A 57,492-nucleotide genomic window follows, 5' to 3' on the forward strand; every position below is an offset into this window, starting at 1 on the left:
ACACGTCGTCTCGATCTTCACGCTCATCCCCTGCTCTGGCATCCGCCCCGAACTGAACAATAGTGTAGCCACGTTCGGCCCGTTGGTCGGTCGCCGTCCGCTCAGTCGAGCCGGGATAGGTCGCGAACGTTCCCCCGATATCCTCGTAGGCAGGCGTGTGATCGTCGCCGAGAAGCGCCACGTCGAATCCAATAGAGGACGAGGACAGAACGCTGGGAAGCGACCACTCCGCATGCGGGACTAGCGGCTCAAACGCGCCGTGCGCGACCAACACCGCGTGTTCGGCATCGTGCTGTTCGAAATCGTATTCCAGCTGATCTCGTCGCGATGGGGACACGTAATCCTGCCCGTAGACGGCCACGTCGTCCAGGACTGTCGGCTCATAATTGAGATGAATCGCATCAGCGACCTCCGAGAACACGGAAACCCATTGCTCGTCGCGAGTCGAATCGTGGTTCCCTGCGACGGTGAGAAAGGGAATATCGGCTGCCTGGAGCCGACGGAGTTGTCGGATTGCGTGAAGAAGCGGCCCGATGCGCGGATTCGAATCGTGAAACATGTCTCCGCTGTGAACAACACCGTCGACGTCGAGATCAATCGCGTCGTCGATTACCTGCTCGAACGCTGCGGCGAAGTCATCGGCCCGCTCCTGGCGATGGTATTGATGATACCCAAGATGAGTGTCCGACGTGTGGAGGAGGACGGTCATCGGTACACCCCAATACAACGGCTAGTACTACTCGAAACGGTATCGAGGCAGCTCTCAAGGACCCATTCGGCGGTTTCCTGATATTGGGCGAACGGTGCGGCGGTCGATGTGGATTGGATGCTACTCATGGATTCGTAGTCAGTGAAGGGTGTGGACTTCGAGCTGCGTATCGAGCGGTGGGTCGAGAGCGCCCAGATCGGTATCGCCGACGAGCGCATCGAGTGTGCCCTCCCATACCGGTGGGTGGTCAAGCACGTCAAGGTCGTCGAACAAGCCTTTCCAGAGACCCGCGCGCTCGTACTCCTCAACCTCTGGTGGGATGACATCGAACACCTGCTCGGACGCGACGACGATCAGTCCCCGCTGCATTCTGGACATAGCAACGTTGAGGCGGTTCGGATTCAGCAGGAATTCCGACTCGATCTGAACGAAATCGGGATCCGAAGCAGTCGCCGACACCAGAATAACCGGCCGCTGCCCGCCCTGGTATCGTTCGACGGTGTCGCACTCGACATCGTTCAGATAGGTGTCCAGGAGACCGCGCTGAGCGTTGTGTGGCGTGACGATCCCAACAGCGTCGTCGGGGTGGCTGGATTCGGCGATCGCCGCCCCAATGGCCGCCTCCACTGGATTCGACTGGCGTGAGGCGTCCTCGTCGTGGACGATGAGTGTCAGCGCGTGCGGGACAGCATCTTCGGCGTCGAGAATGTCCGGATCACAGAGCACCCGTCCCACTCCTCGGCTAACCGGTGTTGGCCGGCGTACCGTCTCCCTCTCTTCGGAGTAGTACGGGATTCCGTCCTGTTCGTAAATATGCTCACGGAGGAACTCGGCAACTCGCTCGTGACACCGATAACTTTGCTCTAGCTGATACAAGGGGATCGTAGCTGTGCCAGCAACGACACAGCGCTCAGCAGGATGATCGCCTCGAGTGCAGTCATCGACACCGATATCGTCCCCCCGGAGTAGCCGACAGTAGTCGAGAGCTGAAAGCGATGGCCGACGCTCTTGAGTCGTTCGGCGGAATTCACGCTCCCACTCGTGCTGGCGAACGGGGGGCATCTGTCGCTGGTCGCCGGCGACCAACATCTGCGCGTCGTCATGGAGGAAGGCCCCAACGGAAAGGAACGACGGGAGCCGCATCATCGAGGCCTCGTCAACAGCGAGTATATCGAAGAACGACGCGTTTCCGGCCAGCCAGTCCTCGGGGGTCCGGTCGCCCCCCTGCATGACGTCGAAGTTATCGACGAGTTTGTACAGCCGGGCGGGCGTGCCAAAGACGAGCGTCTGCTGGCCTGTTTGGCGACGAAGTCGACCGACGATCCGCCGAAGCTCCGCATCGTCTTCGTGGTAATCAAGATAGGTGACGTGCTCTAAGGAGTCGTCAGGTTCGTCGGACGTCAGCCGAACGAGTTCGAGGTGATCGAGCAGGTCATCGCAGCCGGTATCCTCAGCGCGTTCCCCCTCATTTCGATACGCGACTAGAGCCGCGTGGACATCCTCAAGAACCTCGTCCACGGCCTTGTTCGACTCTCCAGCCACTATCCCGGCACAATCACGGTCGTCGACCGCATAGGCTCGTACCCGGGCGAGGGTCGCATGTGCGAGTGCCCCCGATGTCTTCCCAGTGCCTGGTGGACCCTGCAGGAGAACTAACTGAGCGGTTGTCTCCGCAATGAATCCCTGTTGCTCTGTGTTCGGTGGAGGGTCCACGGTCAGTTCAGCTGTATCTCCTTCGCCTAAGTCGGGTCCGTCTTCCTCGGGACCCTCCTCTGGGACGTCACCGACATCGACCGTCTCTCGATCTGGTGGTGTGGCCCAATTGAGGTAGCCCTGGACACCAGCATCCGAAATCGCGTCCGTTGTTAGGGTCTCGAGTCGCCCGGTCGCAAGATCGTCGATCAGGCGGCAGAGCGTGTTGTTCTGTGCTTCCCCAAGGAGATCGTAGGCACGCTGAGCGACGATATCGTCGGTCTGCTTGTCGAGAATGAAGATCTCGTCCTCGACGAACAGGTATGTGCTGTCGTCCTCGTCGTCTGGATCGATAGTCCATCCTCGATGCCACGTTCGATACTCGCGATTCCCTTGCCCCCGAGACGGGAAGGCGGTGAGATGGATCGTTCGTTCTTCAATATCGAGGTCCTCAACGGTGAGCGCGGGCCCGTGTTCGATGTATTGCGGTTGCGGGGAATCCTGTGGGTCGGCGTGCCGATCCAATCGGTTCGCGACCACCCACGAGCCCATCGTCGAACCGTCGGTCTCTTTCAGTCGACAGGCCCGGGCAACCCGTTCCCCGTCGTCGAAGAGTGGATCGTAGGGAAGATGGCCGTCGACGTGGAGAATGTTTGTATCACCATCTACCCAGGCGTCGGTGACGACAACCGGGACAGCCTCGCCATTTCTGATGCGCTGGGTGACTGGCAGGCCGTACGATTTGAGCTGGTCCCGTCGACCCGACTCGTGTTCGAGTGCGAGAAACTCCGTCGCGGCCCGGGCAGTATGACTCTCTCCGAGAGTGAACGTGGAGAGCTCGTCGAGAATGATCGGTCGCTTGGTGAGGTCCGCGTTGCGGTACTCGAGAGAGCGTTCTAGATGAGCACAGCCGTGAGCGAATCGCATCACGAGCTGTTCGAGATCCTCAATCGTGATCCGAGTGGTCTGAGCGTCCTCGTCGATCCATCTGAACGGCTCGACAGACTGATAGCCATCTGACTCCTCTTTGATTTCTGCCGCCCACTCGGGTGTGAGCACCTCGTGAGCGGCCCATATGTACTCCAGTGGAATCTCCGCTCTCCCCCGTGGTCGGGAGGGATAGTAGCCATCGCGATCGTCTTCGGCATAGAGGGCAAGGCCAGGGCGCTCCCGCCGATAGCCAACGGTGTAGTCAAACAGCTTGTAGTCGAACGCCTCCTTGAGATCAACCTCCACTCCGTCCGACCGGGTATACCCCCAGTCACGCCGATAGAGGGTATCCTCATCGGCTTCACAGACATCAAGTGCTGGTAGGAGCCCGACTGTGGGAATACCGAGAGCACGCCGCTCACGGAGCTCCCGCTGGACAATGGAGACCATTGCCTGCTCGTCATGATCGAACGCTTCGTCGCCCCGACCACTAAGAGCCGCCCGGAGCCCAAGCAGGTCACGAACTGCGGACGCTCCGGGGACTTCCTGCCGAGTCGCGGCCTCGACGAGGGTCTCGTACTCACTGTTCGTGAAGAAATAGAAGTGGACAGCGGCCTGATCGGTATCCATCGCTGCGCCGAGGGTCTGGACGGCACGGAACAGATCTTCCAGTCCGTCCGTGAGTAACTCTTCTTCAAGCGCGGTGGCCTCGGCCACCGAGTCGGGAACAGCCGACGCGACATGGCCGAACCGGACGGAATCATCGGCGTTCGACGCGGACACATACCCTCCGATCGCGTTGATTCGGTCGTAGCGGTGGTCTCGCTGGATATTGAGGTAGATCCGGATCATCCCACCCCGCTCGATGGGCTGATTGAGATCGAATCCAGGATCATCAGCGGGGAGTGCGCCATCGCCGCTCCCGACGAGCCAAACGGGCGTACGCCCGCCAGCGGCAAACGTCGTTCCAGGGGCGACCCGCCCCCAGAACGATTGGGCACGCTGGATGTGATTTTGAAGCCGCTCCGAGACCCCCGGTTCGTCAAGGAGCGCCTGGTACGTCTCACGGTCGCGAGGACGGAGGTCGTTATAGTCGTAGGGGCGCGGCTCACCAGGGGGGTACGCCAGTCCGGCGAGGTCCTCGATAGTGTCGACACCATAATCAGCGAGGACTGCCTGGTCGTTCCGCGATAACCCCAGCAGTGCAGTAGATCCCGATTCGAGTGCCTCAGTGTAACACGCTTCCTTGTACGCACAGCCGTGGCATTTCGGCTCAAGTTGGTAGGTGACCCGGTCTGACTCAGCGTTGTAGAGGTCATCGAGTGGACCGTCTTCCCGGATGAGGCGACGTACGTCTACCTCGCGGTTTCGGAGGTCAAACGAAGGGAAGGCCTCCGGTGCCGCGTCGTCGAACTCGTCAGTACGGATGATGATTCCTCCCTCGATTACATAGGGGAAGTCGACGTCGACGTGTTCGAGAAACTGACGCAGGAGAAGGGTGTAGCAGGCAACCTGAATTTGCTGATAGGTCTTCTCCTCGTGGGCGGCTTTGATATCGAGGATGCGAAATCGTAGCCCCACCCGATCGGTGTCGTTCTCCTCGGCGTCCAGCGGGAGGGGCCAGCACACCAAGAGGTCGGCATCTCCGGCGACCGGCCACGCGTCTAGATGGTTGCCGAGTCGCGCCTGTTCGAGGATGAGTGGCACCGTAGGATCAGGAAGATCGAGTGCCGCATCGAACGTATCGAGCAACGCTGGCCGAGAGCGTTCCCACGTCTCAATATGATCGTGATCGCGGACGTGGGCATGATCTCGGAGCTCGTCGACGACCTGCTCTTCGTAGTCGTTCCCGTCTTTTGCCAGCAGTAGGTTCAGCGGGTGAAAGGCCTCTTTGTAATCGTGCTCACGCCGTCGTTCGGCGGCGTACTCGTCGTCATACTCGAACTGGAACCACTGCGGACAGCCATCAAGGTTGACGAAGCGCCCAAGCTTCGATGGAAGGACTGGCGGTTTCTCAAGCACTTCGGCGGGGACCTCAATGGGCGGAGGAGGTGTCGATGACGTGGCCATATTTAGTATCCCCTAGTTGTTGTGACAGCCGTCATAATCGTTCGGCTCAGGACAGCTATCTGACCGAGAGACCGAGGAGAATGCCCCGTGAAATGCTGCATCCCTCTGATCACACGTACGGAACCCCCCGGATAAGTTCCCCACTCAGGAGATACCCCTTCCGCGCATGCTCGGCACAGCGGTCCGCATAGTAGGTGGTGATAGGGAGCCGAGTCGACCGGCTGATCGATCCCACGTGGGCCTCCGAGAGCCAGTAGGCCTGCTTCGCAAGGGTCTCCAAGTCGGTCGAGCCGTGACGCTTGACCAGTCGAATCGGCCGAGGCGTTCCTGGGACGCGTTCCGGATCCCCGGTCGTCGCGAGGTACGCGTGATCAGCGTGCTGCGCGACGAACCCGGTCCCCTTGTTCGCGACCTCGAAAGTGTCCCCGGTGTAGTTAGCGATCCGAGGGTTCCCGCTCTTCCGGATTTCCACCAGATCGAACTTCGGGATTAGTTCGGCGGCTTGGTCGAGCCGTTCCGCCAGCTCGTCGACATCGAGATAGTACTGCCCGTCGCGGTGGATAATTACGTGTCGGGGGGTATCGTCTTCCTCACGGAGATATACCGACAGGAGATTCTTGATGATATCCACGATGTCGTCGATCTCGAACGTCTCACCGCTCTGCAACGACACGGACTGTGACGCGAGAATCGTCCCGTCGGCGAGGACGACGTTCGCGCTGGCACCAAGATGCTGGCCGGTGGCGGGATCGTACGTGACATCTAACCCGATGAACACGTCCGTCTGTCCCGGAACTTCATGGATGCGCCATGGGATTCCCCCGCACTTCGCGACTAAACCTGAGGCGATGTTTCCCAGATAGGATTCCTCGTCTAGGTTGGAGACCTGGATCATCTGGGAAGGGAGTTTTTCCTGCCCCCACTGGCGCTTGAATTCGGGGTACGGATCGTCGATGTCGGGTTGTGTCTTGAGCCAGTCCTGATCGGGAACGACCGCGACGACACCGTCGTACTCGGTCGCCTGTTCGGCCACCTGCGTATACGCGAACTCGGATCCGAGACTGTAGGTTTCCTGATTGAGGCGAGTCGCGTTCGCGTCGTAGTCATTCAGTTTCGAGAGGAGCCGTCGAACGAACTCCCGACTTCCTTCTTTGTACTGCTCGGGGTAGACGGTGAGTAGGTCAAATGATTCCGGTGACTGGTGGACGCCGTGGTTTTCCAGCCCCCGAGCGCCGTAGGAGGCAGTCTGACCGCTACCGAACCGGAGATTGTTGCTCCGCGTGTTGACTGTGAGCTCGTCGTAACAGGTGTTGGATGGCTGCGTTGCAGGCTCGAGCCCGAGCGCTGGTGTCATCCCCAGCGACTTCACGAAAGACGTCGCGATCGAATAGCGCTCATCCGGCGTCAGTCGGGCGGACCGTTGGAACCGCTCGTGGAAGTCTGGGTCGACGATCTTGAGCTGATCGAGCGTCGGGACGATCCGGCAATAGTCGAGCGCCTGCAGCCCACTGAATGAACCGTAGTCGATGTGGGCCATCACCGGCTCGCCGGCTGCGACGCTCTTAATGAGGTCTTCCTCAACGTAGCCGCTTTGGTCGTGATACTCAGCGATTGACGAACCCATCTCGGGTACACGCTCGGTGTACCCCGTGTCGGCGAGTTCGGTGACGGTTCCCGTACCAGAATTGTCGTAGACGTCCGTGTCGTGCTCGACACTGACCCCTTCGATTTCGTATCCACGGTGAACGTACTCGGCCGCCGAAAATGTCGATGCGAGACGGAAGCCGACGTTCACGCCACAGATAACCGTTCCATCGGAGTCCACCCATATCCGACACTTGTACTCACGAGCAGCAGTGAAGTCGCCGCTGGTCGCTTTGAGTTGCGGGGCGAACTCAACGATCGAGTTGATCGCGTTGATGACATATTTCCCCCGGAGAGACGCCTTTACGTCCTGTTTGACGAGTTCACGCAGTGGCTCTTGATCGTCGAACGACTGGGGTTCGAGCGTCGCGATCCCTTGGTGAACAGGACGAACGGTGTATCCGTTGATTGAGAGGTTCTCGTGGAGTTTGTCGACCGCGTATACCCGCAGCGGGCCGTTCGTGGTAACAGGTGCCTCACTCTGGTAGCGGAAGCGCGCTGCGGCCCGGGCTGTGAAACCTAGCACGCCGTTGTCGAGATCGTCGTCCGACGGGTCAAGGCCCCCAGGAACATCGAGTTCGTACTTATGGACATCCAACTGTGAGAGATTGCCCAGCGGGAAGTGGAGAAGATAGTTGCCGGGAGCAAGCGACTGCTGCGCCAACGCGGCGCCGCCGTCGGCGGTCGTCTGCCCAGTCTGTCGAACATCCGAGGCGGGTTGGAAGTCGGACTCGTCAGCCTCCGTGGATTCCGTACTGTTCGGCGCCGTATCCGACGTTTCGGCCGTGCTGGTAAGGTTCGTCGGATCGCTCGCAGCAGCCGGCGGTCCATCAAGCGGAACGATTTCGAAGTCCCACGAGGGGACGAGCTGGAGTTCATCCCAGTTCTCGTAGTAGTTGCCCTCGGCTCCTTCGAGCCTGTACCAGCGACCCTCGTCCCAGTCGAACGTTGCACAGTCGTTGCTCTCGAAGATGACCAGCGGGACTTCAGCGCCGTCGGCATCCTCGAAGAGCACCTTCCGCGCGAGACTGCCCTTGTGGATTCCGATGATCTCCGTCGCGCGGAGTTCGATAGTCAGCTGTTCGCCGTCAGTGATCTCCTCGCGCGTGTTCATACATACACCCCAGATGAACGATATCTGCTCCGGTGGCGATAATCGGGGCCCAGGACGGCGGATAGTCGGTATTTGACGGTTTGTAGGCTCGGTTTCGGCCCCCTTGAAATTCGTGGTCGTCGTGATCGGGTAGAGGGTCGCACGCCGGTATGATGCAGCATACCACCCTCAACGACGGCCTAGCGCTTAAAGATATCGGATATCCACATTACAACGTAGAAATTGGATCACTCCGATGTTATAGTGAGTGTTCGGGCTTCATTAAACATAGTTTATAAGAGTATTAGTAGTAGCGCAAAGCACTTGTCCCTCTAGTTCATACTAGGATTGTGCTTACAAGTCGACTCCAGCGGGATCTCCCACTCTACAATGAGTGGTGGCAGAGTGGAGATCCACCTAGCTCAGACGACTCGCCGTATCGAGAGTCGCGACGCAGTGATTACAGGAATCATCTCGACAGCGTTCGCGAGCAATCATTTTACGCACTCGTAGGAGCAGACGGGAGCGGAAAGACGGCGACGCTCTATCAGATTGTCCATGATTTCATCGTTGATTACGACGTTGAGCCCGACCACGTCGTATACGTTCCGCTCGAGAATCCAATTTACGCACTCGAAAGCGATCAGTTCATCATCGATATCTACGAGTGGTACACTTCGTACATCCGCCGACAGACATCGGAGGACGGATCGACCTATTTCCTCTTCGATGACATTCACCAGCTGGATAATTGGGCAGAGCAGGTCAATGAGCTACTTGCTCGCTCGGAGTCGCTCCACGTGGCTGTGACGTTGCCGACAGAAGTACCTGAAATCGAAGATTTCGATGGTTCACTATCGGATAATCGATCCATTCTTCTCCCACCGAAGTTCTATGACTTTGCGAGTATCGAAGCGGGTGTTCCTGAAGCAGACAAAGAGGATTTCATCTACCATATCCGAGATGGTATCGCTGCGAAGCGTGGGGTAGACCTCACAACGATTGTCGACGAATGTCTCACACTTCACGATTATCTCGCCACGGAATGTGATGATTTGTCGTCTGTCGTAGACAATTATCTATTCAACAGTGGGCTTCGTGATGAAGAGGGCCGAGGACTTTCAACGATCAAACAACGACTTCAGTTGGCGCTATACAAAGATGTTCAGCAGTTCTATTCGATTGAGGATGCAGGGGATCTCTTCACGCTTTGTGTGTTAGTGGCTCAAGAACCTGTTCAGGAGTATCAATTCAGTCGACTTACGAACCAGTTAGATACCGACCGGCGGACAATCAGGAAGTATCTCGATATTCTTCAGGACTTTTTCGTCCTCTCCCCCTCGTACAAGTGGGGCTACGAACGACACCGGACTCTCCGGATGTACCTCCGGGATCCGCGGTACGTGAGTGCCCTGAATCTCTTATCGGATGCCGATTCAGCCCCACGGACGGATGATCATCGAGAGAATCTCATCCACTCGGTTGTGTATGATCATCTCCGTCGGCTTAGCTTCTATATGAACGATTACACCGACGTTGATATGCCAGTTCGCTATTGGGACGAAGCAAATGAGACGGTTGAATTTGTCCTTGACGTGTACGGATCTCCAGTTCCTGTCGCTCTTAGTACTCGTCGGGGCGAAGATGCTGCGACGCAAGCGGTCATCGACTGTCTTGACGACACAGAAGCTACGCGAGGAGTTGTTGCGGGAGAAGATATCCGACAACCATACGCTGGTGATGATCAAGTCCTTCGTCTTCCACTCTGGATGCTACTCTACATATGTTAGATAGATATCAGACGATCAATACTAATTACAAACTCAGAGGATGAAGTGTATAGATAGGGCAATCGATTCCAACAGCAGTTATGGCGGTTTTGTTGACTTCTCTCGGTTATCGAGGAATTGATCACACCACGTCGGAAGGGAATCCATCGGTCCATTTTCAGTTACTGCCCCATCGCCTGCAATCCGGGTAAACACGCCGTCCCGTCCCCACGCACACACTACTGGCTCCTGGTCTTGATCGGGTCGAGTCACGATTCGCTGATGGAGCCGCGACGGATCCTCACTCACATCCTGCAGTACTGTGAGGAGCTGTCCTAGAAGTGGATGACCTGGTGCAAGATGCTGAACGGATGGGAACTCGTCAGCACACACAGCCGAGAACGTCACCGCCACTTCATCAGCAGCAGTCGCAATAGCCTGTGCAATCGTCTGTTCCCCATCCCCGGCTGGGACCTCAATCGGTGCATCACCTACTGAAAGGCGATATGTACTGTCCGCAAAGTCGAAGTCCCCGTCATCGTACTCGAAGTCAATCTCATGAACCGGAGTGAATTCGACACCGGCCTCGGCAAGAGCGTCGTTATCGACCAACACTGACTGAAGACTCGGTGTCTCGAACGGAGGTTGATACTCGTATTCCTCCTCGCCGACATCGACAAGATCTGGGTGATTGTAGGACTGCCACGCATCAAGTTTTGCTTCGTCGACAACGTCCTGAGCGACGAGGTCGTCGACGTCCTCGAGTGACTCTCCGACATCGACGCGATCGCCCTGATCGCGTTCTTCGAGTTCTTCAGAGAACTCGCGGTCAGCTGACTCGACCGCAGTCTGGTCGTCAGCGCTGTCGGCGTTCAAGGTCGCATCCCGAATCTGTTGGCTGACGCCTGAGAGTATGGGTTGCATCTCACCGACGACATTTTCGAAGAGACCAATCCGGTCGTCAAGGCGATCATAGATGTCCGTCTCAACCGTATCCTCGTAGCTGTAGTTGAGAATGCGAATCTCGTCGAATCGTTGGCCGATGCGGTCAATCCGACCGATACGCTGTTCAACCCTCATCGGATTCCACGGCAGGTCGTAGTTGATGAGCGCCCCACACTCCTGGAGGTTTAGCCCCTCACTCGCGGAGTCGGTACAGACGAGGATATCGACCAGGCCATCATCACGTGAGAATTCACGCTTCACGCGCTCTTTCCCGACGTGCTCCCACGTTTCAGAATCGGGGTCGTACAGCTCGCCGCCACGACCGGAGTACGTCGCGATTGTCGCTCCAAGAAGGTCCGCGAGACTGTCCCGGATGAAGTCCATTGTGTCCGCGTACTGCGTGAAGACAATCACCCGGTTGTGACCAGCCCGGTCCAGCTCGTCGAGGTCGTTGTACAGCTGCTGAATCTTCGGATCTGTATCAACCAAGTCTAAGTCGTTGACGAACGCTTCCAGGGCCTCGATTTCTTCCTCGATAAGCTGTTTCCCCTCTTCAGTCACGCTCGGGATGAGTTCAGAGAGGTCCAAGTCGTCGCTACTAGCGTCGAGTTCATCCAGAACATCCCCGTCGTCGAGGTCTGCGTCTTGTAGCGTTTCGAGGACGACCTGCTCCGCATCACCATAGTCCCGATCACGAGCGCGTTCCCGTCCGGCAAGCACGGTTCGTTGCGCCCGAAGTGTCTCAAGCCGGTGTTTCAGGCTCTGACTGATCGCATAGACACTCGACGTGAGTCGCTGCCGGTACGTGGTCATCACGAACCCAATGGCGCGTGTTTGGGCTTCGTCAGTCTGTTGGGCTCGCTTGTAGAATTCACGTGTGTACTCGTCGATCTGGTCGTAGACCGCCCGTGCCTCCTCGGTGAGTTCGATTTTCCGTTGTTCGGGATTTCGGTTCGGAACGGTTGTTTCGAGGAGACCGACTGCCTCGTACTTCCGGAGTGTATCCCGTGTATTCCGGTGAATGAGCGCGTCGACGGGCGTGGACTCTGCGAGAACATCGCGGATGACTCGCCAACCGCCCGGGGAAAGTTCGTCAAGTGCGTCCTGTCGGTCGCTGCGGGACGCCATCAACCACTCGTCGGCGTCTTCAGGATAGAGGAGCCGTTTGAGTTTCGTATCCTCGCTCGCCTCGAAGCGGTCGATGTCATAATCTGCCATCGCGTCGTCGACATGGTCGAGATAGCCGTCGTAGGCGTCTCCATAGGCTCGTGCGAGCCGGCACGCGGTCAGCACACGCTCTTTGGCAATGGCACGGTCCTGTCTGTCCTCATTGATCTCGAGTTCGTCTGCAAGGTGCTGGAAGACTTTTGAGGAGAATGGTCGGTCCGTCGGGAGCCGGTCTTGGTGTTCCAGTCCATCGAGCGTGGCTTGCGTGTCCCAGGAAGCCTCCGCTTTGTCGGACTCTGAACTAGGGTTGTCGAGAACCTCGTTGAGGGCCCGCGACAGCCCGTCTCGGGTTTCGAAGAACTCCATGAAGGTATCCCGGTTATCCCAACCACCCGGAAGATCCAGCAACTGCATCAGATCGTAAAGTTCGCCTGAGTGCAATTGCATCGGTGTAGCCGTCAAGAGGTAGTAGGCGTGCGTATAATCGCGAAGCTGTTCGAGAAGAGCGTAGAAATTACTGCCACGTCGGGCGTTGTGCGCCTCGTCGACGATGACGGCGTCCCACACGCCCATCCGGTCTTCCGTATCGTGGTCGCGTCCGCGACAGCTTGCCGGGATGACGTCCCGAGACCGGTCGGATACCCGGTCTAAGGGAGCGACCTGATCCCACCGGTCGTCGAGACGAGCCGTGTGCCAGGACATAATGACGACCGTCGGCCCATCCAGCGGCGACGATACATCGGCATCAGTCGACTGCTGTTCGTAGAGGAACCGCCAGATGGGGCTGTCCGTCCATTCGCGCTCCCCAGTGAGGTCGAGGTCCGTTGCCGATGGTGGATAGTGATCGCGACCGCGGACATCCCGGAATACGTGATCGCCCGCTGTGTCCCGGTCAAATCGGACGGCGTTGATGTTGAACTTCTCCCAGAGCTCTTCCTGCCACTGCCGCTGCAGACTCGCCGGAACCAGCAACAGCCCGGTTTCAAGCTCCCCGGTGAGTCCAAGCCGGGAGAGTGTAAGACCGGCCTCGATCGTCTTCCCGAGCCCCACCTCGTCACACAGCAAGAAGCTCTGTGGATATGTATTGACGAGTGTGTCCGAGACAACTCGTTGATGTGGCCACGGCGTGATCGTGCTCGCTTCCTCGGCCAGTGCGAGCCCACCGGGCGAGAGCGGTCCATCCTGAATGATGTTCGCTTTGTCGCGCTCCGTCGGCGGAGCTGTACCGTTCGCGATCTGAATCGCTTCCTGGAGATCGCTCTCGGTGTCTGGGGCTTTCCAGTCGATGATGTCCTCTTCGATCGCCTCGGGGAGGTCATACACTTCGACGAAGGGGTGTTCATCACTCCACAGTCGCTCGAAGGTTTCCTCGTCGCCGGCGACGTAGTCCGCCTGTTCAGGAACCCACGACCGATGAACTTTGAACCGCTCATAGTTGCGAGCCCAGCCGCCGACCGTCTCGTTGACGCTGCCCTCGAACGAAATCGTGTTTCCGCCGCTATCGTGGAAGAGTCCAACTTTCGGATGGAAGATCTCCCAGTCGTGAGAGGGAGAGCGTGGATAGGCGACCTTGATGTGGATCCGGCCCTCGCGGAGGAGACGCGCGAGAATACGGAGGTTCGCATCCAGGCGTTCGTCATCGAGGTCCTCGAGGTTTTCCTCGAGGCGGTCGGTGAGCGTCTCTAGAACCGGACGGTCAGACTCGTAGAGTTCGGTGCCGACGATGAGGCGCATTTCACCATCGTTCTCGACGAGGGCGTGAATGCCGTTGGCAGCAGCCGCGAGTGCCGTACTCGAGAAGTAGCCCGCGATCCGGTCGTATTGCTGACTGCGTTCCAATGCGGGCTCGTAGAAGTCCTTGACGAGATGGGCTCGCCCCTGCTCGGGCTTGCTCTCGTAGATCGACTGCCACTCGCGGTCACGTAGATTAGTCATACTGGAGGGGTTTCGAGTTAGGCGTGGTCACCGAGTTCGGTCTGTTCGGCCCTGTCTTCTGAGACGTCAGTGAAATCAGTAGGGGTGAATTCGAGACCGAGTGCGTCGTGGGTCCGACCTAAGGCGAGGTCGCGAGCAGCCTCCCATTCAGGATGATCCTGGGGGAGTACCTGCAAGAGTGCTTTTAGAGTGGCTTTGAATGGCGCATCCGTATCGAAATTCCGTTCTTTGAGCCAATCAATTGCAACGTCTTCACCTTGCTTCGCGTAAACATGCATCGCTGCGTGGACCGCATCCAGTGCAATTGTGAAGGAAATAGCATCTGGATCGACTGGTTTCCGGTTAGAACGTTCCTCTTTGGGGAGAGTAATATCTTGTACCCTATCGTCATAGCCACGCAATTTGATGTCACCTCGGCGCTTTCGCCAAAGTTTGGTGGAACGCTTGATTTCGTCGATATCGACCCCAATACCGAGTCCTAATTGGTGTCCCTCGTCGTAATTGAATGTATCTGACTCGTGAACAAGCCACGAGAGGACATACCATTCTGTTATGTCGTCCAATTCACCCAGACCTCCCCCCTCCAGATACTCATCGACAAGAATCTGTGTCACAGCTTCGCGGGCTTCCTCTAATGCGCGCCGCGGCGGCACTGGTTCATCTTGATCATCGACAACTGGATAGGCATCAGCGTATACTTTTAGAGTTGGACCGAATGCGGAAATGATAACATCAGTCTTCGTGAGAGAGAGAGGCCCGAATCAAGAAGATCCCGTGCAGCGTCTTTCGCGGCAAGCCGTGTGTCGGCACGCACATCACTCCAAAGAGTTGGTACATCACTATCGATCGGAGATGAGCCTTCGGTGGTCTTCCGCCCAGTAAGTAAGAGAGTGCTATCAGCAGACCCACTATCCTGAGTGTCGATTCTAGCAGGCATCTCACTAGAAATCGGGTGTGTTGATGTTATCGTAAAGCCAGAGTTGATCAGGGATTTGGTAAGAGTATCCCAAGCATCTGTTTCTTTGTGCGTGAACATTACAGTCATCACTCCACCAGGCTTGAGAACGCGGTATAATTCTGAGAAGATCTCGCTCATTTTCTGCTCATATTCATTATTTGCTAATTCTCGCTTAGAATCAGAGCCGCCTGCAATACCTTCAAATCGGCTGGGATTTGCAACCGCTTCATCATCCTTGTTCGTGAGATCCGGCTGGAACTGGTCAGGATAGACGTCGTCTAAATATTCCTTCATCCACACATAGAACATATCAGATAGTTCTGCATACATAATACTGCTATAGTATGGAGGATCGATCACAACGGCCTCAATTTCGTTATCCGAATATGGTAGACTCGCAGCATCTCCCGTAGATAGTTCCGCAGGGGAAGCATCGTCGGGAAGATAAGATACCAGTTCTTCATAAGATTCAATTATTTTTCTAATGGCAGATTGGTAACTACCCATTCCACCGACCGACATATTGATATCGGCAAATGATTTTGCAAGAGACAGGTGTTTACCCCCCATCGCGTTCGAAGGATATCCTTTCCCTGTATGCCATGGTGAGAATCGCGAATTATAATCAACAAGTTTGCCCGGAACTAAAGAAAGAACTGTCAGAAGTGCTTCTGCCTCACCTTCCGGATATTCTTCTTTGATTTCATCCTTCTTATCCTCAAAGGACCTGTAATACTCGTAGTGAGAGACCAGCTGGCGGGGAGTGAACATATCCCTCCATTCATGAATTCCATGTTCCCGTGGTTCCCGGGTCTTTTCTCCTTCTGGTAGAGGAGTAGTCAAGAACGATGCAAGATCAAAATCAGACTCAATACGTTGTTCAGCACTCGTTAATGCCTCATAATCAGCTTCATTAGGAGCCCGGAAACTGTAATTTCCAGAGGAGTTCATATAGCGGACGCAGATGATGTCATAACTGAAATCCCCCTCCTGATGCATTTCTACGATATCCTCAGATTCAGTCACGATACCACAATTCAAACACTCAGCGTCACCACCGCGAGAGACCGTCCCCTGTTTGTGATCAAATTCGTCTAGTTCTTCCTCAGTTGGCTCAATCAGACAATCGTACCCAATCGAGCCATCTTCAGCCACTTCTGGAACAGAGATAACGGTATCTGCACTCCGTCGTGTACGAATAGACCATTTCGAAACTAACGGTATATCTGTTCCACAGTCGGGACAAGTAACAACATGTGCGCAGACGTAAGAATCGACGGAGTCATGCTCTCCTTCTGAGGGGAAGTATTGTTCCAGTCGCTCTTCCGCAAGGTCATCAATACGTTGGCTCCATTGCTCCAAGTCGTCCTTGAGTGACCCAACTCTTGGTGCGTAATTCAATAATACCTGTAGGATTACCGAAGGAACCGGGTTTAGCTCGTTAGCCTTAGTCGGTAAACCATATCTGATAGCCTCGTATGGAATTATGCCCCCACCCGCACACGGGTCTAATACGGTTGGAAGTTCACCATCCCATGTCTCTTCCAGTATTTCATGGATATCACGTCTCTCTTTTTTATTCGGTGATTGTGTAAATGGACGAGGATAGCCATAATGTTCACCCAGAGAACCACTTCTATCCCCCTCACTAGCTTTCTTTTTCTCAACGTATTCTGAGATGTCTCCTTCAATCCCCTCTTTGGGGCCGATTTGTATCCAACTGAGTATTTGGTCAGAATCTACACCCTCAGGGAGGATAGAGGCCAAAGTCGCTAACCGAGCTGCAGGAGTAGGACGGCGAGCGAACCAAGGGTGAAGGTACCGATGAGGAGGCATATGTTTGGGGTTTGCCTCCTTCAAATTCTCTATCCCTACGGCTTTTAGTGGTAGTTTTCCTTCTATTGCAAGATTCTGTCCCTCAATACCGTCTGAATTAGAATTATCCTCAGTCATTTTTCTATTTGACATGGTCCGTCAGCAACACTCGAAGGGCCTTTTCGCCGTTCGGACTCGACGGAGACCGACACTTTGCGTACCAGTAGTAACACTCCTCATCGCTCATCCGTGCAACGCCTCGAGCCAGCGACCGCATCCGGTCGATACGCTGAATCGGTTTCACGCCACGGAAGGCAACAGCAAGCCGGACGCCTGCCGTCTCGGGTAGGAATACGAATCCAGCCCCCCCAGTGAGAACTTCTGATGAATCTCCTGGCGTGCCCTCGACCGCTTCCCGGACGACATCCTGGAGCGCACGGACGCGGGTCGGGTCAAGCCGTGCGACCTTTGCGCCGGCCCACTCATCCCACGTCCAGCCATCGAGCTTGGAAAGGAGGTCGTCCCCGGCGACGTCCGAGACGAGATCCTCGACTGGTGTGATACTCAACGAACGACCATCCCGCTCCAGGCGATCACGGCGGGCTTCAGCCTGTTCACGAGGGAGTAGTTCGTGGAGCGTCCACTCGCCGCCACCGTCTGTCTCTCGTCGGACGAGCGTGAACGTCGGGCGGCCACCGAACATACTCGTCCCGTAGCGAACCAGCCGATCCTCCTCTGTTCCCTCAGCGGGTGAGGTCTCAAATTCCGAACCGCGACTCGCCATCAGACCGTCACCTCCGAGCTCGCCTGAATCGGGCCACGCCCTTCGACCCGGACGTCGATGTTGCCCGCATCGAGGTCATTATCGAGGGCAGCGAGGAGGTCGTCACCCTCGTCAGTGATCGGTTCGGGCTCGTCAAACTGGAAGCGGAACTGGATGGTCTCTCGATCATCACCGAACGAGCCGGGCTGGTCGATCACGTCCCGGAATCGGCTCGGTGACCCCGTGAATTCCGCGCTGTACGTCCCGTCGTCAGTCCGAGTTTCGTACTGCATTCGAACCGTCACCGAGTCTTCGCGAGCTTTGAATCCGGGACGCTGACTGATGAACTTGGCCGCTTGGAAAGGTTCGTCCCCACCGACCTGGATGGTCACCTCTTCAAGCAGCGGCGTCCGGTCAGTTCCGGCCTTCGATTCCGCATCGCGACGGACCTCCGAAAATGCCCGTGAGGCAGACATCATCTTCTTACTTGCCTCCCAGGACTCGTCGGGCTGGCACTCCTGGCATCGGCCGCGTTCGTCCAGCAGCTGCTCGCTAGCGACCTCTTTTCCGCAGGAACTACAGGTCGTATCGGACTGGTGTTCCTCACAGTAGTAGGGTTCGCTGCCTTCTGGGTTTTCAACCTCCGCCCCACACTCGGCACAGGTAGCAACCGTCTGTTCTGGCCGGTCGATTTCGTCGAGGTGGTCGTCGACGAGCGCGTCGATATCTCGATAAACGACGAAGGCGCCCCCGATTTGGACATCGCTGTCCCGAATCGAGGTCTCGACATCGGGAGATTTCGCGAACGGTTCCGGATGCGGCCACGTTTCAGGCTCCGTTGTCCCGACCCAGTACGCTGTCCCAGACTCGCCATCCCAGTATGCGTACCCGTGGTCACTAACGAGGGAGGAGACAGTCTCTCGAATCGGTTTTGTGCTGAAGAGGTAGTCCAGCCCCGGCTTCTTCGCGTATTGGTTGACCAGCGCTTCGGTGGACATAGCGTCCTGGGTCTGCTGCCAGAGTTTCTGTTGGACGTGAGCGGACCCACGAGCGCCGGCGTCGCGTTTCACGATCTTATCCTCGAGCGTTGTCTGGACAGCGTCGACCAGTGTCGTCCCGCCGTTGGATTCGGTCGCACCGATGGTGATGTGGGTGAGCCCGTCCCGGTCGGGGTAGTAGAGGTGCCGGTAGACGTTCCGAACGAGCTCTCCGAGCATCAGTTGTGCCTCGTCGCTCCGTTCTCGAAGCTCCTCGATTTGTTCCGAGGAGAGGTCGGCTTTCTGTTCAGGGCTATCAAGCAGGGCCTCGATAGCCTCGAGACGCCGAGCCTCGTCGATTGCAGCATCCATTCGATCAGCGTCAGGGGCGAGGAACAGAGCGTAGTTCTTGTAGATTCGCGTCTCAGTCTCTCCCTCGTGTTTTGCGGCTTGCTGCTCGTAGAGCTGAGTCACACGATTTGGCGGCGTATCGCCGCCGTCTTCGACAGCAGCGGTGTCCGGATGCATCACCGCGAGCTTCGGCGTATCCGGGGTATCCGGTAAGTCCGCCGGCGATTCAGGGAACTCCACCGGCTGGAAGCCACCATCGCCGATTTCCTTCGAGGTGAGACGGTTCTGGAAACGCGAATGAGCGCTTGCTTCGGGGGTAGACTCGATCCGCTGGTCGATGATCCGGATCAGATTTGGTTCTTGCTTGAATCGGAGGCGCTCTTCCTCGTAGAGGAAGTAACACGCGACGTCCATATCGTCGCCCCGGAGTGCGGATAGAGCGGCATCGTAGTCGTCGAAGTTCAGATCGGGATGGCCGATGGCGAGGTTCAGATCGGCGTGAGTTAGGCCTGCGGCCTGTTCACCGTATGCGAGGCTGTGCCAGAGAACTGTCGTCGTCAGATGGGTACCGAGAGGGGGGAGACCGTTTTCGGTCCATTTTCGGTCCTCAAGCTGGGCGTGCGCGGTACCATCGTCGTCGTAGATGTCGGCGGTCACTGCGGGACCGAGATCGACGAAGTCGAATAGGCGCTCACGAAGGATCGTCTGAATCCCACCGCCAGGGTCGTCATCAGCGACTGTGAGGTCGTAGATCCGAATCCAGTGACGGTCGTAACTGTCGGGCTGGTGATTCCAGAGGTAGTAGACGGCTCGAGCAAGCAAGCGGAGGGCATCACGCGTGCGCTGGAATCGAGGGATCGTATCGATCTTGTCTGTGAGAGCGTCGATTAAGGAGGGATGGAAGGGGTACTCGCGAGCGAGGACATCCACGTAGCCAGCGTCGGTGGCTTCCTGTGGATACTGCCGATCTTCCTGGTCATAGAATTGGAAGTATGAGTCGGCGGCTTCGTGCGCGGCGTTTTCTGGAACTTCCGAGAAGAGTCGGTGCTGAAGGACTTGTCCGATCTCGTTTTCGTCGGTCGGCGTGACCGTCTTGTGCTGCCGCCGGCCAATCTCATTGACCTCCTCGATATGGTCACGGACGCCATCACGAACCCGGTCAGCCTGCTCACCAAAGGCCGTATCCGCGATAGAGTAGACGACCGTGACGTGCGCGGATTCGGCAGCCGCTTCGAGGAGCGCCATCACGAACGAAAGCGTCTGATCGGCGAGCGTCTTGTCGCCGACAGGCGTGCCCGCGGCTTTGTTCATGTAGTCGGCGATTTCGTCGATCAGAATGAGGGCCGGCTGGTCGTGCTGAGCGAAGAGTTTCGAGAGGGTCCCCTCACCGGGGGCGTCCCGGTCTTGGTCGTAGTCCTTGAGGTACTCGTAGCCATCGAGCCCATAGAGCTGGTACGCGAGTTCACCCCACATCGTCCGGGTATTCGGAGCATCCGGATCGTCGTCGGCATGGCGGGCATCCTTGCTATCAGCCTTCGTTCCGATGAAGACCCCCGTCGCAATATCGAGGCCCTCTGCCACCGCATCTTGATAATCGGCCGCAAGCTCCTCGTCGCCGTCCAGCAGGTAGTGCGAGAGGTCGTCAATATCTACGGGGTTCTCAGCAAGATGGTAAGAGGCAATGAGGTCGTGCGTTTTCCCACCACCGAACCGTGTGTCGAGACAGAGAATGCTCGAAGTATACGAGCTGGGGTCGTACTTTGTGGTCGCCAAGAAACGCCCCGTGAGATTGGAGAGCAGCGTGCGGAGACCCTCCGTGGGATAGGTCATATCGTAGAACGAGTCGGGGTCTCGATAGACTGGTGCTGCCTTCTCAGGGTTGTGGACGACAGTCGAGAGTTTTGCAGCGAACTGTTCCTCCTGGAGCGAGCCGTCTAAGACATCGTCTCGTGGCTGACAGCTCTCGAAAAGAGAGGGGTACTCACTACTCATCGATTTCCTCCGTGGATGATGAATCAGCTGCTGGTTTGGACACGATCACAAACTCACTCTCCTTGCTGTTCTCGATAATCGCCTTGGCGATTCCCTTGGATTCGGCGACATCAACCTTGATGGCGTCCCCAACTTCTGCATCAAATTGGTCGAGTTCAGGTCCCGACAAATTCACCCGGCCCGATTGACCGGTGTTCTGTCCAATTGTCTTCTGAGTCATCTGGATAGTCACATCACCTAGCGGGAATGTTATAACCTTTACTTAGTCTAAGTTCCCGATTTTGTAATGTGGTATTTCTTCTACAGCCCCTCCCCCCACTACCCCCTGAATACTAAGTGACTGGGGGTAATCGGTCTACTCACAATGCAAATTAATGGTGGTCCTCGCGACCACCGATATGGGACGTACTGGGATCGTATCCCGGAGTGTATGCCGAGGCACGTTCCGCTAGCAGACCTGGGAGACTTCTCCATACCCCGTAAAGAGACGGGAGTACTCTCTAGAGAGGAGTTTCCCTATCCAGTAGTCCCGGTCAGCGACCAATACCAGTTACATCTGTTTCCGGCACCTGACCATATCCGGCCGATGCTGGTTCGGCTCACCGATGGCGAAGTGCTCACCGATGGTCACGAACCGTACGGATTCTGGCTGACCGTCGATGGGATTGCCGAAGCTCGAGAGACTCTTATCGCACAGGCAGAGAACTCTACGAACCAGACGGCCCCTCAAGAACTCGGAACCGCCCTCCAAGACGCACTCGCCACGGATGAACTTCTACACGACATCTTCTCAGAGCAGCTCACTGAGAAGCTCCGTCCACCGACCGTTCGTTGGCTTCGTGACCGTACCAAGTCTGTAAGCGCAGACACTGTCGAATACACCGGAGGAGCGTACGTCAAAACGGAGTGGACCATCGAGTTGGAACCTGAATCAAACAGGGGGGAGCGATCCCCACGGACACTCGAGTTCCACACCGATGACCTCATTCAGCAGGATTCGCAACGGTTCACGGTTGATTACCGGCAGCTCTTCCGCCAGCAAATTCGATGCTCAAACACCTGGTGGACGGATCTCAGCAATTACTGGATCTCCTCGGCAACGGTCGAAGATATTGTAGACGACGATTATCCCACAGAAGACGAATCTGCATTCTCGCTCCGCCAATCTGGGAAGGCGAAGTACCACCTCGTACGGAATGAAACTGGGACGACCGTCTGTGGTCATGAAGCCCGTTCAGGCGACACCCGGCAATTCTCCCCAGATACGCTCCCGATGCCAGCGGCACTCTGCAATCATTGCTCCAGAAAAGTCAAACGACACCTGATTCCCAGAGAATAGTGTCAATTCGGGCTGAATCGCTGATCGTGAATAGCTGAACACGATAGAATCAGGCGGTCCGCAACACCTGTTTAAACCAGCCAGAAGCGGTACAGCACCAGAATATTATGACGTTCCAGTCGTGGTATCTTCGTATGAGTATCCCCGATCTCGCCCCGATACGGGAGTCTCTTGATGCCAGAATCGAGGAGCTGGAAGAGGAGCAAAAACGACAGGAAGAGCGGCACGAAGGAGATGGAAGCACACCGGCGGTCTGGGACAAGGTGGAACCGAAAATTCGGCGAGGTGTCGTGGAGGACTGCCAAGATGATCTTGACGGCGTGGATGAACCAGACGAGATTTTCCGAATATTGGCTGAATGGCGCCGTAACGAAAATCGAGAGTGGGAATTCAACCGGAACAGTTCCACGGTAGAGAACGAACGGAACAACATCAAGACGGCTGAAATTCGGATCTGGAAGGAGGAGCTCATAGAACTAATTCCCGAGTCCGAATTCAAGACCTGCGGCCTCTGTGAGTCTATTCAAATGCCAAAAATCGACCGGCGCAGGAGTCGAGGGTATGTATGGGAATGTCCTGACTGCTTCTAGTCTGGGCCCACGAACATCTATTATACTGACGACAAGAGGGGGAGTATGGGCGCATCTGATTGGGCTGGCAGGATGTGTTTGCGACTAGAAGAGGAGTTTGACATAAGCGAGGACCGGGCCCTCCGTATCACGACACTCGTTCGACTACTCCGAGGGGAAGGATATGAGGATGTCTTTGGCGAGTACGGAAGCGAACGACACCAGAAACTCCAAAAGCAGCTGATCGACGAACTCGATAAGTCACTCCTCGAGCAGTCCGGCAATACGATCGAAGAACGCTGGAATAACTTGATGGATGAGTTGGACTGTCAAAGTCGCGCTGACAACGGAGTATACCTCATCCCCTGGAGTGAACACGAAGCCGACGACTGGCAAAATCCCGGTGTGACGAGTTCTCGCCCGTGACACGATGTTCCGGAAATCCCGGAACCCTTGAATTTCCACGAGTGGTCGTCGACGACGAGAAGAGCTCGCGAGACCGGGTCGCTCTCGCCCACGAAGCGATCGAGACCTACGACGCCTCGTACTACGAGACGCAGCTGGTTCGAGCGGTTGAGAGCATACTGGCACCTCTTGACTGGGATCGGAATGACATCCGACGAGAACTCAACGAAACACATGTAGTCGGTATCACAGACTGGACCTGACGAACCCCCTCCCCCCTTTTTCGAGTTGTAAACTCGTGACGCCGGGGAGGGGGTGAACAGCAGGAGGGCTTGCAAAACAGCCGATTGTGGCGGATATACGCGATAGAGAGTCTGAGAGTCTAATATCCTAACTTGCAACTAGATATGCCAAAGTTTATGTAACACGTTGCCTTACCATAACCGCACTAGAGACAAATAGTACATATCGTCTAGCTCAGCTAGACGATTGATGTCTCGGGATGTAGATAACGACTCCATCTCGCTTGTGGTTCTCATCCCGTGTATTATCGCGTCTCACCGCCTCTATACCAACTTTAGTTACCTCAACTCTCGTTACACTACGTCTTGGATGGCCTGTTCCCCCGCGACTTACAACTCGAAAAAGGGGGGAGGGGGTGAAACATTCGAGATCACCAAAGCGGCTTCTCCAGCAATATGTCCGAAACCCGGCATTCCTCTCACTCGTGAACGGATTCTACGAGCGGCGTTCTTTCGCAACCATTCTGGCGCTTACTACTCGAAAACGGGGAGTGTGAGAAAGACCGTATCACCCTGGGCATCATTCACAAAATCCGGATTATGTGGATATTGCTCCGAGACCCACCTCGACTCACTTCTCCTTACAACGTGAGGGTGGGTGCATCGAACCATGTGTGTTACAGCCTCCCAACATCTTACAACTCGAAAACGGGGGGTCCGGGTCATCGAGGAAGTTCGACGATAGCGAGCTTCGTTGAACCGTTACAACTCGAAAACGGAGGGTGATAGATTCCGAAGACGGTATCTGACTCATCCAGAGGATACGGGGCTGTAGTCGTTAGATAGCCTGTTTTCGCCCGGTTACAACTCCACAAGGGTCCATATTTTTATACCCAGAGTTCGAGGGGGTTCATAATGGGACGAGAGGGACGTAGAGCAGGATCGAATAATCCGGAAGGTGAGGAGGATCGTGAATCTTCTGCTGCTGATCCTGAAACTCCTGAATCGACGGATGAGGAGGTGGCGTCTCCTGGCACGTCACAAACGACCTTCGAAAACGGATCAGATCCCGCTGATTCGTCTCAAGAAGCAACTAATGGCGACGGTGGCGGCATCTCAATTCGTGATAGGCTCCAAACCGAGTCGTCCGGCGGGGTCTTCGCGAACAAAGACCTCGTCCGGTCAGATACCATCATCGACGAGGACCGGATCGTCGGTCGTGACGACCAGCTAGGCCGTGTCGTCGACAACCTAAAACCGGTCCTCCAGAATGAGGGGATCCCCGATATGCTTCTGAGTGGTCCTTCTGGAACTGGGAAGTCGCTCATCATTCATGCGGTCTGCAAACAGATCGTCGAACTGTGTGAATCCCAAGGCAAGACCTTCGGGGTCATTTCAATCAACTGCGAGGGGCCGAAGACTGCAGATCGGGCTGTCTATCGGTTAGTCAAAGCTGCTGCCGACGACCTCGGCGTTGATCCTGGTGTTCCCCAAACCGGTGTCTCAACGGATCAGAAGCTGGAGCGACTGTACGAACTCATGCGAGAGTATTACGACGGTGTCATCTTCATTCTCGATGAGATCGATATGCTCGAGGGGCCGTATCAGGAAGCAGAGTACAATTCTCTCATCTACCAGCTTTCACGGGCTCGCAAACTCGCTGACTTTGATGGCCCCATCTCGCTCACAACGATTACGAACTACGCCGACTTTATGAAGGACCTCAACAGCCGCGCACAGAGTTCTTACAACCCTGACGACATCTTCTTCGATGATTACGATGCGAACCAGCTCCGTAGTATTCTCCGCAACCGGCGGGACGCCTTCAAGCCAGACTCACTTGCAGATGACGTTGTTCCGCTTGTTGCTGCGTTCGGCTCCCAAACGCACGGGGATGCGCGGAAAGCGATTGATCTCCTCAGATGGGCTGGTGAATTAGCCGAGCGGCGTGGGGCTGACACGGTTATCGAGACTGATGTCCGTGATGCTCAGGAAAAATACACCGAAAACCGCAAGCTCCGGCATATCAGCGGCATTTCGACTCAAAAGAAACTCTCCATCTACGCTGTGGCGGCCACTGCCCACTACGCAAGAGAACATCCTGAGTGGATCCCTGCCGGACCTGCGTTCAAGACGTATCAATTCATTGCCGATACGATGGATGCGGACCAGTACAGTCGCGAGACGTTCGTGAATCACGTCACAGAGCAGAGTACGTACGGTGTACTGGACTTCGAGCGTCGGGGCAAGGGGCGAGGCAGAGGAGTGCATATGTATTTCTCCCTCTCCGAGGATCCGGAAACAATCATGGAGACGATCCGTGAGGATTCCCGGTTCGAAGATCTAGCTCACGAAGAGGCGACTATCAGCGCGGTTGTCCGCGAACGGCTGAAGCAGTTCCGGAGTAAAAACTAATCTCGCCCGTATTCTCCCCGCACTTACTTCTCGAAAACGGGGGGTGTTCGTATCCCGCGCGATGCGTTACAACTCGAAAACGGGGGGGTGTCATTCGTCGGGATGTCTCGTTACTACTCGAAAACGGGGGGTGGGTGAGCCAAGAGATTTGACGTGCCGGTCGATGTACTGTGCTTTCCCCTTGCCCTCTCCCATTTACAACTCGAAAACGGGGGGTGTGTCCTACGATTTCTTTGTCGTCGGTACCATCGATGATGCGGAGACGGTGGAGAAACGACGGAAATACGGGGGTGTGGTCCCTTCAAAATCAGCGTCACCCCCTCCACACACATCCTGTTACGACGGAAACGTGGGGTGGATGTCCTCTCCCTTCGAGTTTCACTCATCCGGGTTGACTGGGCCCATTCACACTCTGGGGGGTGCCGCCTGCTACGTCTCTAATAGTACTGAAAAGAACATCAGACTACAGTTCAATCTCGTCTACTCGCCGGGATTCACTGGGCCTTTGTACTTCGACGTCACCGAATCTCCTTCCCGCCACTGCCAGTAGTAGTAGCGGTTGTCGTTGATCTCCTTGATCGTGATCGTCGCCTTCGCTGGCACGTCGTCCGGGAGGTCATCGGGGCGCTCCTCGACATCGGCGTCATCCGCCTCTTCCTCCTCGAGACGAGCTTCACGCTCCTTGTATTCGGCCAACGCCTCGGCGTAGCTGGCAACGTCCCGAAGATGCTCCGATGAGGCTTCGTTGAGCGTGTTGACGATCTCCGTCGGGAGGTTCGCTGGTGGGGTCGGGGGTTCGTAGGACATCGGCTGCTCTCGTGTTAACCAACACTATCCGCGACTCCATAGTTTTGTTGGTTAAGACGATGGAGACGGTTCTCACGATGACTGTCTGTAACACTACTCGAAACTTGTTTATAAAGAAATTTCCTACTATGTTACACCGTGCTCCGGCGCATCGAGCTTGAGGTCCTCGCCACGGTCGACCGCGGCGACACTATCTCCGAACTCGCGACGAAGCTCGACCACAGCGAGAGCTATCTCTCTCGTGCCGTCGGGGACCTCGTCGAAAAGGGACTCGTCTACACGGAACGCGATGGCCGGCGAAAACGAGTCGTCCCGTCGGATGCTCGTGCCGTTGAACGCTACCAGGACCTCGTCCGCCAGCACTCCCACATCGAGTTCCCCGAGCTGCTGACCGGCAAGGCACTCGAGGTGCTGTACTACCTCGACCAGCCGCGAACCGTCTCCGAGATCGCCGACCGGAGCGACAACTACCGCAACACGGTCAACCGCATCCTCAAGCGGTTTCGCGACCGTGGTCTCGTCGGGACGGGCGACGGCCACTACGAGTTCAACGCCGACTTCGACCGCCTCCACGCGGTCGCACGTGAACTCGCACACCATCTGCATCGCCAACGCCTCGAAGCCGTCGCCCCGAAGGGCACGATTCTCTGGGAGGACTACGACGAATTCCTCGCCCAGACCGAGACGGAAATCGACGTGGAGGCGTTCCACGAAACCGGCCTCGCTCGATTCGCGGCCTTCGACCTCCAGTTCCTGCTCACCGGCCACCGCTACTACGTCTACTCCGAGGACCTCGATGCAGTCTCGCCGGCGGAGCTCTGCTGTCACACGCTGTTAATCGACGATGGCAGCCGCCACCGCTCGTACTGTCTTCTCCTGCTCAGCCACGTCGACGTCGACGAGGAGAATCTCCGAGAGCAGGCAGCGAAATACGACCTTGAAAACGAAATCGACGCCTTGCTCCGCTACCTTGAGACGCACGGCGAGGTCGCCGACGACCGGCTCCCGGAGTGGGACGAGTTCCAGAAGCTGGCGACTGACTACGAGGTGCGACTATTCTGAGACCGAACATCGTCACCAGCCGTGGCGTCTCCCAGCGTCAGTTCGGATCGTAGGGATTCGTTGCTGTATCGAGTCGATAGACATCCTCGACAGCGTCAAAATCGTCGTCAAACGCATACAGGTAGCCGAGCTCCTCGGTTTGCATATACGCGACAATGCAGGCATCGACGAAGGAGAGCGGTTCGTGTTGGCGAAAGAGGGCCTTCCCTGTCGCGAGGGCGTCGGTGGTGAGTGAGTCGATGTGGAAGCGGGCGTTTTCTTCGATACGATCGAGGAGATCGACGGCTGCGTCGTGGCCGGCGTGGGTCGTGAGGCCGTTGAGCGTTTCCGCGAGCACGTAGTCGAGGACAACTGCTTCCGGGAGCGTTCCGTCGTCGATGCCGTGGAGCACCGGGAGCGCGGCATCGTGGGATCCATCTCGTCGGTATGCGGCGGCAAAGAGGACTGTCGTATCGATGAGTGCCCGCGGCATTTACTCGACGTCGACGCCCCAGGCGTCGTGCTCGCTCGTGACATCGGTCGGCTCCTCACCAGCGTAGCCGTCGAAGTCGGCGAACGTGCCCGTTTGCTGTTGGATCACTTGGACTCGGATGCTCCCGTCATCCTCGAGCTGCCAGCGGAGCTGATCGCCATCATCGATATTGAGTTCACGCCGAATCCGGGCGGGGATGTTTGCCTGGTTTCCAGACACCTTGCTTTCGGCGTCGATTCTGTCGCTGCTCATACCTCACGGTAGGTGACCGGCCGTGAAAAGTCTAGTGTGCCGCCACACTACCACGCGCTCCAGAAGATATCGTTCTAGTTCGAGGGTGCTGGAAGGCGCCCATCCGGACGTGGAACACGACCCTGTTTTATCTCGTGATCGACGCGACGCAGATGCTTACAGCCGCCTTCGGGTGAGCGCTGCTGCCAGTCAGGGCAGGTACACGACTTGTCGATGACGTCGACTTCGTACCGGTTTCCGGACGCGGACTGAACTTCGTAGCGGCCACCTTTCGAGAGAAGCGAAACGTCCATCGCTTCGGCGACAGCACGCTTCGTTCGGGGCTCGAGATCGTCCTGTGACTTTGGGTTCTCGTCGACGACCAGTCGGTCGCGAACGTCGCCCGTTCGGCCACCGTCGGGAGCGACGGCTTCCGCAGGGCCACTAAGCCGCTCGTGGAGCACTTCCTCCACCGGATGGCCTTCCGGCCAGAGGTAATGAACCTCGCGGCGCTCGCGATGGTCATAGGAGCCGCACGCGGCTGCGCTCCCAGTCCAGACACGCCACGCCCCGAGTGCTGCCATCACGTCGACGATGACTCGCGGAACAGCCTCGTGCTTGTCGGGGTAGAACATCCGAAAGCGAGTACATTCCGCCTGCGGCGGAACCGTCTCCCACCACTCGACGTCGTCGTCCCAGCTCTCGCACATCGCCTTATCCTCCCCGTATCCAACGGTCAGGCCGTCGATCTGCGGTATCTCCATCGATGTCTCGTCAGCCTCGTCTTCGAGCAGCCGAAGGACGGCGTACCGGAGATACTCGTGATTCGGATTGTCTGAAGATTGGGCGACCTGCTCGTGGTGCTCTGCGACTCGCTCTGCCTCGTCGAGAACGGTCGGTAGATATTGGTCGGTCATGGGTCGGTGGAGACGGAAGTGCGCCTCCGCCCCTCGGCGGGCGCTGAAAAACTTAACCAACAAATACCGATCAATCGTATCCTCTGTTGGTTAACCCCTCTCTGCTCGAATGCTGAGCCGGATCGGACTACCGGAGCTAAGAATAGTATATCTGTATAGAGATAACTCTATAGGGAATACGGGGGACAAGACTAATACCGTTAGATGCGATACCGATAACTAACGATGATGGAGTACGTCGACGAGACCGCGGCGAAGATCATGGTCGCGGCCCGGCCGGGTGACTCGATCCGGCGAATCGCCCAGAAGATCGACGGCTCCTACTCGTGGGTCTACGACTGGATCGAGCGGTTGGAGGACGCAGGCTTCATCCGGCGTGAGGACGGCATCTACATCGAGAATTACGCTGTCAGGGATCGCTACTACGACCTCGTCGCGGCCATCTCTCGCGCTGTTCCCCCTTCGATCGACGACGGCTACGTCATTCCACACTTCGCCGGGATGCCCTTTGCGTACACGAAAATCGACGGCGTCTACGTCTGGACCCACGGCGGCTATCAGATCGCTCGCGGCCACGACGATTATCCGATCTTCATCCAGGTCGCCGACCAGGACGTCGAACGGTGGACAGCGTTCTTTGATGAGTTCGTGATTCCGAGCCGGATCGAAGAGCGGCCGGACGCGACCGACTCCGACGCGGCCGTCTCGTACGTGTTGTTCCCGGCGAGTGGGGAGATCACTCGCGAGTGGGTTGACGGCAATCCGGTTATTCCGTTGGATGAGGCAATCGAGCACATGTTGGAGTACCGGGTGAACTACGAGCCGGCGTTGGAGATGATCGCCGACGAGTACGACCGCGATATCGACGCGTCCCACGAGGATCCGCGTCTCAATGCATGAGCCTCGGTGAACGCGAAGACGAACTACTGGATACGCTGGAGGCAGTCATCGACGCTGACCTGCCGTACGTGCTCGTCGGTGGGTGGGCGATCGCGGCGTTCAATCAACGCTTCACCACGGACGTCGACGTCGTCATTCCGGCCCAAGCGGTCGACGACTACACTGACCTTCTCACCGACCGCGGCTACGAGAAAACGACCGATGTCGAGCGAAACGAGCTCTACGAGGGCCGGACTATCCGGTTTACGAAAGATATCGGGAATCCGGTTCAGTTCGACGCGATGGTGGACGCGCTGGGCTGTCGCCAGACGGAAGCTGAATGGTCGTATCGCTATCTGGCCCAGCACTCTGTCACCGAGGAACTGCGAACCGGGCGCCCGGTAACAGCCAGGATTCCGGAACGGGAGTTGCTGTTCGCGGTGAAACTCCACAGTGGCCGCAAGGCAGACTCTCGGGATCTGGTGGTGCTGTCTGCTGGCGCGGATTTCGACCGGATCGCGACTCATCTGCATCGCGGAGAGTCCGAGAAGCTCGCTGGTCGCATCGAGACTGTCCTCAACCGTCTCACGTCGGAGGATTTCGCAGATGCATTCAAAGGAGTCTTCGAACAGCAAACGGTTCCCGAACAGGATATCGATGCCGTCGTTGAGTTCCTTCGTGACCAGCAGCGCCGAATCGATTCTGAACGATAACATCGACTGTCGATGGGTATGTCTCGGGACCGATCGAAACACACGGGGTCGGGACGCCGAACGAATTAACCAACAGAGTGGGGTAGTACCCCAAGGCGTTGGTTAACAGCCGGGAAGGGGGTGTTCAGCCCTCGTCGATCGCCCCGATGATCTTCTGCGCGGTTGAACTAATCCGGCCGAGACGATCCTGGATCACCTCGGGATCGTCGTCCTGCCACGCGGCAAGATAGAACGCCGACCCGCTCGTATCCAGTCCGAAATACCGCCCGACGATGTACGCAACAGCTTCAGCTTCGACCTCGCGTTTCGATCGTTCGTTCTCCTCGCCGACATCGAAATGGAGCAGTGCGTGCGCGTATTCGTGAATCAACGTGACCGCGAGGTCGGCCTTGTTCGGGCGAGCTTTCGCCTCGACGACGGGTTGGCACTCGTGGAGATTCCGGTGTTTGCAGACGCCTTTCGCGTCCCTATGCTCCCACTCAGCAGCGTCGACGACACGGACGTCGACATCGAGAGTAGCTGCCGCATCAAGGAGCGCTGGCACCAGGTCGTCGGCGTCACCTGTGGCCTCGGTTTCCAGCTCGGGGAGCGGTTCGCCCTCGGTCTGAGACACATCGAAGACAGCCGTTGGCTTGAATCCGACAAGCCCTTTCGACCACTCGTCCGGCGATGTCTCGTCGTACTCACAGTCGCTTTGCTCGTGGTAACTGGGTGAATTCTCGCACTCCGGGCACTGCTTGGCAATGATCGGCGCCCAGATCCAGATGGCTGACTCGCCTTCCTGGACATATCGGTCGAACTCATTGCGCCAGGTGTTGTAGCCGGCAACTTTTCTGGCCTCGGGATACTGGAGTTTGATGAGCAGCGTGTTGCGATGCGAGTAGTCGTGGAAGCGACTCTGGATGTCGAGCCATTCTTGGAACTCCGCGCTGGCCTGTGCCTCGTCGACGTCGTCAACGAGCTCGTCAATCCACTGTTCGATGGTGCTGTTCATCTCGTCGGATCGCGTGTCGGTCTGTTCAAAGGAGACCGACGAGTTACTGGTCGTAGCCATTGTGTTCACCGAATCGAGTTCACGGCGACTGCGGCAGTTCAGGCCGCGCCGCACCCCTTAGGGGCGCAGAAAAACACGCCTCCGCGACTTCGTTCAAGTCGGGGTGGCTGTCAGGGGATGGTGTTAACAACCGCAAGTACATCAGATAAGCCAGAATGGGTCTCTTGAGTACACTCCGCAGGGCCGTCGAAGGGGAGTCATCGACCCTGTGGGAGTGCCGAAACTGTGGGGAGACACTCTCAGAGGACGCCGAAGAGTGTCCAAGCTGTGGGGCTGAGGATGTCGCCTACTACGAGCTCTGATCAGCGAAGTGCTTCCTTCTCATCAGCGAAGCCAATCGAGACGAGGTACTCGAGGAACTCGTCGAACCGCTCGACGTCGCTAGGCGTGTCGGTCGCAAGGTGGCGCGCCCACTCGATGGCCCATTGGAAGGCGGGATCCGTTCCGCCCTTGCCGTGAATGTACCACCATCGAGCCGCTTTCAGCACGACCAGCGGGTTCGTCGGTGGGTGCTCACCGGCGAGTCCACGGGTGATGGACTCGATTTCGTCGGGGATGTCGGTGAGATTGACCTCGCTTGATTGCGTGTTGTCGATATCGATCGGAATGTCGTCGATTGAGACGTTGTTTGTCTGTTGTTGGCTCACAGGAGCTCACCTCAGGCTGAGGGCTTTCGGAGAAGCCCTCGCCCTCTCCGGGGGTCCGAAAAACAGAACGTTGTGTTACGCCGGCGGGGAGTGGACATTATGCTCGTCGATGACGAAGCGGAGGGCGTGTGAGAAGATCGATTAGCTGCATCTGATGGCTTCCTATTCACAAGGCGGAACGTATTTTCCCGTAACGGTGGACCGGTGGTATATGGAGATCGGGTTGGTGAGCTGTACGAAGGCGAAGGAGGACTCGGCGTCGACGCCGAGGGAACTCTACGAGCCCTCCGCGCTGTTCCGGAAGGCCCGGAGTTACGTCGAGGAGAACCACGATGAGTGGTACGTGCTTTCGGCGAAGTACAACGTTCTTGATCCAGACGGCTCGCCGATCGAGCCCTACGACGAGACGCTGAACAACGCTGGCGGCGAAGAGCGACGAGAGTGGAGCCGAACTGTCGTCGGACAGCTACGGGAGCGCGACCTGCTCGCGGAGGGGAACACTCTCGTCATTCACGCTGGGAGGGCGTACTACGAGGAACTCCTGCCGCTGCTCCACGACGAGCCAGTCGACGTCGGGATTCCAACCGAGGGACTACGGATGGGCGAGACGTTGTCGTGGTACAATGAACGAATCTAGGTTCTACGCCGCAGATTGGCTCGGCGTAGAGTGGTCGAATTGGGGGACTCTCGATCCCGGCGGCGACCACCTATCCACGTTCTCCACTGACGAGGGGCTTTACCGCGTTCGCCATCCCGCCCGCCCCGGTCTGGAGTATATTGGCGAGACTGGGCGCAGCCTCCGTGGTCGAGTCCGTGCGCTCGCCCACGGGGCGTTCGCCGAGGAAATGCCTTATCGCGATCCACACACCGCGGCACCATGTCTCTGGGCTGTCCAGCAGGAGGAGGCCGAGAAACTGGAGGTGTCGGTCACGACGCCGACGCTCGCTGAGGACAAGCAATCTCGAAAGGCGTTCGAGGACGCGCTAATCGCAGTCTACCGCCGTGAAATGGGCGAGAGTCCGACGGCGAACTTCGGCCGGATTATTGACGGCTACCGGCAGTCGACGTACCGCAGCGGCGAGGAACGCGGCGGGCCGCTCGAACCAGGTCAGACGGAGTCTAACACTGAGGACGGTGTCGGCCCGCTGGATTGGAGCCAGAGCAACGACATGTTCTCGGAGGACTGGATGGGGCTCTTGTGGTCGTCTCCACGACCGTTGGCAGACGCGGACACGTCGATTCCGACGGACGATGGGCTGTACCGGATCTGGCGCGAGGGCGAGGCACCGCCACTGGAGTACATCGGGCAGAGTTCGAATCTCAAGTCACGGCTGTATCGTCACCGGCGAAACCGGCACGATGCGTTGCTATTCTCGTACTCAGAACTGGGGGAGCACGACGCCCAGCACAAGCGCGAAGAGGTTGAGACGGAGCTTATCGGCGTTCACTGGTTGGAAGTTGGGGAGAGTCCACAAGATCAGTTCTAGATATCCTAACTCTCTACCCTCATACCCATGTGTAGTTCTGGAATAGGTTTTTGCCCTCGGGGCTGAATCTTCTTGCAACTAAACAGAATCCCAGATGGAGAATGAAATAGAAGTCCCTTGGTCAGAACATACCGTAATCGAGAAGTCAGAACTACTGGACAACCTCTCTGATGCTGGTGAATGGCATGAAGACAAGATAAAGACGTCCTCTTTCATCGTCAGTCCAAGTTACGGAACCCTGGATTATGACGGCTTCGTGAGTTTTCTTCGGAACAAATTCATGTTCTTTGCGCTGTCGAAAGATGAGATTCAGGAGTCCGAACGCCCTCATCTTGAAGCACAGCAGCTCTCAGATTACAGGGATGATGCTAAGATGGATGGCAAGTGGGGAGAGCTGATTCTATTTACAATGGTTGAAGGTTTCCTTGACATCCCTATGATGTCGCACAAGCTTGGGTGGAAACAAAATCCGACTGATCAGGTTAAGGGATCTGACGGCCTCTTCTTCGGGGAATACGAAGGATCCCCGACGTTAGGAATTGGTGAGGCGAAGATGTACACCGATTTGGATGATGGGATTGAGGAAGCTCTTGACAGCACAGATCGATTCCACGGAGAAGATAGCCAACTCCGAAATCAGCACGAGTTAACGGTTGCTATGGGTAATCCGAGCGATAATCTCTCGAAAGAGAAGATCGAACTGCTCTCATCCCTTTTCACGGGGGAATCCCAAGATTACCAAATGCTACACCCCATCTTCGTCGGATATGAGGATGCGGAGCTGGAGGAATTCCAGACAAAGCCGGTCGAGGACGATCAGGAACTAGTAGACCAGCTCCATGAACATGTCGAGGATACTGACTTACTCTCCAAAGTAACCGACTCTCTGGAGGATGACTACAGTCATCTTCGAAAGCACTGGTTGACATTCTTTTTCCTCCCACTAGAGGACAAAGATAGGTTTGTAGAGAACGTCAAAGCGGCTATCTACCCCTGGACGACGAACCACTAATGTCTACATACGAAAACGCAGCGGACCTAGAGTTCTTCAATGACTGTCTCGATATACTGATAAAAGATTTGCTCTATAATGATCTCGGCGTTACTGATTATCGTTGGGATCAGAACTCGGAGAGTAAACTCCAAAAGAGTGCTTGGGTGGCATCACTTCTCGCTTCCAGTGATGATGAAGAACACCAATCTAAGGCCCTTTCCTTTGCGATTCTCGCATATATTGAGAAGCGAGGGACCGATGACGAGGAGATGTACGAACGGTACCTCTATATCGTTCTCTCTCGCATCGGCAATCTTCAAACGTTCAATACTGTTCGGCGAGAACAGGCAGATGTCAGCTTCGAGGAGAGGCTCATTTCCTCGCTTGACTCTGCGTTGGGCCTCGAGCTGAGTTCTGACCTCCAGCAGCACGAACTCGGTGATGGGACTGTGCTGTCCTCCTTCCAGAAGGATATCCTAAATGCGCTTCAGGCAGGGAAGGATATTGCGATATCCGGTCCGACATCTTCCGGGAAGTCATTCATACTCCGGAAATACATCCAGAGAGAGCTCGAAAGCGAGGATGGCTTCGAAGCAATCTACGTCGTCCCGACTAGAGCACTCATTGCGGAGGTGAGCGAGAAGCTCTCCAGTCTTAACGATGATCTAGACGGAGAGCAAGAGATTGAGGTCAGAACCGGCGCATATTTCGAGGAGGAATCGGAGGATCTAGAAACAGATTTGAACTCGTTCTTAGTAGTTACTCCTGAGCGGTGTCTGCGGCTCATCGACGAGGACACTAGGGCGAGAATTGAGCCAGATCTGATATTCTTCGACGAGATTCAGAACGTCCAGGACGGGCAGAGGGGTGTCTTATTCGAGGATATCATTCAATTACTCAGTGAATCCTGGCCGGAAACTCAAATCGTCGCCGCAGGTCCCTACCTTGAGGAGCCCCAGGATACTCTAAGCAGTCTAACAGACCGAGAGGTCGTACAGATCAAAACCGCATTTACACCGGTCCTTCAAATGAAGGCGATTATTCGGTTCAAGAGAGCAAAAAACCAATCCGGATCTAGACGGATGGTTGATGTTGTCCTCTACAGTCCTTCTGGAGACAAATTAGAGTTCACGATAGCCGAACCGGACGACCTCACGTATACTACGGTCAACAATAGCAAGACTAGAGCGCTGACCACCATAATCGATGAATATGGGCAAAATAGCCAAAATCTGGTATACGCCAGCAAAACCAATCTAGCCGAGGATCGAGCCGACGCTATCGCAAACAACCGGGACCGAGAGATAACGTCTGCGAGAATCGATGATCTCACCGAATTCCTGAAGAACACGATCCACGAAGACTATCCACTCATTGATCACCTCCAAAAAGGAGTGGCCTTCCACCACGGTCGCGTACCGAAGATTGCGAGAGAGGAGATAGAAGACCTCTATCGCTCGAAGGTGGGCCTGGACACAATCGTATGTACTTCCACTCTACTAGAGGGGGTGAACCTCCCCGCGGAGAAAATTTTTCTGACTAGTGCATATCGAGGGGACGATGAGCTGTCAGAACTCGACTTCCAGAACCTCGTCGGACGGGTCGGTCGCGTTGATTCCCGGTTGTACGGTTCTATCTATTGCGTTGAGGCCGAAGATGACGAATGGGTGGATGAGAAATTGGATAGCGACACGGAGGAATCGGTCAATCCTGCTACCTCACAAGCTACGGATAACCCAAACAAACTCATCACTGCGCTCGGAAGCAATGACCTTCGGCAGCTCAAAGACGCATCGACGCGGTACACGTCGATTCTCCTTCGCTCTCGCTACCTCAAATCCGACTACGATGTCGACAAATACCTCTCCAACAAGGGGCTCTCGGACTCAGATATTTCCTCAGCGAAAGACGAACTCGATCGGACTCTCGAAGACATCGAGATTCCGGAGAAACTGCTGAGGCGGAACCCAACTGTCGATCCCGTGGAGCAGAACACGCTCTACAGGCTGGTGATGAAGAACCCGGAAAGGTGGGTGATTGGTGAGAATACAGCAGAATACAGTTACGATAAACTCATGCGGATCACTCAGCAGTTGAATCAGGTATTCAAGTTCACTAAGGATGATGAATACGGGATCGATCCCTCAAACCGAGAAACCAAGCACGGAGCGCTGGAGCCGATCGTAGTAGTTGCGAATCAGTGGCTTCGAGGAGAGACGTACAATTCCATGATTGATTCTAGGCAAGCGAACGTTGAGGATGAGGGTCTGAGTAAGTGTATCAGAACGATCCTTGATCTCGTGAACGACGACGTTCGATTTATTCTGGTCAAGTATTACGGGATGCTGGTCGATATGCTAGAAGAAACCGACTACGAGATGGGTAAGTGGGCAAGCAACTTCGACCAGATGTTGGAGATGGGATCGATGAACTTCGGGGAGTTGCGTCTCATGTCGAAAGGTGTAGACCGGTCGGTTGCGCTGCAGTTAGGAATCCCACCGAACGTTGATGATGTCGAAGAATTTCTTGAAAACCGTCGAGGGAAGATCCCCAAATTCTTCGCTCGACACCTAGAGTCGCAGGGGGTCCTCTAGATTATCCGCGTCCCGCGTACTAACTCAGGCACATTTTCATAGACAACTTCGGCCGATAGTCTAGCTCATCACATTTTGGAAGCGTTCGCGTAGCGCGTCCTCGTGCTACTTTCACGGGCGCAAAAACAACCACCTTAACCAACATTCTGCCCAAAAAATCAGCTCTGTTGGTTAATCACTAAGACGCCCCCGACACCTGTCTTCGACTCTCTCGTCGGCTTTGCGTCGATAGCGTACCTGTTCAGGATTCAGTACCCACGGATGGGCGTTCCAGCAGTGACGGGTGTGCTCTTGTGCCGTGTCGAACAGCGCCTCACACGACCCACACTCGTAGGCGATCTCGGGCCAGCGTTCCGTGACGAACATCGTCGTCACCGTCGACCTAACCGGATCTGATGCGGCCGACCGCTGAACGTAATCATTCGTAGAGGCACTGAGCGGACGCATCCTCTCCATTGAGGGTCTGCTGATCCTCGTCCGTATCAGCGAAGAGTGTTGACTGATCTCCCTCGGATGTTTGCTCAACTTCGGGTCGATCGTCGACACCGAACTCACTAGCCTCGGGCCGATCAAGACGCGAATCCCGGTCACGATGATCCACGTCAGCGCCGAAATCCTCAAGCGAGGTCTCGACGCTCGTTTCAGTTACTTCGAGTTGGCCATCGTCACCGAATGCGGTCTGTCGTTGAATCTCGATCTCTGGTCGATCGCTCATCTGGATTGAGCCTCCACCCACCGAGGCTCCGACAGACACCTCCGGGCGTTGGGTCAATCGTCTTGTGCGCGGAGTTCGCTGGCCCGCTGTTCAAGCCGGCGGAGGATTTGGACCCGTTGCTGATTCGCGTTCTCGTAGGCGACACAGGCTCGCAGCGTCTCCATATCGTTGATCGTCACGATACCAGCGTTGATGAGTCGCGTATTCGGGGGCTCGAGCCGTTGTTCTGGCGAAAGCTCGCTTGCGTCTGTTGTTTGACCGTCTGGATTGCTCACTGATAATCGCCTCCGCCACTGCTGAGGCGACAAAAAACGGCCCTCGTCGTTACCCGTCTTCTTCGGGTTGGATTTGGCGAGCGTCCTCTGCGAGATCGTGGATGTATTCTCTGAGGGTTTCCATGTCCTCGCGAGCGTCTTCGAGGGTCTTGCCTTTCGCTTTCGCGATTACCTCGTCCTGATCTCTGGTACCGGTTCCACGCTTGAGCTTTACGGTGAGGGAGACGCCGACGTCACTGCGTTCGACGTACTCCGTTCGTGTCGTCTGTTCACTGGTTTCGGCCGATTCGCCATCCGCACGAGATAGTTGGGTATGTTCTGACATGGGTTACTTTCGGTGATTGGTATTCAGATGGACGGTGCAACCGGCTCGCCGGGTGTTTCGTGAAGGATTGCGTCGATCTCGGGTCCGGTGAGTCGCCAGCGTTCACCAGACCCAGCGCAGTCCAGCTGGCTCACGACCTCGGTTTTGAATGCCTGGTAGTGGTCGAGGGCCAACGCCTCGTCTCTCGTGTAGTCGAGGAGGAGTGCGAGCGCGAGTTGCGCCGGACCACTACCACCATATCCCCATTCGAATCCCGAAGGACTGTGGTTCACTAGCGCGAGACTCCGATCTGGCGTGAGCCGTTCTTGGCCGGGACGTTTCTCAACGATAGCCTGCCCGCTCTGCCGATACCCGACGTAGGCGATGTCGCAGTCGCTCGCTGGGTGTGTCTGTTCAATCGAGTGTGTGTCGCTAGGTCTACTCATCGGTCTGTTCGGGAGCTACTCGTTCGAGCACCCCCGCACCCCTCAGGGGGCGAAAAACAGCCACAGGAACTGCTTTCCCCTACGCGAGATGGGAGATATCGGCTGGTTCGTCGACATCGTCGAACTCGCCTCGTTCGACCGGCTGCCAGTCATCACCGGGTGCTGGACTCCACCAGTCGACCTCGTAGGCACCCGGTGCGCCGAGGATCTTCACCCGTGCCGACCCATCGGGTAGGTCGCGACGGAGCTTCTCGTCGACGTGGAGGTTCCACGTTGAGTGGGTGTCGAAGCAGGCGAGGACGGCCTCCTCGTAGCCGCGTGTCTCTCGGGATTCTTGGAGTTCGACCTGCGTGTTGCAGTTCTTGCAGAACACTCCTTCGAAGGGAATGTGACTGAATACCTCGTGCCCGCAGACCGGACACCAGAGGAACTCGAACAGTGCTTCGCTGTGGCGGTCGATAACTTCCAGACTCATCTGTGGATCTGGCCCGATTGAGACGGGCCACCCATTCCGGCCCAAAATAAACGTCACCGTAGATCCGCACTAATCAATCAGCGCTCGGCGCCGTACACGATTCTCGAGGATGCTTCGTACCCACAGCTCCGACACTCGAACCAACGCTGAACCTTCGCGCCGTCAGCCGTTTTTCCGCCGATTGCCACATCGCTGTTCGGACACTCGGGACAACTCAGTTCGGGCGCTGGCCGTTTCCGGAGCTCGTCACGGAACGATTTCGCGTCTTTTGTCTCGTACCCCCGCGACCCCACCGGGTAGCCGTCGACGAGGATTGCGCCACGCCACTTGTAGCGGTACGAGCCCGGTGCTCGGTGTAAGACCGCCCGAGCGCCGGTCTCGGTATTCCGGTATGCGAGTGTGGGTGTGCGACTCTCGCGCTTCCAATTTGTGATCCGGGACATCTGTTAGAAGTGGACGTCGGCGGGCACGATCCAGAGGTCCTCGCTCTCCTCCAGCACTCGATCCAGCTGCTCACGGTGACGGATACCGTTCGCATATTCGTTGTACAGGAAGATTGTTGGCCCGTCGTAGGCGCCGACCTGGTGGAAGGCGTGCCGAGCGAGATCTTCGTCGCGCATGATCTCCTCGTCGGAGAGTTCCTCGATGGCCTCTTTCACCCGGTCGAGGTTGCGTTCGAACTCCTCTTTCGTCGCCTCCCAGCCACGCTCAAGCAGGTCTTGGCCGTCATCGGAGTCGACAGGGGCCGCGGTCGGGAGCTCACCCCATCGCGCTGTCCCCGCAACGGACGTGTCCTCCTCATCGAACGTCACGTGGTAGTCGAAGACTGCGCTGGCATGTGGGTCCGCGCCGACCAGGCGGTCGAACACCGTCTTTCCGGTGGCCAGTGCGTCGTCGTGGGTCGATTCTTCTACCAGAGCGTAAATCACCATATGCATCTCGAACACCTCGAAGCGCCGACGCACCGGGAGTCGTTGCTCGCTCACTCCTGCTGCGCCGGCACCCATCGCCGGCGCTCGAAAAACCTGATCTAGCGGTCGATTTTTAGGACTCGTTCGCTCGCTCGACTGTGATGGTTAGATTGCCCGACGCGTAGTCGGCCTCGAAGTCGACGCTGAACGCGTCGGAGTCGTAGGCGGCGTGGTAGGCACGGTGCAGTTCGAGCGACCCGGTCGCCTTGAAGTGGAAGAACGCAGCCGAGGTGTAGGGCTTGCTCTGGGTTTCGACTTGCGTCTCGACAGAGGCCGGGAGCGCGATTTGTGGTGTGTCCGTATCGATGCTCGCAGCGAACGCCTTCGCTTCCTCGACGGTCGCCTGCGAATGTGCGGGCGTCTCACCGGTTAGCACGTTCACGGGCGTCTCCGTGTCGTCGGTGAACAGGACATCGTGGAAGGTGCGCGTCCCGAGGATTGCGTCGGGACCGAACTCACAATCGTGGAATGGGTCGTCGTCTGGTTTCTCGGGCATCCAATCACGAGCCCACGGTGGGACTCAGTCCTTTCTGCCCCAGAAAAACACCATCTGCTTCGACGCAAATCGGCCTACGAGCGGCTAAGTGTCGCGTCCAGAGACAGTGTTTCACCGCTCGGGATGCGCAACTCCTGCCGCTTCCCGACCCACTCGCCGAGCTTCTGTGTGAGGTACTGTCTCGCGGTCGACTGGGTGAACACACCCTTGTCAACCATATCGCCAACGACGTCTTTCAGTGCCCGGAACTGCCCCTTCAGATGGCCGTCACCGACCGGCTCGCCGTCGTGCCATCGGACGGTCGCAAGCGCCCCGTTCCCTACTGTCTCGCCGTGGTCGACCGTCTCTGAATCGTACTGGAGGCCGAACCACAGCGTCCGATAGGCGGTCACCTCGAACGTCGGCGACACCACGAAGAACGCCTCGTGGTGGAGGTAGTCGAGATGGTCCGCGACGATCTCGTCGAGGGTGAGCCCGGTGGCGCGGGGCTTCGGTTCGACGACCGTCGACGGTCGCTCCTCGTCAGCGAGGTAGCCGTCGACGGCTTCTGCCTCGAGGCCATCGGCCAGTTCCGCCAGCAGCTGTTTCGCCCACTTGGAGTCGGTGTCGTCGCCACCGAACGGCGACTCAGCCGAGATTCGGTGCTTGAGCTTCAGGTTCGCTGCGCCCCAATGGCTGTAGTGGAGCGTGTACTGTCCGTCCGTGCGTTCGTACGCAACGAGTGCGCGGTGTCCCATCGAGCAATCACCTCACGGGGCGACCGCGACTGGATCGCCCCGCACCCCTCCCGGGGGACGAACAACTCTACTCGTCGATCGGGTCGGGGGAACTGAGGTCCGCGTGGAGGACTTCGCCGTCCCGAACGACGTACCGCTTCGCCAGCACGGGGAAGCGGCACTTGGTGAACCCCGCCGTCTGGATATCGAGTTCCTCGTCGGCTTCGAGGTGGTCGGCGAGTTCTCGCAGGAATTCGTGGGTCACGATGCCGCCCTCGTAGTCCGGGAGGCCGTTCTCCCGCGCCTCGTACACCTCGAAGTCGTCGTACCCCCAGATGGTGAGCTCTCCGTCTTCGGTCACCTCCCAGTCGAGCGTCCCGAAGCAGTAGCTCTCACAGAGCTCGCGGACTGCCTGCGGATCCGATACAATCGCGCCGGTCGACGTCGTCGCAGCTTGCAGTGTCGCCATGTCTGGACCTCACGGGGTCGCCCCCGCACCCCTGTCGGGGGCAATAAACCGACGCGAGAGGTGCCTCCCGAGGCGTGGCCGGCGACTCCAGTTAGGAGTCTGCGTGGACGTCCGCCCCGACTCCGTCGCCCGGCCGCGTGAGAAGGCTCACCTCTTCCAGGAGGTCTCTCGCGGTCTCGACTCGCTCTCGATCCGCGTCGTCCAACCGGTCGACGTCGAGTCGGTTGAGATTGCTGAGTATACGATGCATCCGGTAGCCCTGTTTGAACTCTTGCTCCATCGGAAGCGCCTCACCGCTCGCCGGCGCGGAAAGACCCACCATCGAGACTGGCGTCGGGCTTGCAGGAGATCCCAGTCTTAACCAACGAACCTCGACGGTACTCGCAGGCTGTTGGTTAATCGATGCCCAGCCCTGCGCTACTCGAGATTGGGGCCGTAGCGAGCCGAACCACACACCCGACACTCCCAGATCGGTTGCCCCGTCCACGCCGCATCCGGGACCGACTCGTGCGTCTTGAACCGATGGTCGGTCGCCCGTCCACAGGTTTGACAGTCGAGTTCCTGCGTCGTCGGTACCGACGACGCCTGGCGATCAGCCGCAGCCTCGCCAGCGGATTCGGTCAGCGCCATCGCTGGAACCAGCCACACCGCGTCGTCGGCGTTGTCGCGGACCGCGTCGAGACGCGCCCCGTCGCGGATGCCGTCCCCACGCTGGTCGTAGAGCCGCGTCGGGGCCTGCTCCTGACGCTCCGACGCTTCCTGCCCGTTCCACCCACTCCGGTCACGGGCAGCACTGAGAAGCCGCTCTCCCTCCTCTGACGCCACCTGTACCGCGTCGGGGAGTGAGGGCCACTGCTCGGCCAGCTGGCGCGCTGGCGCCTCGTCGAGATCGTAGATGAGCGTGTAGTCGTCGACGGCCGGATCCGCCTCATTGGCAGAGAGGAGGTTCGCCGCGGCGCCGCCTTTCGCCACGGCGCCGTAGAACGTGGTCGACTCGACGACCAGATGGACGATGCCGAGGAACGTCGTCGACGCTGCCTCGTTCGTGCTAGTGGCGTCACCTCCGAGATGGTTAGAGAGACAGAACCGGCATTTCGTCTGGCCGTCTGGGACTGACGCCCCACAGGACCGGCACTCGCCATCGGCGGCCGTCGGCACATCCGGGTAGCCACCAGCGCTCGTCGCGACGCGTTGCCGCCGGGGGGTACCTTCACACCCGTCGTCCAGCCTCGTGTCCGGAATGTGGGACGCCTCGCCGGTCGGCCGCAGTTCCTCAAAGTCGGAGTAACGACCGTTCATAGAGCAGTCTACAGAGAACATGGCTCGTCTTCGTGTTTAAATCGTAGCGTGGATAGAACGATGCGCAGTACAGATGGAGAGACAGTAATCTGTCTCAGGCGACCTGCTCCTCCAACGTATCCCGGTGCGCCCGAACAGTCGCCTTCGAGGCGTTCGCCACGTCCGCGGCCTCGGATTGCGTCAGCCATCGGCCCTCTTCGCGACCGGCCTTGTAGAGGCAGGCTGCGGCGAACCCGGCCGGATGAACGCCCGTCGTGACGCCCCGATCCTCGGCCTGCTCCGCCAGGGTTCGGGCCCGCTGTCGGATTTCGTCCGGACACTCGAGGTCCGAGGCGAGTCGCGGCACGAACACGCTGGGGGAGACGGGCTCAGCGGGGAGGCCCAGCTCCTCGTTCAGCGTTTTGTACGCGTTCGTGACTCGTGACTCCGCGACGCGGGCCATCTCGCTGACGTCGTCCACTAACCGCGAGCGGCCGTTGCACCGGCAGGCCCCGTAGACGCTGGCCGCGGCAATGGCCTCGATGGACCTGCCACGAAGCAGATCCTCGTTCTGGGCGCTCCGGAAGAGCTGACACGCCTGGTCGCGGACCGAATCAGAGAGTTCGAGCGCACTCGCCAACCGACGCACCTCGCCCAGTCCGTGGGCGAGATTCCGTTCCGCTTTCGACCGCCAGCGCCCCCGGGTCTGCTCACGGCGCATCCGCGCGAGTCGCCGTCGCTTCTGCCCCGAGAGTTCGTTCCCCTTCGCGTCGGTACCGCGACCGATCTCCGTCGACAGGCCGCGATCGTGGCGGGCCGCAGTGAGTGGAGCACCCGTTCGCTCGCGCTTCTCGTCGTCGTACGCCCGCCACTCCGGCCCGTGATCGATGCGCTGTTCGTCGATGACCAGGCCACAGTCCTCGCAGACCGTTTCGACCGCGTTCGTCGTGACTCGGCCGTCGCATTCGGGACATTGGTTCGCGCTCGACTTAGCTCGGCCGTCTTCGTCGAATCCGCTTTCGTAGATGTCTCTGGTTGCCATCGTTCTCACCGTGTTTCGGGAACCCGCCAGTACAGCGAGCCCCTCACCCATTGGGGGTTAATAGACTCTGTGGGAGGTTCTGCTTAGTTAGAAATCAGCAATAGGCCAACGATTAATAAGGTGAAGTGGCTACTACATCTCCGTCGGATTTCATCGATATTCAAAACACGAATTGAACGTCTGGATGTCTCGCCCTATTCATCTTCCACAATGAGCACGAATTCGCCATCCATCGGCTCAAATTCATACTCTCCAGGGTCGATACAGCTTGCTTCTTGCTGTGGATTCGCCCAGACGTCATACTCCAACTTAACGGTCTGTCCCGGCTCGATAGCATACTGATTAACGACTGCAGGTTCTGGGAAACTCTCCTCCTCTGGCTTCCAACATTCGTCCGAGGCCCGCGTCGGATCATATGCATCAGATAGCAGTACCAGACCTGGTTCCTCTTCAGTACTGGGGAGAGGGGTTGGGGCGTCTGGATCGATATTTAACTCGATAGATTCACTGCCATTATTTGTGTATGAGATTCGAATGTGTGCTGTAGCATTTGCTGTGATTTCTGCGTTGGGGATGTCCACCTCGATTTCTAAATTTTCTGTCTCGGTACTTGTGACCACGTCTTTGACGGATACTGTCTTTTGCATTTGATTGGAAGGGCTTTGACCCGCGTCGCTGCTGATGCATCCTGAAGTTATTACCACTGCTGCAACCGATGACAGGTATGTGCGTCGCCTCATAGCCAAATGGGAATTAGAACGGTAAAAATAAAGGCCTTCAGTGGGGTTCAAGAGCCGTTTTACTCCTCAATGATGCTGCTCCTGATAGTGACGAACACAAAGGAACACAACTACTGCAAACAGCGTTCCGAGGAAAAATATCGCTCCAGGTGGTAACATGAAGGTTGTTACTTCACTGGAAGACTGCCCCGCTCCAGCAGAAATCGGGGAGGAAGATGAGGCGAACCGCCGGAATAGCTGATCAACAAGGACACTAACGATAGAGAACGCTGCCACAATTCCTATCAGATTTTTAATTGAACTCAGAACGGTCGATTGAGTCAAATCTTCGCCAGCAAATAAAACAAGTGCTTCATCGGATGGTGTGTATACTTTCATTTCTTTACCTTGGTCTGAGTACCACGTATCAGCAACCTCAATGAGATCATTCTCTTTGAGTTTTGTCAAATGATAGTTTATATTCTGAAGCGAAGTATCCACTTCATCGCCAATTTCAGATGCCGTCTTCGGCTTCTTGTAAAGGGAGGTCAGTATCGATCGGGTGGTTGCAGAGGAAAGTGCATTGAAAATCTCGTCAGCGGACTCATCATCCATCGCTAATACTGTCGGTTCGGCGTCTTTTTCTTGTTGAATAGATTTGGCTGACTGCCGCCGAGACAGGAGCCGAGTAATTGATGTCATTATCGATTAAAACACACCCGCTCAGATATGTCTTCTATAAGCTAAAATACCCGTTTAACCCCTTTTTGACACAGCTATCTACTAACACAATCATGTTGCTGAATTCGCTCCGGGAGCCCGATCCTCCCGCAGACGGGACACTCCCGAAGGGGTGTTGGCGGTAGGTCGTTCCAGGCGTCCAGAGCAGCCGCTAACTGTGCCTCGACGATTGGCGAGTCGGTCGTCCGGCGGGCTTCGCGAATGTGAATGCGAAGCCGTTCACGGGCCGTGAGAGTACGTTCTTCGGACATTGGTGCTCGGGGACACTTCTAATGTGCCCTCCGCCCCTCTAGGAGGCAAATAAACAGACCACATCGAAACAGCGGCCTTGCTCTTCGGTACACCACTCCTGAAAGCTGTAACTCCGGTTGTGGCTGCCGGCCGACCGGAGGGAGGCCGGGAGCGGAGGGTGGGGCGGTGGGGCTTGGGCTGGTCCGGCGCACACTAAAACAAGAGGTATCCTCATCTGGATCTCTCATGCGGCCACCGTGCGATACCGCTACTCGGGAGTGTATTTCATCCCCCAGAGATCCTCGAAATACTCGAGTGTGTATTTCCCTCGACTGCCACCTTTGTACGAGTTGAACCGGTCGACGTAGTACATCACCTCAAGAAAGCCTTCTTTCTCGTGATGGACGCCCTGGTCCATCCGGGGCAGAATCTCGTCAAGGAGGAGATCGACCTGTTCGCGCTTGACGATGAACTGATCGCGGAGCGGGGTCAGGAGCGTCCGTGTATTGCTGATACCCTGCACGCCCCAAATGTACTGATCGCTCCGGTTCTCATTGGCTTCGAGACTGGATACATGACAGTTCACATCGTGAGCATCACAGTACGCACAGAGCGCCTCCATCAGGTGGTCACGATACGTTTCGGTGACCTCGATCTGCGGCTGAAGTCGATGGTCGACTCGATACTCACTATTCTGGCCTACTTTCACGCCAATCCATCCTTCTGCGTCGAGAGTTCCAGTCAGCTGTTCGTGGGTGATTCGGAGCATTGGTGCAAGTTCAAAGCCGGTGCTGTACCGCTCTCGATCGGCAATTGCGATGCGGATACAGCCTTCACCGTCGAAGAAGCCAGTAAACCACGCATCGAAATCATGGGTCTCGGGTGAACTATTTGTCATCGCGCTGCGCCCATCGGCGGCGCGGATAAACTCTCCCTGCTACCAATTGGACGAGAAGAGATCAACTCACCACTTCACTCTCCACAACGGTCGTGGCTGCGCGCGCAGCGACCGCAGGGAGCGAGCACGGAGCGGAGGGTGGGGCGGTGGGGCTTGGGTCTGGTCTGGCACCGAAAAAGAAAGAGACCAGTTCGCTCGCTACTCTTCCCACCACCGGCCGCGCTCCGGGAATTCGACCCGCGACCACCCGGTCAGCGCGATTGAGCACCGGCCTTCGTACCAGTTCTTGGCCGCTGCCCGGAACCTGACCGTCTGCCCTTCACGCACCACGGGCTGATTCGAGCGCTCCCAAATCGTGAATTTCGTACGCCCGCTTTCGTCTTCGATGAGTCCGACTTGGGCGATGGCTGGGGAACTGGGATCCCAGAGTTCGCTCACTGTGCCTTCGACCGTCACCTCACCGACCGGGACGTCCGGCACGTCCGCGATGGGCACGATCGCCCCCGGCGCCGCCTTCAGTTCTTCGAGGGTTTCCAGCACCGCCTTCGTGACGTCCCGTCCGCGCTGCACCTTCTCGGCCAGCTGCTTCGCGACGACCGCTCTCGACCAGCCGCCCTGCACTTCGTCGCTGATCCGCATCGCTTGCTTGTTGACCGCCGCGAGTTCCTCTTGCGTCAGCTTCTCTCGGGGATCCGTGCGCTCCGCCGGCGCCGGCTCGTCACGACCACACTGCTCGCTGACGACCTCTCGCGTGCGCTGCTCCCGACCGTCCTGCGTTCCCAGCTCGGCCTGGGCACTGATGCGCTCCAGTTCGGCTTCCCGCGCCCGAATGCGCTCTTCCTGTTCGAGGGTGACACCGTGAATCCGCTCGTTGCTCGTGTCCGCGATCCCGTCCGGGTGGTTCGCATCCACCTTCGCCTGCGTCTCCTGCTCGACCGCGGCCTCGAACTCCGGCGTCTCGTCGACGACCGGGAAGCCGTCCTCATCGACCGCCTGACCGCCCGCTTTCTCGAATGCCTGTTCATCCACCGTAACGACCTTTCCGCTAGCGTTGTTACTAGACATTGGAGTTCACCAACTCCGAAGGCGCTCACGCGCCGACACCGCGATGCCCTTACATCGCGGTTTTCCGACGACAACGACCGACAGAACCATCTGCGCGCTCTCGCTCGCGCCTTCGCGAGCGCCCTACCGGGCGCGAGCGAGAGCGCGCCTGAAAGAGGTGGCCCCAACCAGCACCGCGCGCCGACCCGCCCGGAGCGAGCGGCCAGCGCATTCCCCGTTCGCCGCGACGCAACCACGTCCGTCGCGGTCGGCTTTGCCGAGGTCCGGAGGACCCGAACGGGTGAAGCGCTGGCGTCGAGGGCACATCCATTTTAGCCCGGAACGGGCGCGGGCGGTGCGGAGAGCGCCCGTATGCCCGGAATGGTCGGTCGCGAGCGACGCGGAGGGCGGAACGCGGCGAGCGGGGCGGGCCACTACGTACACACCTGTTCAACCGGCCACGTCGCTCGGTGAACCATCTACCGGCCTGGCGGACTCAGAAAGGGCGAGGCCGCCTCGGCCGTCCCCCGACCCCGCAAGCACCACAGGCACGAGGAGCGCAGCGGTGGTCGCGGGATGCCGAGCGGCCGAGGGCTTTCAGAAACTGTATTTCAATCGTCGTGCTGCGCGTTCAATTCTGTAAGGAACTGGCCGGCTGCTGTCCCGATACGAACACCGTCGACGTTACGCATCTCGAGGTCATGCGTAGCAGTCCGAAAGGGGTGGTGGTCGACGAGGATGCGATGGATAACGGTTCGGACGGGGCCGGTCCCGTACCTATCGACGACAGTAGCCATCATCTCGTCAAGATGCGCGTCCCGGTGCTCCGTCCGGGGATGCTGTGCGCGTTCGAGGATGAGTTCGACCACGTCATCAACTGATGCGTGCTCGGGATTCTTCGTTCGTTCACAAACGTCGTAGAGAGCGTCGTTATCGGACATTCCAAATCACTTCGAAGGATCCTCCATGGTGTCAGGGCTCTTCGAGCAATGAGCGAGCTCGCTGCACGTAACTGTTCGCGCCCCAGCTACGGGCGTCACTGATCGCATCGAGGAGCAACCGGGCATCGGCAGCTGATAGGTGTTCAGTTCGAACGAGAACCGAGAGTAGCGTCGGTGTCGTGACGAGTCGGGTATCAGCGAGTGAGGCGTGAATCAAGCCAAGTTGGTTGAACTCGTCACAGAGGAAGAGTGCAGCATCGAGATCGTTCGCGAGCGTGACCGCCGCGTTCTCACCGTCATCGAGCGGAAACTCGGCATCGAGGTCCACCGACTGTGTCGTGAATGACTCCGTTTGGTCGAGGACGGCGGACGCGGCGTGGCCATGGACGTCATCGTAGGAGGCGATCTCTCGGAGTTCATCGATGACCGCCGTTGGGACGACGACCTCGTACCGGGAGAGACAGAGTGCGAGTGGATCAGGATCGTCGTCAGTAACGATCCCGAGACTCACGAGGGCGGAGGCGTCTGCGATAAGCCGCGACATCTAAGCGTCGGCGACCTCGTCGACGAAGTCCTCGTCCAGTTGCTGTTTCAACACTCGGAGGTTTGCCGCCTCCTCGGCGCCGACGAGCGCTTTGAGTTGCTCGAAGGTGATCTCATCGTCGTAATAGGCGGCAGCGATCTCCTGGGTGAGTGCGTCGTCGTGAGCGGCGTCTTGGAGGTACTCCCGAAGCGCGGTCACGAGGACGTCTGTTCGGTCTTCCCCGAGGACTGCGGCCAGTGCGTCGGCCCGGTCGATGAGCCGATCGGGGGCCCGAAACTGCACGCGCTTCTTATCGGTGCTCATAATGTGTACATTGTGAGCCAACGCACTTAGCCGTTTTCGTGTGTACGATGTGAGCGTCACTCGGTCGAGCGTCACTCGGCTACGAGATGCTCTTCGAGATCACGCGTCCAGTACGTTGCGAGCCCCCCTGGACTACAGTGCTCGCACAGTTGCAACGGGCCTTCGAGGTGCCCCAGTTCCACACGGAACCGGGTGAGCGCTGCGAGCGTGTCAACGACGAGCCCACACCCGTCGCAGGCGTGGTGATCGTGCTCCTCGGGATCCGGCCGTTCTTGGACGGCACAGTCGACACAGATTGGGTGGGTGACCCGTTCGTCCTGCCCCCACGTATGCGCCTCGCCCATTTCTGACCCTGGCAGCGTCTCGCAGAACGCACACCCGGAAAGCGTCTGTTGCATCAGTTGTCCTCCGCGTCTCTGGCGGCTCTCCATCCGCGATGGAACACGGCGAGCTGGGTGATCGAGTCGAAGGCCTCGCCACTCGGCCCGTGAACGAGGACCCGCTGGTCGGGGACCGGCGTCACCACATCGTCTTCAATGAGATCACCCACGAGACGGCGGGCACTCCGCTCGTCGACGTCCGCCGTCGAGACCCGGGCCCCATCCCGGTCCTGGGCAACGAGTTCGGTTTCGAGTCGTTCGTAGTCGTCTGTCGTATCGTCGAGGATATCAGGTCCAGTCATGGAAGCTCTCACTGGACGCGCTTCGAGCGCGCCTCGCCCCTTTGCGGGCGCGAACGACGATCACGTGCGGCCAGCTCGCCCGGCCGTTTGCGCCCTGCTCTTCCCGGGCACGTACGCCGAACCCGTTCCTCTCCTGCTGCTGATGGGCTAGCTCTCCACCGTCGATGGCACACTGCGTATTTCGGCGGATTGCAAGAGTCGATAGCGGGGAGGCTCTCTTCTTTCGGACTGTTAGAGTGCGATCACGAGGCCGGTCACGAGTATTACGAGTCCGAGTGCCAGCCACGTCGTTCGCGCTGCGAGACGCCGCCAGCACCGCTGCCCCAGCTGGCGGAGTTGATCACGGAGGGCTGCCCGCCGTTCTGTTTCGAGGACCGCGACTTCGTCGTAGTAATCGCGGCGATCTGCGGGAAGCGTCCGGAGTGTCGTCTGGCACTCGCTGCAGGTGTATTCGAACTCTGCCCGGACGTGCTGGCGGCGGAACTCTTGCTCGCCGCCCTCGTCGTAGCCTGTGATCTCGTACACGAGGAGTTTTGAGACGAAGCGACGGTTCCCACACTCCGGACATTGGTCCATCCTGAGCGTTGGTGTTCCATCCTCGCTGCTCGTATCGTCTGGCCAGGATCTCTGTGGCTCTGTGTCCTCGGTCTCTCGGGGTGGGCTCGTGTGGTTTTCTGACGGCGATGCACTCGCTGTCTCGGAGTTACTAAACGTAGACATGGATTCACCTGTGACTGCACTCAGCTGACTCCAGGCTGGACACCACGACGACTCTCCTGGTGGTGCCCATCGCGCTGAGCGCCGTCACCCTTGGTCGGCGCGATAAACGCCACTGCGGGGGCAGTCGCTTATTCGTTCCACAGTACTGCGATCCGGTCTTCAATCTCGTCGAGGACGAGTCGCAGGACATCACGATGATCGGTCGGCCAGGAGTCATCGTCACCGGGCGTCGGGGCGGTGGGCGGGGGATGGAAGTGATCGCGCGTATTGTGGGGGTTCGGATGCCGATCCCATCGGCATTCCCAGGTGTGCTCCGAATGAGTCTCTCGATAGTGGATCTTGAAGTCGTCGTTCGTGTACCAGCGAATAGTCAGGGTTGCTTCGTCAACGGGCGCTGGGTAGTACGATGATGCAAAGACGACCTGAAGCTCGAGATGGCCACTTGCATCCGTGATGGCCGCTCGGGAGACTTGTCCGGTGGCTTGGAGCCGTGTCTGAAGGAACTCGAGGATGGGGCGATCGATGGGGGCGGGGCTCCCGCCATCGCCTGTCGGTGGCACCATCGAGCGGGTTACCCGGATGCCTGTTCGCGCTCGCCACCCGTGCGTTGCTGGCGTGCGCGTTCGTAGCGGTCACGCTCCTCGCGGGCGGTCGCCCAGTCGGCGAGGTCGCTGTACACGTCGTCGATGGTCCGTTCGTCGCTGGCTTCCGCGGCGGCGACGGCGTCGACGACGGCCGGTGACGCGGCGTCGTACGCCTCCTCATACTCGGTGATGCGCGTCGTCAGCTCACGAACGCGGTCCTGGAGTTCCTCGACAGAATGGTCGGCTGCGAGCTGGTTGATGCGTCGCCACTCGAAGTACGCGTCATTACGCTCGTAGGTGGCTGGGTGGCCGTCGTGCCGGGTAACGATGCCGAGATCGTCGAACCAGCCCAGATACTTTCGGGCGGTCTTGGGGTCACAGTCGGCGCTGTCGGCGATCGCGCTTGCCGTCGTCGGCTCGCGGGTCTGCAGGATGGTGCCGTAGATGCGTTGTTCGACGTCGTCGCTGGCGAACGCATCCTCAAAGGGAGGTGGCCCATCGGCGGCGTCTGTCTCGGACATACTCAGAATTGCAGGTCTAAGGATATAGTTCTTACTTCAAGGAATAGTTTCCCGAACAACAGTATCCTGCGATAGCCCCCATTTTGCGGCGAGATTGAGCGTAGTTAACCAACAAACAGCGCAATATAGCGAGAACGTTGGTTAATACTTCTATCTCGCGGAACCAGAACTCTCGAGGGAGGGCTTCTCGGATGAAGGTGATGCGGCGCTACTACTCGGACTGGCCACCGAAGAATCGACTCAACATAGAGGGTGATTCTGAATCGTCATCGGTCTCTCTCGCAGTACCGGAGTCTTCCTCGTGAGACTGCGCAGTCTCCCGGTCACGGGTTGCGAGTTCGCCGGTGAGCCGCTCGACCTCTGCTTCGAGAGTCTCGATCCGCTCCGTCTTCTGTTCGAGTGTTGCTTCGAGCTCGTCGACGCGCTCGCTCAACAGTCGGTTTTTCTCCGTCAGGTATGCACGACTCCGGTCTGCCTCGTCAGGTGTCCCGCCAGCTGTGACCTCGTCAGGTGTGCCGTGGGGATCTGCGGCGTCGTCGCCGGCGTCCGGGTTGTAGAACTCCGATGTGGTCGCAATCGCTCGCTCGATGGTCTTCTCGCCGTAGGTCGACCCGTCAGCGTAGTGAACCTCGTCCCATTTCTCGCGGTGGAGTCCCGACTGGCGGAACAGGTGATCCATCTGCGTCTGGTCGCCGCCGGTCCAGAATGCAAGCAAACAGCACAGAGCCATGTCGGCCTCGGACTGACTGTCGTAGCCGACCGTATTCCCGTTCCAGAGCCGCTCGAACTTCTCGCCGTTCGATGCGTTTCGCGCTTTTTCGAGGAGGTCCTCGTCTTCGAGGTCGACGTCGACGTCGGCTGCGTCGGTCGTCGGTGACCGGGCGTCAGTGCCATCACGCTGTTCGGACTCGGAGGCTGTGTCACGCTCTGTGTCCTGGACGTACTCGCGGTGAATCGCTGTGAGCGCGTCCTGCCGGCGTGCAACGCGCGTTGGTGTCCACTCGACGTGGTCGCCAGTGACGGTGAAAAAGCGTGCTGTGTCGTACAATTCGACGCTCCCGCGCCGGTTCCGCCCCTCGGGGAGTGCGCCAGTGATCAGGACGTGATAGCCGGTACCGGACGGTGACACCTCGGTGTAGGAGTCGAGTCGCTCAATGATGTCCAGCGCTGCGTCGTCGACGTCGCCGGTTTCCGGGTCGCGGCAGTCGTCCAGATCGACGCCGACGATGGGATCGTCGTCAGTAAACACGAACCCAATACCATCGGCGTGCTCTGTCTCGCTGTAGTCGAGTGCTGCCTCGAAACTCGCCCAGGTCTCCGACTCTGTTGCTGACGCGAACCCCCCAGCCCCTGGCGTCACCGGAATCTTCGTCGGTTTGCCGTCTCGCTCCTCCTCGCGCCAGCACACCCACTGGTCGCGTTCGCGTAACGTCTCCGGAATCGCCTCCGGCTCGTTGACGATAGGGTCACTCATCCTCACGTAGCACCTCGCATGGCTCTCACTGGTTCTGAGCCAGCACAGAACGCTCTCTGCTGTACGTCGCGATCCAATCCCTTGGTCCCAACGGGGACCCCCCGTTCTATCTTAGTTGGTTGTTGGGTGGAACACCCGCTATAGCAGGTTAAAAATCGCTGGACGTGAGCGTGTTCCACCCATTTCGCTCGGTTCGTTGGTGTTCCACCCATTGAGGATTTGGGTGGAACATGCCGCCGTCGGGTGATTTCCGACCTTCGAGTTTGATTGGATGAGGTCATGATTCAGCTTGGGTGGAACAGGTCTCAAGAAGTCCCGATGATATCGGGAATTGGAGCGTGTACGTCCGTTTCATGGCTGAAAGTCCTCTTCAGATCGGATGCGGACACCAGTGTAATGCGGGACGGGTTCTCCGTCGATTCGCTTCTTCGTGGAGTCCACCTTGATGTGGGTGTTGAGCTTCCGGGTGAACCAACTCTTATTCAGCGGATCGTCGATGCCGTGTGCCTCTGCCCAGTCGTTGTAGAGACCGAATACATCGTCTTTCGGCACGGCTTCATCCGCGTCTTCGACGAGATATTCGTCGACAAACGCTTCGAACGACGGTGGCGATTGGTCTTCCTCGACTTTCTCATCGGCCTGGTCGGTCTGACTGGGTGGTTCGTCAGCGGCCGCTGATTCGGGCGATACCGGACGGAGCGACTCGTCAGTGATTGTCGAGAGTGGCCGCTTCTCACCGTCTTCATACACAACCGATTCCGCTTCATCGTGAAGGATAACGATGCCGTACGTCGAACGTGTGTAATCTGGGACGGGGAGTTCGGCTTCGGGGACGAATGGCTTCTTGACACGCACCCAGTCGTCCTCGAACTTCGATTTCGTCTCGTAGATGTGTTGCTCACCGTGCTCGTATACCACGTACTCGTCGGCAGCGTGGTCGTAGCTGTAGATGGCTGGAACACGGTCCTTCGAGAGTTTTTCAAGCGACGGGAGGCGGATGTGTTCCGTCCCGCTGGCATCACGAAGGACGATCTCGGCGCCATCACGCTGCCAGATATTCTGGGTCCCGTTCTCGTCGTCGGTCGCCGGTCGCACGGCCGTCACTCCACCTTCTTCGGTTGCCCCGCCGTTGAACGTGAGATTCGAGTCAGTTGTGTAGAACCGCGTCTCGTCATTCTGAAGGGTGCGGATGGGTGGCGTGAGAATGCCGTCGACACGCTTGGCCCACTCAGTTTCGTCGTTTCCTGGTCGAACGACAAACAGTGGGATATCCCCTGCTGCTTGGGCCTTCCGGAGATTCGTGAGTACCTTCGCGGGATTGTCGGGCGTCGTCGTTTCGACTTCGATGGCGAATCGGTCGGCAACGTCGGGGTGGCTCGCCCTCGCGTCAGGTTTCTCGCTGCCATCCTGTGCGAGGATCGAGACGGTGAAACCGAGTGCGGTGAGTTCTTCTTCGATCTGGAGGAGTGCTGCGTCGTGGGCACTCCCACCAGCGGCCTGCACGCTACCAGTATCGGGTGTCGAGACATCCTCTCCGGCGTCAGTGAGCCGGATGCGGAGCTCGTCGGCGTCGATATCGACGGTCGTATCGAGGTATCGTGATCGTTCTCGGATGTCCGCGAGTGCATCATACGACGGCGGCTCGGCGTCAACGTCGTCGAAGAGTCGTCTGAGTTCGTCGTCGACTGCTTCGACGGCCACCCAGCCGTTCTCCTCACGGCATCCTTCTCGAAGCTGGAGACTCCGGACCACCGTCGCAATCGCGACGTCCAGGTCGTCGCTCGCGATATCGAGCACCTCGTGTTCGTTGGTCGGTGTTCTCGTTGTTGAGGCGTCTGTTGCGGCCGGCACGCCGTGTTCGTCACTGATGTGCTCGTGCATCGAGGAGAGCGTCTCAGTGAACTGCTCCTCTTCACGCTCAGTGAGCGGGGTTTCGCTTTCGGGGTGGCCCGGTGGGATCGGGAGGGGTTCGAGACTGAACGGATACGGCCCCGTTTCACCGAACGTCGGGCTTGGCAGGCTGGCGATCCACTCTCCGCGCGGCAACGAACGAATCCGATTGGCGAAATCCGCAGGGTCCATTTCTTCGTGGGCCATCGCTCGTGCCAGTTCCCGGTCGACGTTGATTTTCCCGATGAGCGAACTGCCGATGTTGTTCAGGGCATTCAGGTAGATCTTCCGCCCACCTTCAGCCTCCATCTGTTCGGGGAACTGCATCGACAGACCAACAGAGAGGCGAAAGCCCCGCCCTTTCTCGAGGAGATCGTTCATGATGTCGGAGACCACGACCGACGCTGCCTCGTCGACGAGCAAGTTCACGACGTAGTCGTCCGGGTGCTGGGAGAGCGCCTGTTTGCGATCTTTGAGGGCCGCATCGAGATTCGTCAGGATCACACCGGTCATAATCCGGGCGGCGTCGTCGCGCAGGTCGCCGAGGTCGAAGAGGATGACCGTATCCTCATCGAGGACATCCCGAAAGTCGAACTGGTTCTCGGTATTGTTGAAGATCTGCCGCAGGTGCGTATCCTGTGAAATGTACGCAAGGCGGTTTCCGACACCACCCATCACGTTCGCGAAGGTGTTCGGATCTAACTGGAGTTGCCGTCGAATCGTCCGCGTGACCTCCTCGTCGCTCGACCGTGGGGCGTTGCCGATGTTTTCGTTCGGTGGCCCGGCCTCCCAGAGCTGGTCGACGACGTGTTCGAGCTGTCGGTGGGCGAAATAGTCCGTCGACGCTCGGTACAGCCCGTTTTCACGGCCGTATTCCTCGTCGAACAGGGCCTTGATGAGTGTCTTGATGAGAGTCGGGGCCACAGTCGCCCGCTCGTAGCGGTCGGTTCCCATCACGAGCTTCAAAATCTCTTCGTAGTGGTCGGCCTTCCGTTGGACGGCGTCTTCGCGGCGCCGTCCGCTCTCCATCGACGGTTCGAGATCGAAAAACGAGAACCCGGGGAGGACGTCCGGGATTGGGAAGTGGACGACGTTCTCTTCGAGGTCGGTCATTCCGAACCGACGCGCGTGAGCTCGCATATAATTCTGGGCCATATCGTCGTTCTTCGGGATGATGAGGATCGTCGGCCCCTCGGTGTTGTCGTACAGCGACAGCATATCGTTGATGAGGGCTTTCGATTTCCCAGAGCCGGTTGTTCCGAACCGGCCGTAATGAGTGGGCAACAGTCCGGGTGGAATGTGTGTCGGCACGTCTTCGGCCTCGCCGGTGTCGTCGAGGGCATACCCGATTGCCATCCCGTCTCGGAACTCACCCA

55 protein-coding genes and 1 pseudogene (1 of these 56 only partly in view) are annotated in these 57,492 nt (G+C 57.8%); 14 read left to right on the forward strand and 42 right to left on the reverse strand.

The genetic code is table 11. From position 1 onward, the window contains the following. The 3 genes from P1Y20_RS17130 to P1Y20_RS17140 all read right to left on the reverse strand — a co-directional run. The coding region (locus tag P1Y20_RS17130; RefSeq protein WP_304449932.1) for a DNA repair exonuclease at positions 1-709 on the reverse strand (709 nt) is incomplete at its 3' end. A 138-nt stretch (positions 710-847) separates the two neighbouring features. Continuing rightward, positions 848-5,401, reverse strand: a complete 4,554-nt coding sequence (locus tag P1Y20_RS17135; RefSeq protein WP_304449933.1) for an AAA domain-containing protein — start codon at positions 5,399-5,401, stop codon at positions 848-850. Positions 5,402-5,510: 109 nt separating this feature from the next. Next, positions 5,511-8,159 carry a Piwi domain-containing protein gene (locus P1Y20_RS17140; RefSeq protein ID WP_304449934.1) on the reverse strand — a complete coding sequence of 883 codons (2,649 nt, stop codon included), beginning with the start codon at positions 8,157-8,159 and terminating at the stop codon, positions 5,511-5,513. 329 nt (positions 8,160-8,488) lie between these two features. On the opposite strand from P1Y20_RS17140, the gene P1Y20_RS17145 reads away from it, so the two are divergent. Further along, entirely contained in the window at positions 8,489-9,928 is a 1,440-nt protein-coding gene (locus P1Y20_RS17145; protein WP_304449935.1) for an AAA family ATPase, read from the forward strand. 78 nt (positions 9,929-10,006) lie between these two features. On the opposite strand, the gene P1Y20_RS17150 is transcribed toward P1Y20_RS17145, so the two are convergent. The 6 genes from P1Y20_RS17150 to P1Y20_RS17175 are packed head-to-tail and all read right to left on the reverse strand — an operon-like array spanning position 10,007 to position 21,030. Further along, entirely contained in the window at positions 10,007-13,954 is a 3,948-nt protein-coding gene (locus P1Y20_RS17150) for a helicase-related protein (RefSeq protein WP_304449936.1), read from the reverse strand. A gap of 17 nt (positions 13,955-13,971) precedes the next feature. Then, positions 13,972-14,607, reverse strand: a complete 636-nt coding sequence (locus P1Y20_RS17155; RefSeq protein WP_304449937.1) for a hypothetical protein — start codon at positions 14,605-14,607, stop codon at positions 13,972-13,974. A 47-nt stretch (positions 14,608-14,654) separates the two neighbouring features. Continuing rightward, complete coding sequence (locus P1Y20_RS17160) at positions 14,655-16,880, reverse strand: DUF1156 domain-containing protein (RefSeq protein ID WP_304449938.1); 2,226 nt, start codon at positions 16,878-16,880, stop codon at positions 14,655-14,657. Beyond that, a complete protein-coding gene (locus P1Y20_RS17165; RefSeq protein WP_304449939.1) occupies positions 16,870-17,511 on the reverse strand; it encodes a DUF7680 family protein in 642 nt (213 codons plus the stop codon). Before P1Y20_RS17165 ends, P1Y20_RS17160 begins: the two co-directional genes overlap by 11 nt. Beyond that, entirely contained in the window at positions 17,511-20,810 is a 3,300-nt protein-coding gene (locus tag P1Y20_RS17170; protein ID WP_304449940.1) for an ATP-binding protein, read from the reverse strand. Before P1Y20_RS17170 ends, P1Y20_RS17165 begins: the two co-directional genes overlap by 1 nt. Further along, positions 20,803-21,030, reverse strand: coding sequence for a hypothetical protein (locus tag P1Y20_RS17175; protein ID WP_304449941.1), 228 nt, complete (start codon positions 21,028-21,030; stop codon positions 20,803-20,805). The genes P1Y20_RS17170 and P1Y20_RS17175 overlap by 8 nt, the downstream gene beginning before the upstream one ends. 210 nt (positions 21,031-21,240) lie before the next feature. Between P1Y20_RS17175 and P1Y20_RS17180 the strand changes: the two genes are divergently transcribed. From P1Y20_RS17180 to P1Y20_RS17200, 5 genes and pseudogenes are all read left to right on the forward strand, one after another. Beyond that, a complete protein-coding gene (locus P1Y20_RS17180) occupies positions 21,241-22,149 on the forward strand; it encodes a hypothetical protein (protein WP_304449942.1) in 909 nt (302 codons plus the stop codon). Between the two features lie 134 nt (positions 22,150-22,283). Continuing rightward, a complete protein-coding gene (locus tag P1Y20_RS17185; RefSeq protein ID WP_304449943.1) occupies positions 22,284-22,739 on the forward strand; it encodes a hypothetical protein in 456 nt (151 codons plus the stop codon). Positions 22,740-22,784: 45 nt separating this feature from the next. Continuing rightward, positions 22,785-23,144 carry a hypothetical protein gene (locus tag P1Y20_RS17190; RefSeq protein WP_115864171.1) on the forward strand — a complete coding sequence of 120 codons (360 nt, stop codon included), beginning with the start codon at positions 22,785-22,787 and terminating at the stop codon, positions 23,142-23,144. A 41-nt stretch (positions 23,145-23,185) separates the two neighbouring features. Beyond that, a pseudogene (locus P1Y20_RS17195) lies at positions 23,186-23,386 on the forward strand (type B DNA-directed DNA polymerase); the annotation flags it as partial. Positions 23,387-24,280: 894 nt separating this feature from the next. Continuing rightward, a complete protein-coding gene (locus P1Y20_RS17200) occupies positions 24,281-25,780 on the forward strand; it encodes a Cdc6/Cdc18 family protein (protein WP_198662077.1) in 1,500 nt (499 codons plus the stop codon). 480 nt (positions 25,781-26,260) lie between these two features. Here P1Y20_RS17200 and P1Y20_RS17205 read toward each other — a convergent pair whose 3' ends face one another. After that, entirely contained in the window at positions 26,261-26,587 is a 327-nt protein-coding gene (locus P1Y20_RS17205) for a DUF6788 family protein (RefSeq protein ID WP_247010694.1), read from the reverse strand. A 138-nt stretch (positions 26,588-26,725) separates the two neighbouring features. Between P1Y20_RS17205 and P1Y20_RS17210 the strand changes: the two genes are divergently transcribed. After that, the gene (locus P1Y20_RS17210; protein ID WP_304449944.1) at positions 26,726-27,649 is read left to right on the forward strand and encodes a helix-turn-helix transcriptional regulator; all 924 of its coding nucleotides are present in this window, start codon (positions 26,726-26,728) and stop codon (positions 27,647-27,649) included. Positions 27,650-27,686: 37 nt separating this feature from the next. Here P1Y20_RS17210 and P1Y20_RS17215 read toward each other — a convergent pair whose 3' ends face one another. From P1Y20_RS17215 to P1Y20_RS17225, 3 genes are all read right to left on the reverse strand, one after another. Next, a complete protein-coding gene (locus P1Y20_RS17215) occupies positions 27,687-28,121 on the reverse strand; it encodes a PIN domain-containing protein (RefSeq protein ID WP_304449945.1) in 435 nt (144 codons plus the stop codon). Next, entirely contained in the window at positions 28,122-28,373 is a 252-nt protein-coding gene (locus P1Y20_RS17220; protein ID WP_135823146.1) for an AbrB/MazE/SpoVT family DNA-binding domain-containing protein, read from the reverse strand. Between the two features lie 74 nt (positions 28,374-28,447). Then, a complete protein-coding gene (locus tag P1Y20_RS17225) occupies positions 28,448-29,269 on the reverse strand; it encodes a hypothetical protein (protein WP_304449946.1) in 822 nt (273 codons plus the stop codon). A gap of 228 nt (positions 29,270-29,497) precedes the next feature. Here P1Y20_RS17225 and P1Y20_RS17230 point away from each other — a divergent pair, with 228 nt between their 5' ends. Both P1Y20_RS17230 and P1Y20_RS17235 read left to right on the forward strand, forming a co-directional pair. After that, on the forward strand, positions 29,498-30,169 hold the full coding sequence (locus tag P1Y20_RS17230) for a helix-turn-helix domain-containing protein (protein ID WP_304449947.1): 672 nt from the start codon (positions 29,498-29,500) through the stop codon (positions 30,167-30,169). After that, positions 30,166-30,861 carry a nucleotidyltransferase domain-containing protein gene (locus P1Y20_RS17235; RefSeq protein WP_304449948.1) on the forward strand — a complete coding sequence of 232 codons (696 nt, stop codon included), beginning with the start codon at positions 30,166-30,168 and terminating at the stop codon, positions 30,859-30,861. The genes P1Y20_RS17230 and P1Y20_RS17235 overlap by 4 nt, the downstream gene beginning before the upstream one ends. A 124-nt stretch (positions 30,862-30,985) precedes the next feature. Here the strand turns inward: P1Y20_RS17235 and P1Y20_RS17240 are convergent, their stop codons facing one another. Then, complete coding sequence (locus P1Y20_RS17240; RefSeq protein WP_304449949.1) at positions 30,986-31,915, reverse strand: ImmA/IrrE family metallo-endopeptidase; 930 nt, start codon at positions 31,913-31,915, stop codon at positions 30,986-30,988. A 155-nt stretch (positions 31,916-32,070) separates the two neighbouring features. Between P1Y20_RS17240 and P1Y20_RS17245 the strand changes: the two genes are divergently transcribed. After that, a complete protein-coding gene (locus tag P1Y20_RS17245) occupies positions 32,071-32,217 on the forward strand; it encodes a zinc-ribbon domain-containing protein (protein ID WP_304449950.1) in 147 nt (48 codons plus the stop codon). Here P1Y20_RS17245 and P1Y20_RS17250 read toward each other — a convergent pair whose 3' ends face one another. Next, positions 32,218-32,562 (reverse strand): DUF8013 domain-containing protein, encoded by a 345-nt coding sequence (locus tag P1Y20_RS17250; RefSeq protein WP_304449951.1) that lies wholly within the window; start codon positions 32,560-32,562, stop codon positions 32,218-32,220. It lies immediately after the preceding gene. Between the two features lie 211 nt (positions 32,563-32,773). On the opposite strand from P1Y20_RS17250, the gene P1Y20_RS17255 reads away from it, so the two are divergent. From P1Y20_RS17255 to P1Y20_RS17270, 4 genes are all read left to right on the forward strand, one after another. Beyond that, complete coding sequence (locus tag P1Y20_RS17255) at positions 32,774-33,199, forward strand: DUF6884 domain-containing protein (RefSeq protein WP_304449952.1); 426 nt, start codon at positions 32,774-32,776, stop codon at positions 33,197-33,199. After that, entirely contained in the window at positions 33,186-34,049 is an 864-nt protein-coding gene (locus tag P1Y20_RS17260) for a GIY-YIG nuclease family protein (protein ID WP_304449953.1), read from the forward strand. The genes P1Y20_RS17255 and P1Y20_RS17260 overlap by 14 nt, the downstream gene beginning before the upstream one ends. 94 nt (positions 34,050-34,143) lie before the next feature. Beyond that, positions 34,144-35,061, forward strand: a complete 918-nt coding sequence (locus P1Y20_RS17265; RefSeq protein ID WP_304449954.1) for a HamA C-terminal domain-containing protein — start codon at positions 34,144-34,146, stop codon at positions 35,059-35,061. Beyond that, complete coding sequence (locus P1Y20_RS17270) at positions 35,061-37,637, forward strand: DEAD/DEAH box helicase (RefSeq protein ID WP_304449955.1); 2,577 nt, start codon at positions 35,061-35,063, stop codon at positions 37,635-37,637. The genes P1Y20_RS17265 and P1Y20_RS17270 overlap by 1 nt, the downstream gene beginning before the upstream one ends. A gap of 418 nt (positions 37,638-38,055) precedes the next feature. On the opposite strand, the gene P1Y20_RS17275 is transcribed toward P1Y20_RS17270, so the two are convergent. The 27 genes from P1Y20_RS17275 to P1Y20_RS17400 form a co-directional block, all read right to left on the reverse strand. Continuing rightward, positions 38,056-38,352, reverse strand: coding sequence for a hypothetical protein (locus P1Y20_RS17275; RefSeq protein WP_304449956.1), 297 nt, complete (start codon positions 38,350-38,352; stop codon positions 38,056-38,058). Positions 38,353-38,405: 53 nt separating this feature from the next. Beyond that, on the reverse strand, positions 38,406-38,627 hold the full coding sequence (locus P1Y20_RS17280) for a DUF8129 domain-containing protein (RefSeq protein WP_285266084.1): 222 nt from the start codon (positions 38,625-38,627) through the stop codon (positions 38,406-38,408). Between the two features lie 49 nt (positions 38,628-38,676). Beyond that, positions 38,677-38,952 (reverse strand): DUF7389 domain-containing protein, encoded by a 276-nt coding sequence (locus P1Y20_RS17285; RefSeq protein WP_304449957.1) that lies wholly within the window; start codon positions 38,950-38,952, stop codon positions 38,677-38,679. A 23-nt stretch (positions 38,953-38,975) separates the two neighbouring features. Next, entirely contained in the window at positions 38,976-39,377 is a 402-nt protein-coding gene (locus P1Y20_RS17290) for a DUF6166 domain-containing protein (RefSeq protein ID WP_304449958.1), read from the reverse strand. A gap of 79 nt (positions 39,378-39,456) precedes the next feature. Further along, the gene (locus P1Y20_RS17295; RefSeq protein WP_304449959.1) at positions 39,457-39,852 is read right to left on the reverse strand and encodes a DUF7567 family protein; all 396 of its coding nucleotides are present in this window, start codon (positions 39,850-39,852) and stop codon (positions 39,457-39,459) included. A gap of 77 nt (positions 39,853-39,929) precedes the next feature. Next, positions 39,930-40,295 carry a DUF7568 family protein gene (locus P1Y20_RS17300; RefSeq protein ID WP_304449960.1) on the reverse strand — a complete coding sequence of 122 codons (366 nt, stop codon included), beginning with the start codon at positions 40,293-40,295 and terminating at the stop codon, positions 39,930-39,932. A 3-nt stretch (positions 40,296-40,298) separates the two neighbouring features. Next, positions 40,299-40,790: a DUF7995 family protein gene (locus P1Y20_RS17305; RefSeq protein WP_304450041.1), complete on the reverse strand. Its 492-nt coding sequence runs from the start codon at positions 40,788-40,790 to the stop codon at positions 40,299-40,301. A gap of 106 nt (positions 40,791-40,896) precedes the next feature. Further along, positions 40,897-41,319, reverse strand: a complete 423-nt coding sequence (locus P1Y20_RS17310) for a DUF8025 family protein (protein ID WP_304449961.1) — start codon at positions 41,317-41,319, stop codon at positions 40,897-40,899. 74 nt (positions 41,320-41,393) lie between these two features. After that, positions 41,394-42,056, reverse strand: a complete 663-nt coding sequence (locus tag P1Y20_RS17315; RefSeq protein ID WP_304449962.1) for a DUF6735 family protein — start codon at positions 42,054-42,056, stop codon at positions 41,394-41,396. Positions 42,057-42,123: 67 nt separating this feature from the next. Beyond that, a complete protein-coding gene (locus tag P1Y20_RS17320) occupies positions 42,124-42,504 on the reverse strand; it encodes a hypothetical protein (RefSeq protein WP_136718213.1) in 381 nt (126 codons plus the stop codon). 91 nt (positions 42,505-42,595) lie between these two features. Continuing rightward, the gene (locus P1Y20_RS17325) at positions 42,596-42,784 is read right to left on the reverse strand and encodes a DUF8012 family protein (RefSeq protein ID WP_304449963.1); all 189 of its coding nucleotides are present in this window, start codon (positions 42,782-42,784) and stop codon (positions 42,596-42,598) included. A gap of 137 nt (positions 42,785-42,921) precedes the next feature. Next, entirely contained in the window at positions 42,922-43,803 is an 882-nt protein-coding gene (locus P1Y20_RS17330) for a biosurfactant protein 1 (RefSeq protein ID WP_368662197.1), read from the reverse strand. 94 nt (positions 43,804-43,897) lie between these two features. Next, a complete protein-coding gene (locus P1Y20_RS17335) occupies positions 43,898-44,824 on the reverse strand; it encodes a transcription initiation factor IIB (RefSeq protein ID WP_368662198.1) in 927 nt (308 codons plus the stop codon). 194 nt (positions 44,825-45,018) lie between these two features. Beyond that, on the reverse strand, positions 45,019-45,471 hold the full coding sequence (locus P1Y20_RS17340; RefSeq protein ID WP_304449966.1) for a hypothetical protein: 453 nt from the start codon (positions 45,469-45,471) through the stop codon (positions 45,019-45,021). 159 nt (positions 45,472-45,630) lie between these two features. Next, positions 45,631-46,245, reverse strand: coding sequence for an ArsR/SmtB family transcription factor (locus P1Y20_RS17345; RefSeq protein WP_304449967.1), 615 nt, complete (start codon positions 46,243-46,245; stop codon positions 45,631-45,633). 538 nt (positions 46,246-46,783) lie between these two features. Beyond that, entirely contained in the window at positions 46,784-47,413 is a 630-nt protein-coding gene (locus P1Y20_RS17350; RefSeq protein WP_304449968.1) for a hypothetical protein, read from the reverse strand. Between the two features lie 198 nt (positions 47,414-47,611). Then, positions 47,612-48,478: a DNA-binding protein gene (locus P1Y20_RS17355; RefSeq protein WP_304449969.1), complete on the reverse strand. Its 867-nt coding sequence runs from the start codon at positions 48,476-48,478 to the stop codon at positions 47,612-47,614. Between the two features lie 590 nt (positions 48,479-49,068). Continuing rightward, the gene (locus P1Y20_RS17360) at positions 49,069-49,398 is read right to left on the reverse strand and encodes a DUF8158 family protein (protein ID WP_210113839.1); all 330 of its coding nucleotides are present in this window, start codon (positions 49,396-49,398) and stop codon (positions 49,069-49,071) included. A 31-nt stretch (positions 49,399-49,429) separates the two neighbouring features. Next, the gene (locus P1Y20_RS17365) at positions 49,430-49,942 is read right to left on the reverse strand and encodes a PIN domain-containing protein (protein ID WP_079235407.1); all 513 of its coding nucleotides are present in this window, start codon (positions 49,940-49,942) and stop codon (positions 49,430-49,432) included. Next, the gene (locus tag P1Y20_RS17370) at positions 49,943-50,245 is read right to left on the reverse strand and encodes a hypothetical protein (RefSeq protein ID WP_210113840.1); all 303 of its coding nucleotides are present in this window, start codon (positions 50,243-50,245) and stop codon (positions 49,943-49,945) included. Between the two features lie 71 nt (positions 50,246-50,316). Further along, a complete protein-coding gene (locus P1Y20_RS17375) occupies positions 50,317-50,643 on the reverse strand; it encodes a DUF7558 family protein (protein ID WP_122106710.1) in 327 nt (108 codons plus the stop codon). Then, positions 50,643-50,927, reverse strand: coding sequence for a DUF8069 family protein (locus P1Y20_RS17380; protein ID WP_122106709.1), 285 nt, complete (start codon positions 50,925-50,927; stop codon positions 50,643-50,645). The genes P1Y20_RS17375 and P1Y20_RS17380 overlap by 1 nt, the downstream gene beginning before the upstream one ends. A gap of 231 nt (positions 50,928-51,158) precedes the next feature. After that, positions 51,159-51,503 (reverse strand): hypothetical protein, encoded by a 345-nt coding sequence (locus P1Y20_RS17385; RefSeq protein ID WP_006184783.1) that lies wholly within the window; start codon positions 51,501-51,503, stop codon positions 51,159-51,161. A 272-nt stretch (positions 51,504-51,775) separates the two neighbouring features. Beyond that, the gene (locus tag P1Y20_RS18820) at positions 51,776-52,210 is read right to left on the reverse strand and encodes a toxin-antitoxin system TumE family protein (protein WP_343771684.1); all 435 of its coding nucleotides are present in this window, start codon (positions 52,208-52,210) and stop codon (positions 51,776-51,778) included. 8 nt (positions 52,211-52,218) lie between these two features. Beyond that, a complete protein-coding gene (locus tag P1Y20_RS17390) occupies positions 52,219-52,752 on the reverse strand; it encodes a DUF7342 family protein (RefSeq protein ID WP_210113842.1) in 534 nt (177 codons plus the stop codon). Positions 52,753-52,963: 211 nt separating this feature from the next. Beyond that, complete coding sequence (locus P1Y20_RS17395; protein WP_304449970.1) at positions 52,964-54,226, reverse strand: phage NrS-1 polymerase family protein; 1,263 nt, start codon at positions 54,224-54,226, stop codon at positions 52,964-52,966. Positions 54,227-54,577: 351 nt separating this feature from the next. Continuing rightward, positions 54,578-57,492, reverse strand: the 3' portion of a protein-coding gene (locus P1Y20_RS17400) for a primase-like DNA-binding domain-containing protein (protein WP_245203387.1). 1,423 nt of this gene lie beyond the right edge of the window; only the last 2,915 of its 4,338 coding nucleotides appear in the window; its start codon lies beyond the right edge, outside the window; it ends in the stop codon at positions 54,578-54,580.

It is taken from the genome of Halomarina ordinaria (assembly GCF_030553305.1).
Lineage (GTDB): Archaea > Halobacteriota > Halobacteria > Halobacteriales > Haloarculaceae > Halomarina > Halomarina ordinaria.

Excerpts from the sequence above, each read along its gene's own strand:
- P1Y20_RS17135 (WP_304449933.1), bottom strand. The coding sequence starts at position 5,401 with ATGGCCACGTCATCGACACCTCCTCCGCCCATTGAGGTCCCCGCCGAA.
- P1Y20_RS17140 (WP_304449934.1), bottom strand. The coding sequence starts at position 8,159 with ATGAACACGCGCGAGGAGATCACTGACGGCGAACAGCTGACTATCGAA.
- P1Y20_RS17150 (WP_304449936.1), bottom strand. The coding sequence starts at position 13,954 with ATGACTAATCTACGTGACCGCGAGTGGCAGTCGATCTACGAGAGCAAG.
- P1Y20_RS17160 (WP_304449938.1), bottom strand. The coding sequence starts at position 16,880 with ATGTCAAATAGAAAAATGACTGAGGATAATTCTAATTCAGACGGTATT.
- P1Y20_RS17165 (WP_304449939.1), bottom strand. The coding sequence starts at position 17,511 with ATGGCGAGTCGCGGTTCGGAATTTGAGACCTCACCCGCTGAGGGAACA.
- P1Y20_RS17170 (WP_304449940.1), bottom strand. The coding sequence starts at position 20,810 with ATGAGTAGTGAGTACCCCTCTCTTTTCGAGAGCTGTCAGCCACGAGAC.
- P1Y20_RS17175 (WP_304449941.1), bottom strand. The coding sequence starts at position 21,030 with ATGACTCAGAAGACAATTGGACAGAACACCGGTCAATCGGGCCGGGTG.
- P1Y20_RS17180 (WP_304449942.1), top strand. The coding sequence starts at position 21,241 with ATGCCGAGGCACGTTCCGCTAGCAGACCTGGGAGACTTCTCCATACCC.
- P1Y20_RS17185 (WP_304449943.1), top strand. The coding sequence starts at position 22,284 with ATGAGTATCCCCGATCTCGCCCCGATACGGGAGTCTCTTGATGCCAGA.
- P1Y20_RS17190 (WP_115864171.1), top strand. The coding sequence starts at position 22,785 with ATGGGCGCATCTGATTGGGCTGGCAGGATGTGTTTGCGACTAGAAGAG.
- P1Y20_RS17200 (WP_198662077.1), top strand. The coding sequence starts at position 24,281 with ATGGGACGAGAGGGACGTAGAGCAGGATCGAATAATCCGGAAGGTGAG.
- P1Y20_RS17205 (WP_247010694.1), bottom strand. The coding sequence starts at position 26,587 with ATGTCCTACGAACCCCCGACCCCACCAGCGAACCTCCCGACGGAGATC.
- P1Y20_RS17215 (WP_304449945.1), bottom strand. The coding sequence starts at position 28,121 with ATGCCGCGGGCACTCATCGATACGACAGTCCTCTTTGCCGCCGCATAC.
- P1Y20_RS17220 (WP_135823146.1), bottom strand. The coding sequence starts at position 28,373 with ATGAGCAGCGACAGAATCGACGCCGAAAGCAAGGTGTCTGGAAACCAG.
- P1Y20_RS17225 (WP_304449946.1), bottom strand. The coding sequence starts at position 29,269 with ATGACCGACCAATATCTACCGACCGTTCTCGACGAGGCAGAGCGAGTC.
- P1Y20_RS17230 (WP_304449947.1), top strand. The coding sequence starts at position 29,498 with ATGGAGTACGTCGACGAGACCGCGGCGAAGATCATGGTCGCGGCCCGG.
- P1Y20_RS17235 (WP_304449948.1), top strand. The coding sequence starts at position 30,166 with ATGAGCCTCGGTGAACGCGAAGACGAACTACTGGATACGCTGGAGGCA.
- P1Y20_RS17240 (WP_304449949.1), bottom strand. The coding sequence starts at position 31,915 with ATGGCTACGACCAGTAACTCGTCGGTCTCCTTTGAACAGACCGACACG.
- P1Y20_RS17245 (WP_304449950.1), top strand. The coding sequence starts at position 32,071 with ATGGGTCTCTTGAGTACACTCCGCAGGGCCGTCGAAGGGGAGTCATCG.
- P1Y20_RS17255 (WP_304449952.1), top strand. The coding sequence starts at position 32,774 with ATGGAGATCGGGTTGGTGAGCTGTACGAAGGCGAAGGAGGACTCGGCG.
- P1Y20_RS17260 (WP_304449953.1), top strand. The coding sequence starts at position 33,186 with ATGAACGAATCTAGGTTCTACGCCGCAGATTGGCTCGGCGTAGAGTGG.
- P1Y20_RS17265 (WP_304449954.1), top strand. The coding sequence starts at position 34,144 with ATGGAGAATGAAATAGAAGTCCCTTGGTCAGAACATACCGTAATCGAG.
- P1Y20_RS17270 (WP_304449955.1), top strand. The coding sequence starts at position 35,061 with ATGTCTACATACGAAAACGCAGCGGACCTAGAGTTCTTCAATGACTGT.
- P1Y20_RS17275 (WP_304449956.1), bottom strand. The coding sequence starts at position 38,352 with ATGAGCGATCGACCAGAGATCGAGATTCAACGACAGACCGCATTCGGT.
- P1Y20_RS17285 (WP_304449957.1), bottom strand. The coding sequence starts at position 38,952 with ATGTCAGAACATACCCAACTATCTCGTGCGGATGGCGAATCGGCCGAA.
- P1Y20_RS17290 (WP_304449958.1), bottom strand. The coding sequence starts at position 39,377 with ATGAGTAGACCTAGCGACACACACTCGATTGAACAGACACACCCAGCG.
- P1Y20_RS17295 (WP_304449959.1), bottom strand. The coding sequence starts at position 39,852 with ATGAGTCTGGAAGTTATCGACCGCCACAGCGAAGCACTGTTCGAGTTC.
- P1Y20_RS17300 (WP_304449960.1), bottom strand. The coding sequence starts at position 40,295 with ATGTCCCGGATCACAAATTGGAAGCGCGAGAGTCGCACACCCACACTC.
- P1Y20_RS17305 (WP_304450041.1), bottom strand. The coding sequence starts at position 40,790 with ATGCATATGGTGATTTACGCTCTGGTAGAAGAATCGACCCACGACGAC.
- P1Y20_RS17310 (WP_304449961.1), bottom strand. The coding sequence starts at position 41,319 with ATGCCCGAGAAACCAGACGACGACCCATTCCACGATTGTGAGTTCGGT.
- P1Y20_RS17315 (WP_304449962.1), bottom strand. The coding sequence starts at position 42,056 with ATGGGACACCGCGCACTCGTTGCGTACGAACGCACGGACGGACAGTAC.
- P1Y20_RS17320 (WP_136718213.1), bottom strand. The coding sequence starts at position 42,504 with ATGGCGACACTGCAAGCTGCGACGACGTCGACCGGCGCGATTGTATCG.
- P1Y20_RS17325 (WP_304449963.1), bottom strand. The coding sequence starts at position 42,784 with ATGGAGCAAGAGTTCAAACAGGGCTACCGGATGCATCGTATACTCAGC.
- P1Y20_RS17330 (WP_368662197.1), bottom strand. The coding sequence starts at position 43,803 with ATGAACGGTCGTTACTCCGACTTTGAGGAACTGCGGCCGACCGGCGAG.
- P1Y20_RS17335 (WP_368662198.1), bottom strand. The coding sequence starts at position 44,824 with ATGGCAACCAGAGACATCTACGAAAGCGGATTCGACGAAGACGGCCGA.
- P1Y20_RS17340 (WP_304449966.1), bottom strand. The coding sequence starts at position 45,471 with ATGCAAAAGACAGTATCCGTCAAAGACGTGGTCACAAGTACCGAGACA.
- P1Y20_RS17345 (WP_304449967.1), bottom strand. The coding sequence starts at position 46,245 with ATGACATCAATTACTCGGCTCCTGTCTCGGCGGCAGTCAGCCAAATCT.
- P1Y20_RS17350 (WP_304449968.1), bottom strand. The coding sequence starts at position 47,413 with ATGACAAATAGTTCACCCGAGACCCATGATTTCGATGCGTGGTTTACT.
- P1Y20_RS17355 (WP_304449969.1), bottom strand. The coding sequence starts at position 48,478 with ATGTCTAGTAACAACGCTAGCGGAAAGGTCGTTACGGTGGATGAACAG.
- P1Y20_RS17360 (WP_210113839.1), bottom strand. The coding sequence starts at position 49,398 with ATGTCCGATAACGACGCTCTCTACGACGTTTGTGAACGAACGAAGAAT.
- P1Y20_RS17365 (WP_079235407.1), bottom strand. The coding sequence starts at position 49,942 with ATGTCGCGGCTTATCGCAGACGCCTCCGCCCTCGTGAGTCTCGGGATC.
- P1Y20_RS17370 (WP_210113840.1), bottom strand. The coding sequence starts at position 50,245 with ATGAGCACCGATAAGAAGCGCGTGCAGTTTCGGGCCCCCGATCGGCTC.
- P1Y20_RS17375 (WP_122106710.1), bottom strand. The coding sequence starts at position 50,643 with ATGCAACAGACGCTTTCCGGGTGTGCGTTCTGCGAGACGCTGCCAGGG.
- P1Y20_RS17380 (WP_122106709.1), bottom strand. The coding sequence starts at position 50,927 with ATGACTGGACCTGATATCCTCGACGATACGACAGACGACTACGAACGA.
- P1Y20_RS17385 (WP_006184783.1), bottom strand. The coding sequence starts at position 51,503 with ATGGACCAATGTCCGGAGTGTGGGAACCGTCGCTTCGTCTCAAAACTC.
- P1Y20_RS18820 (WP_343771684.1), bottom strand. The coding sequence starts at position 52,210 with ATGGTGCCACCGACAGGCGATGGCGGGAGCCCCGCCCCCATCGATCGC.
- P1Y20_RS17390 (WP_210113842.1), bottom strand. The coding sequence starts at position 52,752 with ATGTCCGAGACAGACGCCGCCGATGGGCCACCTCCCTTTGAGGATGCG.
- P1Y20_RS17395 (WP_304449970.1), bottom strand. The coding sequence starts at position 54,226 with ATGAGTGACCCTATCGTCAACGAGCCGGAGGCGATTCCGGAGACGTTA.